At 66.9% G+C, this 55,146-nt stretch carries 55 protein-coding genes (1 of these 55 only partly in view); 36 read left to right on the top strand and 19 right to left on the bottom strand.

Annotated elements, in window-relative coordinates; all coding sequences use genetic code 11:
• Window positions 1-174 carry the 5' end (the start) of a tRNA (N6-threonylcarbamoyladenosine(37)-N6)-methyltransferase TrmO gene (gene tsaA / locus AC3WLC_RS14345; RefSeq protein WP_493684613.1) on the bottom strand. The gene continues 321 nt to the left of window position 1, outside the view, so the window shows 174 of its 495 coding nt (coding positions 1-174); the start codon lies at window positions 172-174; the stop codon falls past the left edge of the window.
• Between the two features lie 8 nt (window positions 175-182).
• Complete coding sequence (locus AC3WLC_RS14340; protein WP_493684612.1) at window positions 183-389, bottom strand: TOBE domain-containing protein; 207 nt, start codon at window positions 387-389, stop codon at window positions 183-185.
• Window positions 390-505: 116 nt separating this feature from the next.
• Between AC3WLC_RS14340 and modA the strand changes: the two genes are divergently transcribed.
• The 3 genes from modA to modC are packed head-to-tail and all read left to right on the top strand — an operon-like array spanning window position 506 to window position 3,095.
• Entirely contained in the window at window positions 506-1,312 is an 807-nt protein-coding gene (gene modA, locus AC3WLC_RS14335) for a molybdate ABC transporter substrate-binding protein (protein ID WP_493684611.1), read from the top strand.
• Window positions 1,309-2,007 (top strand): molybdate ABC transporter permease subunit, encoded by a 699-nt coding sequence (gene modB / locus AC3WLC_RS14330; RefSeq protein WP_493684610.1) that lies wholly within the window; start codon window positions 1,309-1,311, stop codon window positions 2,005-2,007. The genes modA and modB overlap by 4 nt, the downstream gene beginning before the upstream one ends.
• Entirely contained in the window at window positions 2,004-3,095 is a 1,092-nt protein-coding gene (gene modC, locus AC3WLC_RS14325; RefSeq protein WP_493684609.1) for a molybdenum ABC transporter ATP-binding protein, read from the top strand. The genes modB and modC overlap by 4 nt, the downstream gene beginning before the upstream one ends.
• A 4-nt stretch (window positions 3,096-3,099) precedes the next feature.
• On the opposite strand, the gene AC3WLC_RS14320 is transcribed toward modC, so the two are convergent.
• The 3 genes from AC3WLC_RS14320 to AC3WLC_RS14310 form a co-directional block, all read right to left on the bottom strand.
• Entirely contained in the window at window positions 3,100-3,498 is a 399-nt protein-coding gene (locus AC3WLC_RS14320; protein WP_493684608.1) for a winged helix-turn-helix domain-containing protein, read from the bottom strand.
• Window positions 3,499-3,524: 26 nt separating this feature from the next.
• Entirely contained in the window at window positions 3,525-4,160 is a 636-nt protein-coding gene (locus AC3WLC_RS14315) for a pyridoxamine 5'-phosphate oxidase family protein (RefSeq protein ID WP_493684607.1), read from the bottom strand.
• Between the two features lie 86 nt (window positions 4,161-4,246).
• Window positions 4,247-5,074, bottom strand: coding sequence for a phosphogluconate dehydrogenase C-terminal domain-containing protein (locus AC3WLC_RS14310; RefSeq protein ID WP_493684606.1), 828 nt, complete (start codon window positions 5,072-5,074; stop codon window positions 4,247-4,249).
• 220 nt (window positions 5,075-5,294) lie between these two features.
• Between AC3WLC_RS14310 and AC3WLC_RS14305 the strand changes: the two genes are divergently transcribed.
• From AC3WLC_RS14305 to AC3WLC_RS14295, 3 genes are read left to right on the top strand one after another with little or no spacing between them, the layout of a single operon-like run.
• Entirely contained in the window at window positions 5,295-6,488 is a 1,194-nt protein-coding gene (locus AC3WLC_RS14305; RefSeq protein WP_493684605.1) for a CaiB/BaiF CoA transferase family protein, read from the top strand.
• 10 nt (window positions 6,489-6,498) lie between these two features.
• Window positions 6,499-7,281, top strand: coding sequence for an enoyl-CoA hydratase/isomerase family protein (locus AC3WLC_RS14300; protein ID WP_493684604.1), 783 nt, complete (start codon window positions 6,499-6,501; stop codon window positions 7,279-7,281).
• The gene (locus AC3WLC_RS14295) at window positions 7,278-8,162 is read left to right on the top strand and encodes an NAD(P)-dependent oxidoreductase (protein ID WP_493684603.1); all 885 of its coding nucleotides are present in this window, start codon (window positions 7,278-7,280) and stop codon (window positions 8,160-8,162) included. Before AC3WLC_RS14300 ends, AC3WLC_RS14295 begins: the two co-directional genes overlap by 4 nt.
• Before the next feature lie 7 nt (window positions 8,163-8,169).
• Here the strand turns inward: AC3WLC_RS14295 and AC3WLC_RS14290 are convergent, their stop codons facing one another.
• The gene (locus AC3WLC_RS14290; protein ID WP_493684602.1) at window positions 8,170-8,904 is read right to left on the bottom strand and encodes a GntR family transcriptional regulator; all 735 of its coding nucleotides are present in this window, start codon (window positions 8,902-8,904) and stop codon (window positions 8,170-8,172) included.
• Window positions 8,905-9,023: 119 nt separating this feature from the next.
• On the opposite strand from AC3WLC_RS14290, the gene AC3WLC_RS14285 reads away from it, so the two are divergent.
• The 8 genes from AC3WLC_RS14285 (at window position 9,024) to AC3WLC_RS14250 (ending at window position 17,718) form a co-directional block, all read left to right on the top strand.
• Complete coding sequence (locus tag AC3WLC_RS14285) at window positions 9,024-9,695, top strand: cyclase family protein (RefSeq protein WP_493684601.1); 672 nt, start codon at window positions 9,024-9,026, stop codon at window positions 9,693-9,695.
• A 40-nt stretch (window positions 9,696-9,735) separates the two neighbouring features.
• On the top strand, window positions 9,736-11,133 hold the full coding sequence (locus AC3WLC_RS14280; protein ID WP_493684600.1) for a flagellar biosynthesis protein FlgA: 1,398 nt from the start codon (window positions 9,736-9,738) through the stop codon (window positions 11,131-11,133).
• Window positions 11,134-11,299: 166 nt separating this feature from the next.
• Window positions 11,300-12,265 (top strand): amidohydrolase family protein, encoded by a 966-nt coding sequence (locus AC3WLC_RS14275; RefSeq protein ID WP_493684599.1) that lies wholly within the window; start codon window positions 11,300-11,302, stop codon window positions 12,263-12,265.
• The gene (locus AC3WLC_RS14270) at window positions 12,265-12,810 is read left to right on the top strand and encodes a TRAP transporter small permease (RefSeq protein WP_493684598.1); all 546 of its coding nucleotides are present in this window, start codon (window positions 12,265-12,267) and stop codon (window positions 12,808-12,810) included. The genes AC3WLC_RS14275 and AC3WLC_RS14270 overlap by 1 nt, the downstream gene beginning before the upstream one ends.
• Window positions 12,807-14,090 (top strand): TRAP transporter large permease subunit, encoded by a 1,284-nt coding sequence (locus tag AC3WLC_RS14265; RefSeq protein WP_493684597.1) that lies wholly within the window; start codon window positions 12,807-12,809, stop codon window positions 14,088-14,090. The genes AC3WLC_RS14270 and AC3WLC_RS14265 overlap by 4 nt, the downstream gene beginning before the upstream one ends.
• A 48-nt stretch (window positions 14,091-14,138) precedes the next feature.
• Complete coding sequence (locus AC3WLC_RS14260; RefSeq protein WP_493684596.1) at window positions 14,139-15,134, top strand: TRAP transporter substrate-binding protein; 996 nt, start codon at window positions 14,139-14,141, stop codon at window positions 15,132-15,134.
• Window positions 15,135-15,420: 286 nt separating this feature from the next.
• Complete coding sequence (locus tag AC3WLC_RS14255) at window positions 15,421-16,746, top strand: LLM class flavin-dependent oxidoreductase (RefSeq protein WP_493684595.1); 1,326 nt, start codon at window positions 15,421-15,423, stop codon at window positions 16,744-16,746.
• A gap of 480 nt (window positions 16,747-17,226) precedes the next feature.
• The gene (locus AC3WLC_RS14250) at window positions 17,227-17,718 is read left to right on the top strand and encodes a GAF domain-containing protein (RefSeq protein ID WP_493684594.1); all 492 of its coding nucleotides are present in this window, start codon (window positions 17,227-17,229) and stop codon (window positions 17,716-17,718) included.
• Window positions 17,719-17,722: 4 nt separating this feature from the next.
• Here the strand turns inward: AC3WLC_RS14250 and AC3WLC_RS14245 are convergent, their stop codons facing one another.
• Entirely contained in the window at window positions 17,723-18,769 is a 1,047-nt protein-coding gene (locus AC3WLC_RS14245) for an aldo/keto reductase (RefSeq protein ID WP_493684593.1), read from the bottom strand.
• A gap of 140 nt (window positions 18,770-18,909) precedes the next feature.
• A complete protein-coding gene (locus AC3WLC_RS14240) occupies window positions 18,910-19,680 on the bottom strand; it encodes a DeoR/GlpR family DNA-binding transcription regulator (protein WP_485846616.1) in 771 nt (256 codons plus the stop codon).
• 276 nt (window positions 19,681-19,956) lie between these two features.
• On the opposite strand from AC3WLC_RS14240, the gene AC3WLC_RS14235 reads away from it, so the two are divergent.
• From AC3WLC_RS14235 to AC3WLC_RS14215, 5 genes are all read left to right on the top strand, one after another.
• Complete coding sequence (locus AC3WLC_RS14235; protein ID WP_493684592.1) at window positions 19,957-20,871, top strand: PfkB family carbohydrate kinase; 915 nt, start codon at window positions 19,957-19,959, stop codon at window positions 20,869-20,871.
• A 191-nt stretch (window positions 20,872-21,062) separates the two neighbouring features.
• Window positions 21,063-22,469 (top strand): hypothetical protein, encoded by a 1,407-nt coding sequence (locus AC3WLC_RS14230; RefSeq protein ID WP_493684591.1) that lies wholly within the window; start codon window positions 21,063-21,065, stop codon window positions 22,467-22,469.
• An 86-nt stretch (window positions 22,470-22,555) separates the two neighbouring features.
• Complete coding sequence (locus AC3WLC_RS14225) at window positions 22,556-23,836, top strand: ABC transporter substrate-binding protein (RefSeq protein WP_493684590.1); 1,281 nt, start codon at window positions 22,556-22,558, stop codon at window positions 23,834-23,836.
• Between the two features lie 187 nt (window positions 23,837-24,023).
• Window positions 24,024-24,917: a carbohydrate ABC transporter permease gene (locus AC3WLC_RS14220; RefSeq protein WP_493684589.1), complete on the top strand. Its 894-nt coding sequence runs from the start codon at window positions 24,024-24,026 to the stop codon at window positions 24,915-24,917.
• A complete protein-coding gene (locus tag AC3WLC_RS14215; protein ID WP_493684588.1) occupies window positions 24,914-25,807 on the top strand; it encodes a carbohydrate ABC transporter permease in 894 nt (297 codons plus the stop codon). Before AC3WLC_RS14220 ends, AC3WLC_RS14215 begins: the two co-directional genes overlap by 4 nt.
• 132 nt (window positions 25,808-25,939) lie before the next feature.
• On the opposite strand, the gene AC3WLC_RS14210 is transcribed toward AC3WLC_RS14215, so the two are convergent.
• The gene (locus AC3WLC_RS14210; protein WP_493684587.1) at window positions 25,940-26,419 is read right to left on the bottom strand and encodes an Lrp/AsnC family transcriptional regulator; all 480 of its coding nucleotides are present in this window, start codon (window positions 26,417-26,419) and stop codon (window positions 25,940-25,942) included.
• Between the two features lie 117 nt (window positions 26,420-26,536).
• On the opposite strand from AC3WLC_RS14210, the gene AC3WLC_RS14205 reads away from it, so the two are divergent.
• Complete coding sequence (locus tag AC3WLC_RS14205; protein WP_493684586.1) at window positions 26,537-27,733, top strand: diaminopropionate ammonia-lyase; 1,197 nt, start codon at window positions 26,537-26,539, stop codon at window positions 27,731-27,733.
• The gene (locus AC3WLC_RS14200; RefSeq protein WP_493684585.1) at window positions 27,733-28,362 is read left to right on the top strand and encodes a glutathione S-transferase family protein; all 630 of its coding nucleotides are present in this window, start codon (window positions 27,733-27,735) and stop codon (window positions 28,360-28,362) included. Before AC3WLC_RS14205 ends, AC3WLC_RS14200 begins: the two co-directional genes overlap by 1 nt.
• Before the next feature lie 3 nt (window positions 28,363-28,365).
• Here the strand turns inward: AC3WLC_RS14200 and AC3WLC_RS14195 are convergent, their stop codons facing one another.
• Window positions 28,366-28,995, bottom strand: coding sequence for an FMN-binding negative transcriptional regulator (locus AC3WLC_RS14195; protein ID WP_493684584.1), 630 nt, complete (start codon window positions 28,993-28,995; stop codon window positions 28,366-28,368).
• A 50-nt stretch (window positions 28,996-29,045) separates the two neighbouring features.
• On the opposite strand from AC3WLC_RS14195, the gene pdxR reads away from it, so the two are divergent.
• Window positions 29,046-30,512 (top strand): MocR-like pyridoxine biosynthesis transcription factor PdxR, encoded by a 1,467-nt coding sequence (pdxR, locus tag AC3WLC_RS14190; protein WP_493684583.1) that lies wholly within the window; start codon window positions 29,046-29,048, stop codon window positions 30,510-30,512.
• Window positions 30,513-30,515: 3 nt separating this feature from the next.
• On the opposite strand, the gene AC3WLC_RS14185 is transcribed toward pdxR, so the two are convergent.
• The 3 genes from AC3WLC_RS14185 to AC3WLC_RS14175 all read right to left on the bottom strand — a co-directional run bounded on the left by AC3WLC_RS14185 (window position 30,516) and on the right by AC3WLC_RS14175 (window position 33,541).
• On the bottom strand, window positions 30,516-31,316 hold the full coding sequence (locus AC3WLC_RS14185) for an aldolase (RefSeq protein WP_493684582.1): 801 nt from the start codon (window positions 31,314-31,316) through the stop codon (window positions 30,516-30,518).
• Window positions 31,317-31,385: 69 nt separating this feature from the next.
• Window positions 31,386-32,780, bottom strand: coding sequence for an ATP-binding protein (locus tag AC3WLC_RS14180; RefSeq protein ID WP_493684581.1), 1,395 nt, complete (start codon window positions 32,778-32,780; stop codon window positions 31,386-31,388).
• Window positions 32,777-33,541: a response regulator gene (locus tag AC3WLC_RS14175; RefSeq protein WP_493684580.1), complete on the bottom strand. Its 765-nt coding sequence runs from the start codon at window positions 33,539-33,541 to the stop codon at window positions 32,777-32,779. Before AC3WLC_RS14175 ends, AC3WLC_RS14180 begins: the two co-directional genes overlap by 4 nt.
• A gap of 179 nt (window positions 33,542-33,720) precedes the next feature.
• Here AC3WLC_RS14175 and AC3WLC_RS14170 point away from each other — a divergent pair, with 179 nt between their 5' ends.
• The 5 genes from AC3WLC_RS14170 to AC3WLC_RS14150 all read left to right on the top strand — a co-directional run bounded on the left by AC3WLC_RS14170 (window position 33,721) and on the right by AC3WLC_RS14150 (window position 37,812).
• Complete coding sequence (locus tag AC3WLC_RS14170; protein WP_493684579.1) at window positions 33,721-33,936, top strand: hypothetical protein; 216 nt, start codon at window positions 33,721-33,723, stop codon at window positions 33,934-33,936.
• 140 nt (window positions 33,937-34,076) lie between these two features.
• A complete protein-coding gene (locus AC3WLC_RS14165) occupies window positions 34,077-35,543 on the top strand; it encodes a TolC family protein (RefSeq protein WP_493684578.1) in 1,467 nt (488 codons plus the stop codon).
• Between the two features lie 21 nt (window positions 35,544-35,564).
• On the top strand, window positions 35,565-37,001 hold the full coding sequence (locus AC3WLC_RS14160) for a multicopper oxidase family protein (RefSeq protein ID WP_493684577.1): 1,437 nt from the start codon (window positions 35,565-35,567) through the stop codon (window positions 36,999-37,001).
• A 30-nt stretch (window positions 37,002-37,031) separates the two neighbouring features.
• Window positions 37,032-37,511, top strand: coding sequence for a cupredoxin domain-containing protein (locus tag AC3WLC_RS14155; RefSeq protein ID WP_493684576.1), 480 nt, complete (start codon window positions 37,032-37,034; stop codon window positions 37,509-37,511).
• Window positions 37,512-37,533: 22 nt separating this feature from the next.
• Window positions 37,534-37,812, top strand: coding sequence for a copper-binding protein (locus AC3WLC_RS14150; protein WP_493684575.1), 279 nt, complete (start codon window positions 37,534-37,536; stop codon window positions 37,810-37,812).
• Window positions 37,813-38,143: 331 nt separating this feature from the next.
• Here AC3WLC_RS14150 and AC3WLC_RS14145 read toward each other — a convergent pair whose 3' ends face one another.
• From AC3WLC_RS14145 to AC3WLC_RS14135, 3 genes are all read right to left on the bottom strand, one after another.
• Window positions 38,144-39,241, bottom strand: coding sequence for an ABC transporter ATP-binding protein (locus AC3WLC_RS14145; protein WP_493684574.1), 1,098 nt, complete (start codon window positions 39,239-39,241; stop codon window positions 38,144-38,146).
• 1 nt (window position 39,242) lies between these two features.
• Window positions 39,243-40,958, bottom strand: coding sequence for an ABC transporter permease (locus tag AC3WLC_RS14140; protein WP_493684573.1), 1,716 nt, complete (start codon window positions 40,956-40,958; stop codon window positions 39,243-39,245).
• A 135-nt stretch (window positions 40,959-41,093) separates the two neighbouring features.
• Window positions 41,094-42,422, bottom strand: coding sequence for an ABC transporter substrate-binding protein (locus AC3WLC_RS14135; RefSeq protein ID WP_493684572.1), 1,329 nt, complete (start codon window positions 42,420-42,422; stop codon window positions 41,094-41,096).
• A 164-nt stretch (window positions 42,423-42,586) separates the two neighbouring features.
• On the opposite strand from AC3WLC_RS14135, the gene AC3WLC_RS14130 reads away from it, so the two are divergent.
• A complete protein-coding gene (locus AC3WLC_RS14130) occupies window positions 42,587-43,231 on the top strand; it encodes a DUF47 domain-containing protein (RefSeq protein WP_493684571.1) in 645 nt (214 codons plus the stop codon).
• A gap of 15 nt (window positions 43,232-43,246) precedes the next feature.
• Entirely contained in the window at window positions 43,247-44,260 is a 1,014-nt protein-coding gene (locus AC3WLC_RS14125) for an inorganic phosphate transporter (protein ID WP_493684570.1), read from the top strand.
• A gap of 9 nt (window positions 44,261-44,269) precedes the next feature.
• Here AC3WLC_RS14125 and AC3WLC_RS14120 read toward each other — a convergent pair whose 3' ends face one another.
• A complete protein-coding gene (locus AC3WLC_RS14120; RefSeq protein WP_493684569.1) occupies window positions 44,270-45,100 on the bottom strand; it encodes a TIGR01459 family HAD-type hydrolase in 831 nt (276 codons plus the stop codon).
• Between the two features lie 197 nt (window positions 45,101-45,297).
• On the opposite strand from AC3WLC_RS14120, the gene phnD (AC3WLC_RS14115) reads away from it, so the two are divergent.
• Genes phnD (AC3WLC_RS14115) through phnE (AC3WLC_RS14105) form a run of 3 tightly spaced genes read left to right on the top strand, consistent with a single transcriptional unit; the run spans window position 45,298 to window position 48,790 of the window.
• Window positions 45,298-46,350, top strand: coding sequence for a phosphate/phosphite/phosphonate ABC transporter substrate-binding protein (phnD, locus tag AC3WLC_RS14115; RefSeq protein WP_493684568.1), 1,053 nt, complete (start codon window positions 45,298-45,300; stop codon window positions 46,348-46,350).
• A gap of 20 nt (window positions 46,351-46,370) precedes the next feature.
• Window positions 46,371-47,162 carry a phosphonate ABC transporter ATP-binding protein gene (phnC, locus tag AC3WLC_RS14110; RefSeq protein WP_493684567.1) on the top strand — a complete coding sequence of 264 codons (792 nt, stop codon included), beginning with the start codon at window positions 46,371-46,373 and terminating at the stop codon, window positions 47,160-47,162.
• On the top strand, window positions 47,159-48,790 hold the full coding sequence (gene phnE / locus AC3WLC_RS14105; protein ID WP_493684566.1) for a phosphonate ABC transporter, permease protein PhnE: 1,632 nt from the start codon (window positions 47,159-47,161) through the stop codon (window positions 48,788-48,790). Before phnC (AC3WLC_RS14110) ends, phnE (AC3WLC_RS14105) begins: the two co-directional genes overlap by 4 nt.
• Before the next feature lie 24 nt (window positions 48,791-48,814).
• On the opposite strand, the gene AC3WLC_RS14100 is transcribed toward phnE (AC3WLC_RS14105), so the two are convergent.
• Window positions 48,815-49,885 (bottom strand): LLM class flavin-dependent oxidoreductase, encoded by a 1,071-nt coding sequence (locus AC3WLC_RS14100; protein WP_493684565.1) that lies wholly within the window; start codon window positions 49,883-49,885, stop codon window positions 48,815-48,817.
• A 461-nt stretch (window positions 49,886-50,346) separates the two neighbouring features.
• Window positions 50,347-51,237 carry a LysR substrate-binding domain-containing protein gene (locus AC3WLC_RS14095; protein WP_493684564.1) on the bottom strand — a complete coding sequence of 297 codons (891 nt, stop codon included), beginning with the start codon at window positions 51,235-51,237 and terminating at the stop codon, window positions 50,347-50,349.
• A gap of 108 nt (window positions 51,238-51,345) precedes the next feature.
• Between AC3WLC_RS14095 and psrA the strand changes: the two genes are divergently transcribed.
• From psrA to phnE (AC3WLC_RS14075), 4 genes are all read left to right on the top strand, one after another.
• A complete protein-coding gene (gene psrA / locus AC3WLC_RS14090) occupies window positions 51,346-52,434 on the top strand; it encodes an iron-containing alcohol dehydrogenase PsrA (RefSeq protein ID WP_493684563.1) in 1,089 nt (362 codons plus the stop codon).
• Window positions 52,435-52,510: 76 nt separating this feature from the next.
• Window positions 52,511-53,386, top strand: coding sequence for a phosphonate ABC transporter substrate-binding protein (gene phnD / locus AC3WLC_RS14085; RefSeq protein ID WP_493684562.1), 876 nt, complete (start codon window positions 52,511-52,513; stop codon window positions 53,384-53,386).
• Between the two features lie 32 nt (window positions 53,387-53,418).
• A complete protein-coding gene (gene phnC / locus AC3WLC_RS14080) occupies window positions 53,419-54,228 on the top strand; it encodes a phosphonate ABC transporter ATP-binding protein (RefSeq protein ID WP_493684561.1) in 810 nt (269 codons plus the stop codon).
• Window positions 54,229-54,243: 15 nt separating this feature from the next.
• The gene (gene phnE, locus AC3WLC_RS14075) at window positions 54,244-55,047 is read left to right on the top strand and encodes a PhnE/PtxC family ABC transporter permease (protein WP_493684560.1); all 804 of its coding nucleotides are present in this window, start codon (window positions 54,244-54,246) and stop codon (window positions 55,045-55,047) included.
• The last annotated feature ends 99 nt before the right edge of the window (window positions 55,048-55,146 follow it).

The raw sequence follows: 55,146 nt of genomic DNA, 5'->3' as shown, positions 1-55,146 counted from the left end.
GGGCTCGAACAGCTCGATGGTGCAGATCGGCCCGTCCGCCCTGCCCTGGCGCGGGCAGGTCAGGCGCGAGGTCCAGGGCGTGCGGATGCGGCCGATGAAGACGAGGCCCGCATCGGTCGCCGCCGGCGGCTCGACCGCGACCTCCGCCCGGCGGATCTCGTTCTCACGAACCATGACGGCGCTCAGTCGATCGCGATCATCACGTCGGAGGCCTTCACCACGGCATAGGCCTTCTGGCCGACCGCGAGCTTGAGCTCGTCGACCGCGGCATTGGTGATCGCCGAGGTGACGATGGCGCCGCCGACATCGAGCTTCACATGGGCGGTGGTCGCGCCCTTGACGATCTCGGTGATGGTGCCCTTGAGCTGGTTACGGGCGGAAATCTTCATGCTGGTCTCCTCGATCTGACAAGCTTGCGAGCCCGCACCGAGCAGACTCGACCTTTGGTCGCTCGCCGTTATATTCGACCGCACATAGCGACAGCAACCGCAGCGAGGACCGCCTTATGCCATCCACCCGCCGAAACGTCCTGGGTTTCACCGCCGCGCTGCTGATCGGTGTCGCTTCCTTCACCGGCCCGGCGCTCGCCCAGAGCAAGGAGCTGGTGGTCTTCGCCGCCGCGAGCCTGAAGAATGCGCTCGACGAGGCCACGGCCAACTGGGTCAAGGAAAGCGGCAAGCCGGCGCCGAAAATCTCCTATGCGGCAAGCAACGCGCTGGCCAAGCAGCTCGAACAGGGCGCGCCGGCCGATCTCTTCCTCTCGGCCGATCTCGATTGGATGGACTACGCCCAGCAGAAGAACCTGATCGTCAAGGAGAGCCGCGTCAGCCTGCTCGCCAACCGGATCGCGCTGATCGCGCCGTCCGACGCCAAGACCACGGCGACCTTGGCGCCGGGCGTCGACCTCTCCGGCGCGCTCGGCCAGGGCCGGCTCGCCATGGGCAATGTCGATTCGGTGCCGGCCGGCAAATACGGCAAGGCGGCGCTGGAGAAGCTTGGCGGCTGGGACAAGGTCAAGGACAAGGTAGCGCAGGCCGACAATGTCCGCGCCGCGCTGCTGCTCGTCTCGCGCGGCGAAGCGCCGCTCGGCATCGTCTACACTACCGACGCTGCCGCCGATCCGAAGGTCAAGGTGATCGCGACCTTCCCGGAGGATACGCACCCACCGATCATCTATCCGGTCGCGATCACCAAGGATTCCGCCAATCCCGATGCGCAGGCCTTCCTGACCTATCTGCGCGGCAACGGCGCCAAGGCCAGCTTCGAGAAGCAAGGCTTCACGGTCCTGAACAAGCCCGCCTCCTCTTCGTGAGCGACTGGCTGACGCCGGAGGAATGGACGGCCGTCCGCCTCAGCCTGATCGTCGCCACCACAGCCATGCTGGCGAGCCTCCCTCTGGGGCTCGCCATCGCCTGGCTGCTGGCGCGTGGGCGCTTCTGGGGCAAGTCGCTGCTCGACGCGGTCATCCACCTGCCGCTGATCCTGCCACCGGTCGTCACCGGCTATCTCCTGCTGATCGGCTTCGGCCGGCGCGGGCCGATCGGCCAATTCCTCTATGACTGGTTCGGCATCGTCCTGTCCTTCCGCTGGACCGGGGCGGCGCTCGCCTGCGCCGTGATGGGCTTTCCGCTGATGGTCCGGGCGATCCGGCTCTCGATCGAGGCGATCGACCGCAAGCTGGAGGATGCCGCGGGAACGCTCGGCGCCGGCCCGTTCTGGGTGTTCCTGACGGTGACGCTGCCGCTCGCTCTGCCCGGCATCCTCGCCGGGATGATCCTGTGCTTCGCCAAGGCGATGGGCGAGTTCGGCGCGACCATCACCTTCGTCTCCAACATCCCCGGCGAGACGCAGACCCTGCCCTCGGCGATCTACACCTTCACCCAGGTGCCGAACGGCGATGCCGGCGCGATGCGGCTCACCCTGATCTCGATCGCGATCTCGGTCGCGGCGCTGTTCGCCTCGGAATTCCTGGCGCGGCTGGTCGGCCGGCGGATTGCCGTCGAATGAGCGCCGTCATCGAGGTTTCCGTGGCGCACCGGCTGAGCGCCTTCGCGCTCGATGCCGACTTCGCCTCGGATGGGCGGCTGACGGCACTGTTCGGCCGCTCGGGCTCGGGCAAGACATCGCTGGTCAACGTCATCTCCGGGCTGATCCGGCCGCAGACAGGCCGCGTCGTCATCGACGGGCGAGTGATGGTCGACAGTGCCGCCGGCGTCTTCGTGCCCAAGCACAAGCGCCGGATCGGCTATGTCTTCCAGGAAGCGCGGCTCTTCCCGCATCTCTCCGTCAGGCAGAACCTGCTCTATGGCCGCTGGTTCGCGCCGAAGGCCGAGGATGGCGGCAGCAAGCTCGACGACGTGCTCGACCTGCTCGGCATCGGCCATCTCCTGCAGCGGCAGCCGGGCGCGCTCTCCGGCGGCGAGAAGCAGCGCGTCGCGATCGGCCGTGCCTTGCTGGCCAAGCCACGCCTCCTCCTGATGGACGAGCCGCTCGCCTCGCTCGACGAAGAGCGCAAGGCCGAGATCCTTCCTTACATCGAGCGCCTGCGCGACGGCTTCGGCATTCCGATCGTCTATGTCTCGCATTCGATCGCCGAGGTGGCCCGGCTGGCGACGCACCTCGTCATCCTCGAGCAGGGCAAGGTCTCGATGAGCGGTCCGACCGCCGAATTGATGTCCCGCCCCGACGTGCCGATCCTCTCCGCCGCGCCGGAAGCCGGCGCGATCCTCGATGCGCGCGTCCTGCGCCACGAGCCGGAGCACGCGCTGACGATCCTGGAGACCGCGGCCGGCCCCTTGCAGATCGCCCGCCGCAACGTGCCGGAAGGCACGGCGCTGCGTGTGCGCATCCTCGCCAGCGACGTGATGCTGAGCCTGAAACCGCTCGATGGAATCAGCGCGCTCAACGTCCTCCCGGGCCAGGTCTCGGCGGTTGGTGCGCGGCATGGTGATGGCGGGGCGCTGGAAGTCAGGCTCGATTGCAATGGCGCCGGCCTGCTCGCCCGTCTCACCGTGAAGTCGGCGGAGCAATTGCAACTGAAGCCCGGCAGCGCAGTCTATGCGGTGATCAAGAGCGTCTCGATCGATACGCCGTGAGTGCTCAGGCTTTCTGGCCGGGCTCGCGCGCAGGTGCCGTCGGCGAGACGGCCGCTCGCAGGGCTGCGATCTCCTCCGTCGCCGCTTCCAGCGTCTTCGCCTCGATGGCGCGATAGCTGGCGACGATCTCGCGGCCGAGCGCCGTCAGATGGGCGCCCCCGCCCTTGGCGCCGCCGGGCTGCGCCTCGACCAGCGGCGCGCGGAAGATGCGGTTGAGATCGTCGACGAGTAGCCAGGCACGGCGATAGGACATCTTCATCGAGCGGCCGGCGGCGGAGATCGAACCGGTCTCGCCGATCGCCTCCAGCAACTGCACCTTGCCGGGGCCGAGGCGCCCGCCCGGCATGAAGTCGAGCCGGAAGCTGAAGCGCGTCGCCGGCAAGGACTGGTCAGCCTTCGACATGCCCAGCTCTCCGCGGCCGCGCGCGCTCAATAGAGCCGCGAGCGGTAGGCCTCTTCCAGATTGGCGTCCGCCTCGGCGGCATCGACCGCCTTGGTCTGCTCGGCGACGATGCGGCCGAGCGTCGGGAAGCTTGAGCGCTCGACCTGCGACTCCTGTGCCCAGAGCTTCGAGCGGAGCAGCGCCTTGCCGCAATGGAAATAGGCCTCGTCGACCTCGACGATCAGGCCGAGCTTTGGCGCCTTCTCCTGCATGGCCATGGGCTCCAGCAGGGCGGCGTCGGTGGTCATCCGGGCTCTGCCGTTGACGCGCAGGGTCTCGGTGATCCCCGGCACGAAGAAGACCAGGCCGACGCCCGGCGAACTCAGCACGTTGCGGAAGGAATCGATCCGGTTGTTGCCGCGCCGATCGGGGATCAACAGCGTCCGCTCATCGAGGACCTCGACGAAGCCCGGCCCGTCGCCGCGCGGGCTGGCATCCACTCCGCCCTCTCGATCCGCGCTGGCCAGCACGAGAAAGGGCGAGAGCGCGATGAAGTCGCGGCAGAACCTGTCGAGCCGGTCGAGCACCTTCTTCTGGACGACCAGGGATTCCTCGCCGACGATCGCGCGCAGCTGGGCTGCATCGTCGACCGTCGTGCCCGGCTTCTGGCTGATCGCGCTCATTTCGTCTCTCCAAAGGCATGCCGACGCAGCCGGCGACGCAGGCATAACATGGCTTCGAAACGGGTCGAAGCCTCGCCGCACAACCTTCAGGTGATGCGCCGGACACTGTCGGCGATCTCCTGCGGCTCGAACAGGCGCTTCCAGTCCGGCCGAAGGATCGTCTCCTTGCCGAAGACGATCGCCTTGTTGCAGGCGTCCGAGAACACGCCCTGGACTTCGCCGAAGGTCACCGCCGCCAGGATGTTCATGTGGCCGAGCAGGAAGTCGCGCGCCGCCTCACGCGGCACGCCGCGAGAGATCGCCTCCTCCATCGCCTCTCGCATCGCATCGAGCAGCGTGGCGCAGACGGTTTCCGAAAGGCCGGGCTCCAAGATCGCCATCTGCTCGACGGTGACGCGGTGCGAGCGCATCACCGGCGCCCAGATCGCCCGTGCCACCTCCTCGCCGAGAGCGTAATGCGCCTCCGGCCCCTGCATCAGCGCGTTGACGATGTGCTGCTTCGCGGCGATGCCGCCGAAATGGTCGGCGCGCGCAGCCTCCTCCGTCTCGTCGTTGAAGATCGGCGGGTGGCAGGGATGGGTGACGAAATAGGTGATGTCGGCACGCTCAGGCAGATGACCGGCATGGGGCGCCGCCGCATCGAGGATGACCACGATCGTCCCGGCCGCCAGCTTCGGCACGAGGCCAGCGGCCACAGCACCGACGGCAGTATCTGGCACCGCGAGGATCACGACCTCCGCCCCCTCGATCGCTGCATCCGGCGCGATGCAGGCGACGCCAAAAGCCTCACGAATGCGATCCTGTCCGGCCGGGCTGATCTCGACATGGCGCGTCTCGAAGCGCGAGCGGGCGAGATTGCGGCCGAGCCGCATGCCCATCTTGCCGCCGGCACCGAACAGTGCGACCACCGTCATCGTCTTCCTCCGGGCTCCCGCGTCCGTTGCCAACGCTGTCCGACAAGCTCGCAAGGCTTTCCGTCGGACGTCAACGCCCGTGTTCCGCGACTCGCCAGCTCCCGTTGTCCGGCTGGCGCATGGGTCGCCTGCCGATCTTGCATGCAAGATAGCGTCAAAGATTGACGCCCCGGGATGATGTCGGGATAGTCGACGCCCTCTGTCACGCATCCGGATCATCATGCCCCGCCCGACGCCGTCCACTGCACTCGAACGTTTGCGCGTGCTCGACCTGACGCGCGTGCGCGCCGGGCCGACCTGCGCCCGCATCTTCGCCGATTTCGGTGCCGACGTGATCAAGATCGAAAGCCCGCCGGGGCTCGATCCGAACGAGAACATGAGCGGGCCGCGGCACGGCTACGACATGCAGAACCTGCATCGGAACAAGCGCTCGCTGACGCTCAATCTGAAGACCGAGTCCGGCAAGGCGATCCTGCGCAAGCTGATTGTCGACGCGGATCTGCTGGTGGAGAACTTCCGGCCCGACGTGAAGGAGCGGCTCGGCCTCGATTTCGAGGCGCTCCATGCGCTCAACCCGCGCCTGATCCTGGTCTCGATCTCGGGCTTCGGCCAGAGCGGGCCCTATCGGCTGCGCGCCGGCTTCGACCAGATCGCCCAGGGCATGGGCGGGATGATGTCGGTGACCGGCCTGCCCGGCCAGGGGCCGGTGCGCGCCGGCATCGCCGTCGCCGATTCAGCCGCCGGCCTCTATGGCGCGATCGGCGCGCTGGTCGCGCTGCAGGAACGCGCCGTCTCGGGCAAGGGCCAGTGGGTGCAGACCTCGCTGCTCGAAGCCCAGATCGGCATGATGGACTTCCAGGTCGCGCGCTATCTGGTCGAGGGCAAGGTGCCGCCGCAGGCCGGCAACGACCACCCCTATGCGACGCCGATGGGCGTCTATGCGACCCGCGACGGCCACATCAATCTCGGCGTCGGTGCCGAGGGCCATTGGCGCTCCTTCTGCGGCGCGCTCGGCCGGCCGGAGCTCGCGACCGATCCGCGCTATGACAGCGTGGAGAAGCGCTTCGCGGCACGTCCGGAACTGCGCGTGCTGATCGAGGAGATCATGTCGACGCAGGACAGCGCCTACTGGCTCGACGCCTGCGAGAAGGCCTCGGTGCCGGCCGGGCCGATCTATTCGGTCGATGCCGTCTTCGATGATCCGCAGGTGCAGCACCTCGGCATCGCGCAGCCGATCAATCATCCCACGATCGGCGACATCCGCGTCGTCGGCCAGCCGGTCAGCCTGTCGCGCACGCCCTCCAGCATCGCGACGCCGACGCCCGACGCCGGCGACCACAACCTCGAAATCCTCACCGAACTCGGTTTCGACGAGGCGGCCATTGCCGGCCTCAAGGCCGAAGGCGCGATCTGAAAGGCATCCGATGAACGACGAGATTCTCTACGACGTCGCCGATGGGGTCGGCACGGTCACGCTCAACCGGCCGCAGGCGCGTAACGCGCTGACCTTCGCCATGTATGAGGGGCTGGCCGAGATCCTCGGCAATCCCGAAAAGCATGGCGCGCCAAAGGTATTCGTCGTCACCGGCGCTGGCGAAAAGGCCTTCGCCGCCGGTACCGACATCTCCCAGTTCCGTGAGTTCAAGACCGCGGAGGACGCCCTCGCCTATGAGAACCGGATCGAGCGGGTGATCACCACGATCGAGAGCTGCACGGTGCCGACCATCGCGGCGATTGCGGGGGCAGTCACCGGTGGCGGCGCGGCGATCGCCTGCGCCTGCGACCTCCGGATCGCGACGCAATCGGCCCGTTTCGGCTTCCCGGTGGCGCGCACGCTCGGCAACTGCCTGTCGATGGCGAACTATGCCCGCCTCGCCAGCCTGCTCGGTCCGGCCCGCGTCAAGGACATCATCTTCACCGCCAGGCTGGTCGAGGCCGAGGAAGGCCATCGCGTCGGCCTCTACAACGAACTCGTCGCCGACCATGCAGCGCTGACGGCGCGGGTGAAGGAGCTGGCCGAGACGATCCGCGGCCATGCGCCGTTGACGATGCGCGCCACCAAGGAGGCGCTGCGCCGCCTGACCCAGGCGGCGAGTGCCGACGTCGATGGCGATGACCTCGTCACCCTCTGCTACACCAGCGCCGATTTCCGCGAGGGCATGGAAGCCTTCCTCGGCAAGCGCACGCCGAACTGGCAGGGCAAATGAGCGAGACGATCGGCTTCATCGGCCTCGGGCTGATGGGCGCGGGCTTCTGCAAGCGCCTGATCGCGACCGGCCGCAAGGTGGTCGGCTACGATCTCGACCCGGCCCGGCGGGCGGAAGCCGAAGCGCTCGGCGTCGCCCTCGCGGCCTCGCCAGCCGAGGTTGCCGAGCGCGCCAATCCTATCTGCATCGCGGTGACCACCACCAAGGCGGTGCAGGCCGTGGTGAGCGGCGAAGGCGGCATCCTCTCTGCGAAGCCAAAGCAGGGCGCCATCGTCATCGATTTCTCGACCACCGAGATCGGCGTGACCAAGGCGCTCGGAACGGCGCTGGCGGAAGCCGGCATCGGCTTCATCGACGCGCCCGTCTCGGGCGGGCCGCCGGCGGCCGAAGCCGGCAAGCTCGCGATCATGGCCGGCGGCGTACCGGAGGCGATCGAACAGGTGCGGCCGCTGGCCGAGAGCCTTGGCCTCTTCACCCATATGGGCGCGGTCGGCGCCGGCCAGGCGACCAAGCTGGTCAACCAGGCGCTGTGCCTGACCAACTATGTCGTCGTGGCGGAATCACTGCGGCTGGCGGAGGCCTATGGCGTCGATGCCGACAAGATCCCAGCGGCGCTGGCGCCGGGCCTCGGCAATTCGGCGGTGCTGCAGGCAATGATGCCGCGCATGGTCGCGCGCGACTTCGCGCCGAAGGGCTATGCGCGGCAGGTACTGAAGGACCTGGAGATGCTGATGGAGGCTGGGCGCGAGCAGCACCTCGCCATGCCGATGGTGGCACAGGCGACCACGCTCTACCGGATGCTGGTCGCGCAGGGCCACAGCGAGCTCGACGCGATCGCGGTACTGAAGATGCTGCCCGAGGTCGAGCAGCCCTCGCATTGACCTGCGATCAGGCGCCTTCCGACTTGGCGGCCTTGTCCTTCAAGGCAGCGACGAGGCCGGATAGGCCGTTGCGGACGTGCTCGCGCAGGCGCTGACTCGCCAGCGCGGCGTCGCCGGCGGTGAGCGCCGCCAGGATCTGCTCGTGTTCCTGGATCGCCATCTTCCAGCGCTTCGGCCAGAGGTTCGAGGAATAGCGGGCGCGGTCGACCCGGAGCGCCAGCAACTCCCAGATCCAGAGCAGGACGGGATTGCCGGAGAGTTCGACGATGCGGCGATGGAAGGCCTTGTTGGCCTCGAAATAGCCCGGCAGCTCGTCGCGGGTGTGATGCAGCATCATCCGGTAGTGCAGCATGCCGATCTCGGCGACAGCCTCGTCGGTGGCGCGCGCCGCGGCGAGTTCGCCTGCCAAGCCCTCGATCGTCGAGACGACATCGATCAGCGCCTCGATCTCGCCGACATCGAGCTCGGCGACCACTGACGACTTGTTCGGCAGCGCGCGCAGCAGCCCGTCCTGGGTCAGCGTCTTGATCGCCTCGCGGACCGGCGTGCGCGAGACGCCGAGCTGCAGGCAGAGCTCGCGCTCGTTCAGCTTGGCGCCCGGCGCCAGCGCCCCGGTGACGATCAGATTGCGCAGTTTTGCGACCGTGCTGCCGTGCAATGCGCCCTTGCGCCGGCCCGGCTCGGGCTGCGGGACCTGCGCGAGAAGCGCTGCGAGCGGGGTCGTGTCGGCCGGACTGTCCATGATGCTCTGTATATCGCGCAGCCGCTTCGCTGTCGAAAAATTCTTGCATACAAGAATTCAGGCACCTAGAACGGAGCCGCCGGCTAGCCGGCATCCCTTTCTGCAATCCGGGCAGCGCCATGCACATCGTCGACCTTTCCATGCCGATCGCGCCGCATTTCCGCTGGCCGGTGGAGCTTTCGATCAAGGGCGACATCGCGGCGGGCGACCAATTCCGTGTCTCGAAGATCAACGGCCCCTGCCATGGCTTCTCGCATGTCGATGCGCCGGCCCATTTCGTCGCCGGCGCGCCGACGATCGAGGCGACGCCGCTCAGCCGGGTGGTCGGCCCCTGCCGGGTGCTTGATCTAAGCGAGCGCCCGGCCAATGAACCGATTGGTCCGGAGCACCTCGCCGCGGCCGATGCCGGCGGGGCCGATGGCGAGATACTGCTGTTGGCGACGCAGTGGAACGACCGGCGCGATTACAACGACAAGAGCTTCTGGACCGAAGCGCCCTGGCTGACGCTGGAAGCGGCGCAGTGGCTGGCGGAGCGCAAGCCGACAGCCGTCGCCTTCGACTTCCCGCAGGACTATCCGATCCGCCTCCTGCTCGAAGGCAAGGAAGTGCCCAAGCCCGAGCATGTCACCCACCATGTCCTGCTCAGCCATGGCGTCACGCTGATCGAATACGTCGTCAACACCAGCAAGCTGACGGCGCCGCGCAACCTGTTCTCGGCCGCGCCGCTGCTGATCCCGAATGCCGACGGCGCCCCCGCCCGCATCTACGCCATCGAGGGCCTGGCCGTCTGACGGCCGCCACCCTGCCCTGCCCGAACGAAAGCGATTTCCAGTGAACATCGAGAACCTGTTCGCGCTGAAGCCCAGCGCGCCCGATCGCGTGATCTCCGCCGCCCTCGTCGGCGCCGGCGAATTCGGCGCGAGCTTCATCGGCCAGGCCCGGCGCGCCCCGCATATCGAGCCGCGCGTCGTCTGCGATCTCGACATCGGCCGCGCCCGCAAGGCTGCGCTGGCCGGCGGCCTGAGCGAAGGCGAGATCATCGCCTGCCACAGCGCCTCCGAGGCCAGGGCCGCACTCGACCGCGGGCTTGTCGCGCTGATCGGCGATGCCGCCCATCTCGAAGGCCTCCCCGTCGACGTCGTCGTCGAGGCGACCGGCGATCCGGAAGGCGCGGCAATGACCGCACTCGCCGCGATCGAGGCCGGCCGCCATCTCGTCATGGTGACCAAGGAGGCCGAGTGCATCATTGGCCCGATCCTAGCCCATCGCGCCCGCCAGAAGGGCGTCGTGCATACCCCGGTCGACGGCGATCAGCCGAGCCTGCTGATCGGGCTGATCGGCTGGGCCCGCATGCTCGGCCTGCCGATCGTCGCGGCCGGCAAGTCGTCTGAATCCGATTTCGTCTGGGATCCGGAGGCCGGCACCGTCACCGCCTGGGAGAAGGCTGTGCCGGCCGCCGATTTCGCCGCGGCTTTCGGCAAGCTCGGCAGCGACCCGCTTGGCCTGCTCGAGGCCCGTGCAAAGCTGCCCTTCCCGTGCGCCACCGTGCCCGACCTTTGCGAAATGGGCATCGTCGCCAACCATACCGGGCTGATGCCGGACGTGGCCGCGATGCATGCACCGATCGCGCGGACCACCGAATTGCCGAGCCTGTTCCGGCCGGCGGTCGAAGGCGGCCTGCTCTCCGGCACCGGCCGCGTCGACATGTTCAACTGCCTGAGAAGGCCGGACGAGCTCTCCTTCGCCGGCGGCGTCTTCGTCATCGCCGAGACGCCGGACCTCGCAACTGGCAAGCTCTTTGCCGGCAAAGGCATCCCCTGCTCGCCGGATGGCCGCTATGTCCTACTGCACAACCCGGTGCACCTGCTCGGGGCGGAGGCACCAATGTCGGCACTGTCGGCTGCGCTGCTCGGCCAGTCGACTGGCGGCGCCGAAGTGCTGCCACGCGTCGACCTGACGGCGCGGGCGAGCCGCGACCTCGAACCCGGCGAGACGCTGACCATGGGCTATCGCCATGTCATCGAGGGGCTGGAGCCGCAACTGACCCCTGCCCGTCCGCTCGGACCGAGCGAGCCGGTCCCCTATTACCTCACCGCCGGCCGGCCGGTGGTGCGCAAGGTCGCCCGCGGCGCCGTCGTCACCTGCGCCGATATCGCCCTCGACGAGACCACCACCCTGGCTCGCCTGCGCCGCGAGCAGGACGCGCTGTTCAACCCCGGCGCGCTTTGACTTTGCGGCAACATTCTGTATGCAGCATACAACACTCAGATAAAACTAATCGAAAGCGGGCGACCGCTGAGGAAACGATCGGGAGGCAGGGATGACGGGCGCAAGCACCGGACCGGCCGGGCACAGCCCGAACCACACCTACCTTCCGCCGCAGCGGAGCTAGGCCATGGTGGCAAGCCCCGACCAGCGCGCCCGCTTCCTCGCCTCCGGCGCCGATGACGATCTGCCGATCATCGACGCCCACCACCATTTCTTCGATCTCGCGCGCAATTATCATCCCTGGCTGAGCGACCACCCGGTCGCCTTCCGCTATGGCGACTACAGCGCGATCAAACGCGACTTCATGCCGGCCGACTATCGCCGCGCCATCGACGGGCATCTCGTCGTCGGCAGCGTGCTGATGGAAGGCGAATGGGATCCGCGCGATCCGATCGGTGAGATGCGCTGGGCTTCCGACGTCGCGCGCGAGCATGGCCTGCCGAGCGCCGCGATCGGCCAGATCTGGCTCGACCGCGCCGATGTCGGCGAGGTCGTCGTGGCCTATCGCGAGATGCCCCTGGTCCGCAGCGTCCGGCACAAGCCAAGAGCCGTCGCCCGCGCGGATCACCGTTTGGATTTCGCTGCGCCCGGCTCGATGCGCGATGCCAAATGGCGCGATGGCTATGCTTTGCTCGCCGGCGCCGGACTCAGCTTCGATCTGCAAACGCCCTGGTGGCATCTGGACGAAGCCGCCGAGCTCGCCCGCGATTTCCCGGATACCACCATCATCCTGAACCATGCCGGACTGCCGGCCGACCGCAGTCCTGAGGGCCTTGCCGCCTGGCGCGCGGCGCTGGGCCGGCTGGCGCGCGAGCCGAACGTCGTCGCCAAGATTTCCGGCATCGGCGTGCCCGGACAGGCCTGGACGCTGGAGCTGCAGGCGCCGGTGATCGACGGTGTGATCTCGGCCTTCGGCACCAAGCGCTGCGCCTTCGCCAGCAACTTCCCGGTCGACGGCCTCTGCGCTCCGTTCGGGACGATCTTCGACGTGTTCAAGGCGGCGGTCCATGAGCGGCCGGTGACCGAACGCCTCGCTTTGTTCCACGACAACGCCGCGCGCTGGTACGGGCTCGCCGCCGAAGGAGCCGCCTGATGAAACTCCGCGCTGTGCTCCTGCGCCTGACCGAAGACGTGCTGATCGCCGGCTTCGTCGTGATGATCGCCATGGTCTTCGGCAATGTCGTGCTGCGCTACGCCTTCAGCTCCGGCATCATCTCCTCGGAGGAGTTGTCGCGGCTGATCTTCGTCTGGCTGACCTTCGGCGGCGCCTTCCTAGTGGCGAAGGACGGCCAGCATCTCGGCATGACCACCGTCGTCACCATGCTCGGCCGCAATGGCCGCTGGTGGTGCCGGCTCGCGGTCGAGGCGTTGTCGCTGCTCTGCATGGGCATGCTGGTCGTCGGCTGCTGGCAGCAGGGCGTGATCAATATCGAAAACCACCAGCCGGTCACCGGCGTGCCCGTCGCGGTGACCTATCTCGCCGGCCTCGTCGGCGGCATCGGCATCGGCGCGCTCAACCTGATCGCGCTGACGCGGCTGCTGACCGGCCGCATGCCGGACGACGAGCTCGTCGTCGGGGCGGAATCGGAAGAGCTCACCGCCTTCGAGAACCAGCAGGCGGCGGAGAAGCGCTCGTGACCGTCTTCATCTTCCTGGGCTCGCTGATCGGGGCGATGGCGCTCGGCATGCCGATCGCGATGGCGCTGCTGGTCTGCGGCGTGGCGCTGATGCTGCAGCTCGGCACCTTCGACTCGCAGATCCTGGCGCAGAATCTGATCGGCGGCGCCGATTCCTTCCCGCTGATGGCCGTGCCCTTCTTCATGCTCGCCGGCGAGTTGATGAATGCCGGCGGCCTTTCGCGCCGGATCATCGCGCTGGCGGTGACGCTGATCGGCCATGTCCGCGGCGGGCTCGGCTATGTCGCGGTGCTGGCGGCGCTGGTGATGGCGAGCATTTCCGGCTCGGCCGTCGCCGACACTGCGGCGCTCGCCGCGATCCTGCTGCCGATGATGCGCCAGGCCGGCTACAACCTGCCGCGCGCCGCCGGGCTGATCTCGGCCGGCGGCATCATCGCGCCGGTGATCCCGCCCTCGATCGGCTTCGTCGTCTTCGGCGTCGCCGCCGGCGTCTCGATCACGCGGCTCTTCATCGCCGGCATCGTGCCCGGCATCCTGATGGGCCTTGCGCTGATCATCACCTGGTACATCGTCGCCCGCGACGAGCCGACCGCCCGTGCAAAGCGCGCCAACCTGCGCGAGATAGGCCAGGCGGTCCTGGACGGGCTCTGGGCGCTCGGCCTGCCGTTCCTGATCATCGGCGGCATGAAGGCCGGCGCCTTCACGCCGACCGAGGCAGCGGTTGTCGCGGCGGTCTATGCCGCTTTCGTCGGCGGTTTCATCTATCGCGAGCTGAAGTTCGAGCATCTGCGCCCGGCCCTGCTCGCGGCGCTGAAGACCTCGGCGGCGGTAATGTTCCTGGTCGCGGCGGCGATGGTCTCGGCCTGGCTGATCACCATCGCCGACATCCCGGGCCAGGTCTCGGCCCTGCTCGGCCCGCTGATCGAATACAAGACGCTGCTGATGCTGGCGATGATGCTGCTCGTCGTCGTCGTCGGCACGGCGCTCGACTTCATCCCGACCGTGCTGATCCTGACGCCGGTGCTGATGCCGATCGTCAAGCAGGCCGGGATCGACCCGGTCTATTTCGGCGTGATGTTCATCATCAACAACGCCATCGGCCTTCTAACGCCGCCCGTCGGCACGGTGCTCAACGTCGTCTGCGCCGTCGGCCGCATCCCGATGGACCGCGTCATCAAGGGGGTGATGCCGTTCCTGCTGGCGCAACTCGCCATCCTGCTTCTGCTGATCTTCGTGCCCGAGATCGTCACGGTCCCGGCGCGCTGGCTCTACGGGCGATAGCGCCCCGCTCTGCCTGCCCAACCAACGACAAGACCGGAGGACGCCATCATGACCATCACCCGCAGAACCGCCCTCACCGGCGCTGGCGCCGGCATCGCCCTCTTCGCCATCGGCCGCCCGGCCCTGGCGCAGGCGGTGAAGCTGCGCTTCGCCCATCCGCATCCGGAGGCCGACAGCTGGCACAAGGCCGCCCTGCTCTTCGCCGAGCAGGTCAAGGCCAAGAGCCAGGGCCGCTATGAAATCCAGGTCTTCCCGAACGGTGCGCTCGGCTCGGATGCGCAGACGATCAGCGCGGTGCGCGGCGGCTCGCTCGACATCTGCCTGACCGGCAACCCGTTCTTCACCGGCCTGGCACCCAAGCTCAACGTGCTCGACTTGCCCTTCCTGATCCAGAGCCGCAAACACGCGGCGGCCGTGATGGACGGCCCGATCGGCGACGGCCTGCGCAAGGAGCTCGAAGGCTCCAACCTGAAGGCGCTCGCCACCTGGGAGATCGGCTGGCGCAACCTCACCAACAACCGTCGCCCGGTCGCGACCGCCGCCGACCTGAAGGGCCTGAAGATCCGCACCACGCCGAACCCGGCCCATATCAAGGCCTTCCAGCTGCTCGGCGCGATCCCGACCCCGATGGCCTTCACCGAGCTCTTCACCGCGCTGGAGACCGGCACGGTCGACGGCCAGGAGAACCCGGTGACGCTGATCCTCAACGCCAAGTTCAACGAGGTTCAGAAGCATCTCTCGCTGACGCGCCACGCCTTCACCACTGGCCCGCTGGTGATGAACAAGAGCAAGTTCGACGCGATGCCGACCGACGTCCAGCAGATGCTGGCCTCGATCGCGCTCGAATGCGCCGGTATCCAGCGCAAGATGAACGAGGATACCGAAGGCTCCAGCCTCGACGCGCTGAAGAAGGCCGGCATGCAGGCGGTCGAAAACCCCGACCGCGACTCCCTGGCCAAGGTCGTTACCGCCGAGGTCGAGAAGGAGTTCGTCGGCAAGTACGGCAGCGACGTGCTGGACGCGATCAAGAAGGCGGCTGTCTGAGGAAGCTGGCACCAACGCGTCATGCTCGCCCTTGTGGCGAGCATCAACGTCTTGAACACTGCGCTAGCCGAGTGAAGACGTGGATGGTCGGGACAAGCCCGACCATGACGAGAATGGCTCCGCCGAAGGGAGAGCAATTCTCCCTATCTCTCAGCCCAGGAAGACGATTTTGGCGTAGCTGCTGATCCAAAGAGACGATTCTTGGCTTTTTGTGCCGCGCCATGGCGTAGCGGCGGACGCAGGCATAGCTCAGCATGCTCTGAGCAACCGCCTGCCGAGGCCAGCCATGACGACCGCGCGCCAGCTTCACTTGGGGGCCTTCATGCGCCCCGTCAGCATCCATACCGGCGCCTGGCGCTATCCCGGCGCCTATCCCGATGCGAACTTCAATTTCGGGCACCTGAAGCGCTTCGCCAGGAAGCTTGAGGCCGGTAAGTTCGACGCCTTCTTCATGGCCGACCACCTCGCCGTGCTGAACATGCCGGTCGAGGCGCTGAAGCGCAGCCACACGGTGACCTCGTTCGAGCCGTTCACCCTGCTCTCGGCGCTCGCCGGCGCGACCGAGCGCATCGGCCTCGTCGCCACCGCCTCGACCACGTTCGACGCGCCCTATCACATCGCCCGGCGCTTCGCCTCGCTCGACCATATCAGCGGCGGCCGCGCCGGCTGGAACATCGTCACCACCTCGAACCCGGATGCGGCGCTGAATTTCGGCCTTGATGCCCAGGTCGACCATGGCGAGCGCTATGACCGGGCGCGCGAGTTCTACGATGTCGTCACCGGCCTATGGGATTCCTTCGCCGACGACGCCTTCATCCGCGACCGCGAGAGCGGGCTTTATTTCGACCCGGATAAAATGCGGCGCATCGATCACAAGGGCGAGCACCTCTCGGTGCGCGGGCCGCTCAACATCGCAAGGCCGCCGCAGGGCTGGCCGGTGATCGTCCAGGCCGGCGCCTCCGAGCCCGGCCGTCAGCTTGCGGCCGAGACGGCCGAGGTCGTGTTCGGCGCGCATGGCACGCTCGCCGCTGGGCAGGCCTTCTATGCCGATGTGAAAGGCCGAATGGAAAAGGCCGGCCGCAATCCCGACCATCTCAAGATCCTGCCGGGTGTGCTGACCGTGGTCGGCGACAGCGTCGAGGAAGCCCGTGAGAAGCGGGCGCTGCTCGATTCCTTCGTGCACTATGACAGCGCCATTGCCTCGCTCTCGATCGCGCTAGGCCATGACGCGACCGGTTTCGACCCGGATGCTCCCCTGCCCGACATACCCGAGACCAACCACAGCAAGAGCGGCCGCGAGCGGGCGATCGCGCTCGCCCGCCGCGAGAACCTGACCGTCCGCCAGCTCGCCCAGCGGCTCGGCGGCTATGGTGGGCTCGCCTTCGTCGGCACGCCGAAGACCATCGCCGACGAGATGGAGCAATGGCTCACCGAGCGCGGCAGCGACGGCTTCAACGTGATGTTCCCCTACCTGCCCGAGGGGCTCGACGACTTCGTCGACAAGGTCGTGCCGGAGCTGCAGCGGCGCGGGCTATTCCGCCGGGAGTACCAGGGGCCAACTCTGCGCGACCATCTCGGCCTGCCGCGGCCGGCCAACCGGCATTTCGCCTGAATATTCCCCGGCGGGCCACCGCCGGGGGCAATTCCGCCTGCTGTCATCAAATCTTTGAACAGCCGTTTCATTGACCCCAGAGCGGCGATTGCGAATGATCTGAATATCGGACCGCAGCGATGCGGGCCGGTCGCGGGATTTGCCGGAGCAGCTTGCACCGCGTCACCAAAGCTAAAAGCGCCACGAGACTGTCGTGGGCTCCCAATCTGGAGACGCATGATGGTCTACGTGCTCTATTTCGCCAGGCGGCAGTTGCGGCGGCTCTCCGCCTTCCTGCTCTGGACGCGCAGCTGCCCCCCGCCCTCCGGCCGGCAATAGAGCATTTCCGACGAACACAGGTTCGCCGAAAACGCTCTATCTCTTTGTTTCCACGCAATTCCGGACGCAAAACCGCTGCGCACTTTTGCTGGAATTGCTCTGACCCCTCGCAAAATCCGCTCAGGCGGCGCATATCCAGCCTCGACTTTATGGAGGCGAGCCATGTTCCAGGCGGCGACGGTCTCGGCCAGCGACAAGCCGGGCTTCTACAGGGAGCTCGTCCAGCAGCTCGAAGGCCTGCTGCATGGCGAGCGCGACGCGATCGCCAACGCCGCCAACCTGTCGGCGCTGCTCTATAACGCGATGCCGCGGCTGAACTGGGCCGGCTTCTATCTGATGCGCGGCGGCGAGCTGGTGCTCGGACCTTTCCAGGGCAAGCCGGCCTGCGTGCGCATCCCGGTCGGGCGCGGCGTCTGCGGTACGGCGGTCGCCCGGCGCGAAACGATGCTGGTCGAGGATGTGCACGCCTTCCCCGGTCATATCGCCTGCGACGCCGCCTCGCGCTCCGAGCTGGTCGTGCCGCTGATCCGCGACGGCGAGGTCATCGGCGTGATCGATCTCGACAGCCCTGAGCCCGGCCGTTTCGACACAGACGACCAGGCCGGCATCGAAGCGATCGCCAGCCTCTATCTCGAAGCCAGCGACCGCTTCTGACGGCTCAGCCCACGCGGCGTGGATCGGGCTTGGCCCGGTTGGCGCCCTGGCGTTCCAGCATCCAGCCTGGATATTCCTTCGGCAGGGCGCTGACCGCGTCGAGCTTCGCCAGCTCATCGGCAGTGAAGGTGATCTCGCTCGCAGCGATATTCTCCGCGAGCTGCTCGGGCCGCTTGGCGCCGACGATCACGCTGGTCACGGCCGGCTGGTGCAGCAGCCAGGCGAGCGCGACCTGCGCGACGCTGGCCTTGTGCGCCTCGGCGATCGGCCGCATCGCGTCGATGACATCATAGCCGCGCTCGCGATCGACCGGCGGGAAGTCGAAGCTGGCGCGACGGCCCTCGCCGCCCTGCTCGTTGCGGCGATCATATTTGCCCGAGAGCAGGCCGCCGGCGAGCGGGCTCCAGACCATCAGCCCGACCTTCTCGGAGAGCAGCATCGGCGCGATCTCGCGCTCGAGGTCGCGGCCGGCGATGGTGTAATAGGCCTGCAGCGAAGCGACGCGGGCAAGATGCCGCCGCTCGCTGATGCCGAGCGCCTTGGCGACCTGCCAGGCCGCCCAGTTCGAGACGCCGACATAGCGCACCAACCCCTGCCGGACGAGCGCATCAAGCGCTTCCAGGGTCTCCTCCATCGGCGTCACGCTGTCGAAGGCGTGGATCTGATAGAGGTCGATATGGTCGAGCTGGAGCCGCTTCAGGCTGGCCTTGGCCTGCTCAAGGATATGATAGCGGCTGACGCCCGAGCCGTTCGGCCCCTGCCCCATCCGGCCGAACACCTTGGTGGCGACCACGACCTCGTCGCGAGCGATGCCGAGATTGCGCAGCGCCTGGCCGGTGATCTGTTCGGAATTGCCCTCAGCATAGACATTGGCGGTGTCGATGAAGTTGATGCCGGCATCGAGCGCGGTCTTCACCAGCCCATCGGCTTCCTGCTGGTCGAGCCGGCCGATATTGCCCCAGATGCCGGTGTCACCGCCTCCGAAGGTCATGGTGCCCAGGCACAGTTCGGAGACGAGCAGGCCGGTCTGGCCAAGCGTTTGATAGCGCATGACGTGTCTCTTTCGACGATAGGATTTTTTCGACTGACGCGGCCGCGGCGGGATACGCCCATATGGCGCGGGGCGGCCTCCTGATAGGATAGGAGCCCGACCTGCCAGCGCGCAACGCGCCGGCGCTCACCGTTGCGTGATCAGCCGGCTACGATCAGCTCGCAGCGCGCGTCGCGGATCATCTGCGCAGTGGCGGCCGGCGGCTGGCGGTCAGTCACCAGCGTCGAGATCTCGCTGAGATGGGCGAGGCGCGCCATGGCGACGCGGCTGAACTTGGTGTGGTCGGCGAGCAGGACCGAACGGCGGGCATTGCGCAGCATGGTGCGCCCGACCACAGCCTCGTCGTCGCGGTATTCGAGCAGATTCCCGGCCGCATCGATGCCGCCGATGCTGGTCATGTGCAGGTCGCAGCGATAGTTCTCGATGAAGGCGGCGGCATGCATGCCGCCGCAGGCCCGGTTCGGCCCGAGCCAGTGGCCGCCGGTGATCAGGATCGAGATCTCCGGGCACTTGTCGAGGATTGCGGCAGCAGCCGTGCTGTTGGTGACGACGCGCAGGCCGCGCGGGCGGCGCTCGGCGATCGCCTTGGCGAGCGCGTCCATGGTCGTGCCCGGCGTCATGAACAGCGAGGTGCCCGGCGTCACCAATTCGGCGGCGGCCTGCGCCATCGCGGCCTTCTCGCCCGCCGTCTCGACGACACGCAAGCCGTAGTCGGTGTTCGCTGTCGAGAGATTGGCGCTCGCTCCGCCGTGATGGCGTCGCAGCAGGCCGCGGTCGGCGAGGTCCTGCAGATCACGCCGCACCGTCTGCGGCGTGACGTTGAAGGCCGAGACGATCTCCTCGATCGCGACATAGCCGCGCTTGCCGAGGATATCGAGAATGTCGGCGTGGCGTTTGCTCAGCGGTTCCATGGCAGGCCTGCTTCAGAGCCGAATCCGGGCCGGCTTCATAGCCCGATTGGTTGGAAGTCTCTACGACCGCAGCGTCTCTACACGCAATGCGCGTTTGCGAAAATGGTGTTGCGAAAGTGAAAGCGTCAGGCATCATCGCTTTCGCCGCGCAACCGGATCCTGCCGGCACGACAGAGAATGAGATCCGGCGGGACGAAACATGCTGACCACGCGGCCAGGACGCCGGCGGATACGCCTCATTGAATCGATCGTCTTTCCCGGCAACGGAGGACGGGCATGAGCGGCCGCCTGATCGTCTGTGTCGGCAATCTCGTCCAGGACGAGGTCTTCGAGGTCGAGGCCCTGCCCTCGGCCGGCATCAAGACCGGCGTGCTCGGCTACACCGAGCGCTTCGGCGGGCCGGCCGCGACGGCCGCGGTGGCGATCTGCAATCTCGGCGGGCAGGCCGCCTATTGGGGCCGGGTCGGCGCCGACGCCGCCGGCGAGACGGGCCTGCGGCTGCTGCGCGGCCACGGTGTCGACTGCGGCGGCGTCGCCATCCTGCCGGAGGGGCACACGCTGCGGGCGATCGTCCTGGTCGACCGGCGCGGCGAGCGTAGCATCGTCTCGAACCGGCGCAGCCTGTCGCAGGATGCGAGCGTGCTGCCGCAAGGCGGCCTCGATGGAGCGGGCGCGGTGCTGGCCGATACGCGCTGGCCGGGCGGCGCGGCGATCGTGCTCGATCGCGCCCATGCGGCCGGCATCCCCAGCGTGCTCGATGTCGATGGCGGCACCCCGGAGGATAATCGCCGCCTGATCGCCAAGGCCGATCACATCGTCTTCTCCGCCGAGGGCTTGCGCGACTATGCAGGCGACGGCCCGGCCGAGGATCTGCTGCGGCGCTGCGCTGATGGATCCGACAAGGTCTTCGCCGTGACGCGCGGCAGCGCCGGCAGCCTCTGGCTGATCGATGGCGAGCTCGTCAGCGTCCCCGCCTTCAAGGTCGCGGCGAAGGACACCACCGGCTGCGGCGACGTCTTCCACGGCGCCTATGCGCTGGGACTGTGCGAGGGGCAAAGCCCCGTCGAAGCCGCACACCTGGCGGCCGCGGTCGCGGCCCTCAAGGCCGAGCGCGCCAATGGCTGGGACGGCATGCCCGATCGCGCTGCCGTCCAGGCCCTGCTGGCGACCGGCGAAACGCATACGAACTGAGGTTCGACCCGATTGCGCATTGCAACATGGCTTATGCTGCAATGCGCGAAAACGATAATATCACTTGCGATAACGAAAACGCCATGCATTGATTGCGAACGTGACGGGGCAGGCCTCCGAGCCGCCTCGCCGGAAGCCCGGATACACCGCCGGCGCTGTCCGTTTCGAAGCCGTTTTCGAAGGTATGACCCATGGCATGCGCCTCGCTCGCTGAGCTGACCGACGACCTCAAGACGATCGGCGTCGATCTCGCCGGCTCCTCGCCCGACTTCAGCAAGAGCAAGCGCCCGCCGGATGCGATGCTCGACCGCTGGGCCGAGACTGCTGCCCTTGCAGAGCCCGAGGCGCGCGCGGTGGCGATCTGGGCGATCCGCGAGGCCGCCCACGCCGCCGGCATCGTGCCCGCCTCGATCCAGGAGCTCTACCTCGCCTGCGCCGCCGGCAAATGGTCGGGCAAGACCGTGCCGGCGATGAACCTGCGCGGCTGGAGCTATCACACCTGCCGCGCCGTCTTCCGTGCCGGCAAGGAGCTCGATTCCAAGCTCTTCATCTTCGAGCAGGCGGTGGGCGAAGCGCTCTACGCCCAGCAGCCGCCACTGGAATACGCCGCGGCGGTGCTCGCCGCGGCGCTGCGCGAGGGCCATGTCGGCCCGGTCTTCCTCCAGGCCGACCATGACCAGATCAACGCCAAGGCCTATCTCGCCGACCCGAAGGCCGAGGTCCGCAAGCTCGAAAACATCATGCGCGAGCAGGTCGCGGCGGGCATGTACAGCATCGACATCGACGCCTCGACGGTGGTCGACCTGTCGCTGGCGACGGTCGAGGACCAGCAGCGCGTCAATGCCGAGCTGACCGCGCATTTCACCGAGTTCGTGCGCGGCATCGAGCCCAAGGGCGTCTCGATCTCGCTCGGCGCCGAGATCGGCGAGGTCGGCCATGAGAACACCACGCCGGAAGAGCTGCGCGCCTTCATGAAGGTCTATCTCACCGAGATGGCCAAGCGCAGCGCCAAGCTGCCGATCGTCAGCAAGATCTCGATCAATTCCGGCACCTATCACGGCGGCAAGGTGCTCCCCGACGGCACGCTTGCGCAGGTCAATGTCGACTACGACCTGCTGAAGACGATCTCGACGATCTGCCGCAGCGAGTACAACATGGCCGGCGCGGTTCAGCATGGCGCCTCGACCCTGCCCGGCACGCAGCTCGCCAAGCTGCCGAAGGCTGAGGCGGTTGAGGTCCATCTTGCGCTCGGCTTCAACAACCTGATCTTCGACCACCCGGCCCTGCCGCAAGCCTTGAGGGACCAGATCCGCGAGTACACCTTCGCCAATCACCTTTCCGAGAAGGGGGCGGGCGAGACCGATGCGCAGTTCTTCTACAACACCCGCAAGAAGTCCTGGAAGGTGATGAAGAAGCCGTTCTGGGAGATGCCGAAGGAGGCCGAGACGGCGATCATGGCCTCGCTTCAGGAGATGTTCCGCAACATGTTCACCTGGATGAATGTGGGCGGGACGAGCAAGCTGGTCGACGACAACACCACGCTGGTCAAGGTCGCCCCTCCGGTGCCCGAGGCTCTGCGCAAGGCGCGTGCGGCCTGAAAGGCCATCTCGTGACTACGGCGCGCCCGCAACGACGGACGCGCTGCTCAAGCCCAAGAACGATAATCAACCGGGAGGAAACGCATATGGATCAGCATCGCAGGTCTTCCTTGCTGACGCTCGCGGCGATGGCGCTCGCCTCGGCGATCAGCCTGCCGACGCTCGCTGTCGCCCAGCAGAAGGAGGTCCGCTGGGGCCAGTGGAAGGGCACCGAGGTCGGCGAGAAGTTCATGGGCGAGCTCAAGGCCGCCTTCGAGAAGGACCATCCCGACATCAAGCTGACACCGGTCGACTCGCCCTTCACCGGCTTCCACGATCGCGCCATCGTGCTGCACCAGGCCAAGAAGCTGCCGGACGTACTGCTGGTCCAGGTCGATTGGGTCGCCGAATTCGCCGATCTCGGCATGATCGAGCCGCTCGACGAGCGCATCGCCAAGGAGCCGAAAGAGTTCTTCTCGAACATCCCGGAGACCTTCCACGCGAAGTGGAAGGGCAAGCAGTACTACCTGCCGATCGAGAGCGGCGCGGTGGCACTGTTCTGGAACACCGACCGGTTCAAGGAAGCCGGCCTTTCCGGGCCGCCGAAGACCTGGGACGAGTTCGCCGAGTACTCGCGCAAGCTGACCAATCCCGACAAGCGCCAGTTCGCAGTCACCGGCACGCTCCAGGCCGAGCCGCCGACCAACATGACCTATGACATCTACCCGCTGCTGCTGCAGAGCGGCGCGACGCTGATGGATCCGGCGACCAACAAGGCCGTGTTCAACAGCCCGGAGGGCGTCGCCGCGATCGAGTGGTACATCGACCGGGTGAACAAGGACAAAGTCTCGGTGCCGGGCGTGCTGAGCAATGGCGAAAAGGAAAAGCGCGCCAACTTCGCCTCGGGCAATGTCGCGATGATGTTCGAGGGGCCCTGGGGCGTCGCCATCCAGAAGCAGCTCAATCCGAACCTCAACTACGACATCGCCCCGCTGCCGAAGGGCAAGAGCACCGGCACCATGGTGCGCGGCTCGCTCAACACCATCAGCAGCCAGGCGCAGGACAAGGACGCGGCCTGGACCTTCATGAAGTGGCTCTCTGGCCCGAAGGGCATCGAGATGTGGGCGAAGGGTTCGGGCGGCTTCCCGGCCCGCACCGATGTCGCGAACCAGGACTGGTTCAAGGAGCGCAAGCTCTTCCAGGCCTTCGTCACCCAGATGGCGCAGCCGAACGCGCAGTCGCCCTTCCTGTCGATGCCCAACGCCGTGCAGATGAACAAGGTGATGAGCACCGAGATTCAGAACGCGGTGCAGGGCAAGAAGACCGCCAAGCAGGCGCTGGATGACGCCGCGGCCGAATGGAACAAGGTTCTCGCCGGCGCCAAGTGATCCTTCGGGATTCACTCTGTTAGTCGTCCCGGGCGACCGAAGGGAGACCCGGGACCCATGCCTGAGCCTTCATGATTGAAGCTCCGGCATGGATCCCGGATCGGCGCCGCTTCGCGGCTTGTCCGGGATGACTCGGATCATTCTGAGAGGTGGCGATGTGCCGCCGCCCCGCACCGATCGGCGAGTCATGCTGCTGACGATCAAACGCAAATACCGCGAGGAACTCCTGGCCGCGTCCTTCCTGTGGCCGTCGCTGCTGATCCTCGTCGCGCTCCTGATCTACCCGCTGATCGACGTGGTCCGCCTGAGCTTCCACGACAGCAACCTCCAGCGCGAGGTCTGGGTCGGCTTCGGCAACTACATCGCGCTCGCCAATGATCCGCTGTTCTGGCGCGCCTTCTGGCAGACGGTCGTCTTCACCTTCTTCAGCGTGCTACTGCACCTCGTGATCGGGCTGGGCCTGGCGCTGCTGCTCAACATGAATCTCGACCCGGCCCTCCGGACCATCGCGCGCGGCCTCCTGATCGTGCCCTGGCTGCTGGCGCCGACCGTCGCGGGCATGATCTGGGTGCTGATGCTGCAGCCCTTCGGCGTGCTCAACGGCCTGCTTGCCTCGCTCGGCTTCATCGACGCCAACTTCACCATCTCCTGGCTCGGCGATCCCTCGACGGCGCTGGGATCGGTGACGGCGATGAATGTCTGGCGCGCCTTCCCCTTCTTCATGGTGATGCTGCTCGCCGGCCTGCAGGCGATTCCGAAGCAGCTCTACGAGGCCGCCGAAATCGACGGCGCCTCGCTGTTCCGGCAGTTCTGGCACATCACCCTGCCACAGCTGCGCGGCGTCATCACCACGATCGTGCTGCTCGACTCGATCTGGACCTTCCGCGCCTTCGACCCGGTCTATGTCATGACCGGCGGCGGCCCGGCGCATAGTTCGGAAGTGCTGGCGACGGCAATCTATTTCGACGGCTTCCAGAAGCTACGGTTCGGCTACGCCTCGGCCGAGGCCGTGGTGATGTTCATCGTGCTCTTCATCGTCAGCGCCATCTATGTCCGTCGAACCATGAGCAATCAGCAATGACCGTCGCCCAGCCTGTCGCCGCGGCGCACACACGCCCCTATCTCGGCAAGATCGGCATTCGCGGGCGCGAGCGCCTGCTCAACATCGTCGCCTATGTCCTGCTGCTGGTCGCGATCGCGATCGTGTTCTTCCCGCTCGCCTGGATGCTGACCGTTTCGGTCAGGCCCAACATCGAGGTGATGCGGATGCCACCGGAATGGCTGCCGCAGGTGTTCACGCTGGAGGGTTACCGCAAGATCTTCGCGAGCCCGCGCTATCTCCTCGTCTTCGCCAACACGATGCTGATCTCCCTGCTGGTCACCGTGCTCTCGCTAATCCTCGGCGCGATGGCGGCCTATGCGCTGGCGCGCTTCAAGTTCGCCGGGCAGCGGGCGGTGCTGATGTTCTTGATCACCACGCAGATGTTCCCGCTGGTGCTGCTCTGCATCCCCTATTTCCGGATCTTCATCACGCTCGGGCTCTACGACACCCGCACCTCGCTGATCGTGGTCTACCTGACCTTCACTTTGCCCTTCTGCATCCTGATGCTGCGCAGCTACTTCATCAACATTCCCCGCGACATCGAGGAAGCGGCGATGGTCGACGGCTGCTCGCGCCTCGGTGCGATCTTCCGGACGCTGGTGCCGATGTCCTATCCCGCCTTCATCGGCGCCGGGCTCTACACCTTCCTGCTCGCCTGGAACGAGTTCCTGTTCGCGGTGGTGCTGATCGAATCCTGGGAAAACCGGGTGCTAACCATGGCGATCTACAGCCTGATGGCCGAGTTCGTCACCGACTGGAACACGATGATGGCCTTCTCGGTGCTGGCGAGCCTGCCCTTGGTGATGGCCTTCATCTTCCTGCAGAAGTTCATGGTCCAGGGCATGACCGCGGGCGCGCTGACGTCGTGAGGCGGGCTCGCCGCTATTCCATCTCGTCATGCTCGCCCTTGTGGCGAGCATCCATGTCTTGAACACCGCAGTGCTTGAGTGAAGTCGTGGATGGCCGGGACAAGCCCGACCATGACGGGAAGGAGCAGCGCTTCACCCCACCGGCACGCTGAGCCCCGCCTTGACGCGGTCCATCGCGACGAAGGTCCGGAACTTGCGGATATTGGCGTCGGCGAAGAAGAGCCGGCGCGTCAGCGCCTCATAGGCCGCCATGCTCGGCACCAGCACGACCAGCATGAAATCGACCTCGCCGGTGACGTAATAGCACTGCTGCACCTCCGGCGCGGCGAGGAAGGCGCGCTTGGCCGCGTCGATGTCTTTTGCCGTCTCGCTGACCAGCTCGATCTCGACGAAGATGGTGATCGGGTGACCGAGCGCCGCCGGCTCGACCACCGCGACATTGGCGGTGATGACGCCGTCCTTCTCCATCCGGCGGATGCGGCGCTGCACGGCCGGCGCCGACAGGTTGACCTTCTCGCCGATCACCCGCTGCGGCGTGGTGTTGTCCTGCTGCAGGATGGCGAGGATGGCCCGGTCGAAGGCATCGAGGGCGGAAGCGGACGTTTCACTCAAGCGCAGCTCCAGGGGCAATGATCGTGAAACAAACTTGCAAGGCCGGCGGCTGATTGCAGCGCCTTTTTCACGACGCTTGCAATATCTCTTCACCTGGACATCTCAAAGAGGCAAGCCGTGCTCCTGCTCAACCAGCTCCCGGACTTCCGCCAGCCACTCCATCCGGTCGATGCGCAGACGCTCGGCCCCGTCGGCGCCGACGCGATCGAGCGGCATCTCGCAGGCAGAGCCGAGCATGTACCGACGCCGCTAAGCGCCCTGCCCAATCTCGCCAAGGAGCTCGGCATCGGCGCACTGCATCTCAAGGACGAAGGCCAGCGGCTCGGCCTCGGCAGCTTCAAGGCTCTGGGCGGCGCCTATGCCGTGACGCGCCTGGTGCTGGAGGCGGCGAGCGAACGGCTCGGACGAACACTCGACGAAGCCGACCTGGCGTCGCCCGAGGTTCGCGCAATCGCGGCCGGGATGACCTTCGCCTGCGCCACTGACGGCAATCACGGTCGCTCGGTCGCGCAGGGAGCGCAGCTCGTCGGCGCGCGCTCGGTGATTTTCATGCATGGCGGCGTCAGCGAGCCCCGCGCCGCGGCGATTGCCCGCTTCGGTGCCGAGGTCGTTCGCGTCCCCGGCACCTATGACGATTCCATCGTCGAGGCCGCCCGCATCGCCAATGAGCAGGGCTGGACCACCGTCTCCGACACCTCCTGGGACGGCTATGAGCGCATCCCCGGCCTCGTCATGCAGGGCTATACCGCGATCATCCGCGAGGCCTTGCGGGATCTGCCGGAGCTGCCGACCCATGTCTTCGTCCAGGCCGGCGTCGGCGGCATCGCCGCGGCGATCGCGGCGCAGCTCTCGCTCGAGTTTGGCGACAAGCGACCGGTCTTCACCGTGGTCGATCCCGCCCGCGCCGCCTGCCTGTTCGAGAGCGCCCGCGCCGGGCAGCCGACCAAGATCGCCCATGGCGCGCCGACGGTGATGGCGATGCTCGAATGCTACGATCCCTCGCCGCTCGCCTGGCGCGTGCTGGCGCGCACGGCCGATGCCTTCATGACCGTCGAGGACGAGGTCGCGGTCGAGGCGATGAACCGGCTGGCGCGTCCGGCCGGCAGCGATCCGGCGATCGTCGCCGGCGAGAGCGGTGCGGCCGGTTTTGCCGGTTTGCTGGCGGCGCTGCGCGATCCGCAGGCGCGGGCCGCGCTGAAGCTCGACGCTTCCTCCCGCGTCTTCGCCGTCGTCACCGAGGGCGCGACCGATCCGGAGCGCTATGCCGAGCTGGTCGGGCTGACGCCGGCCGAAGTCGCCGGGCAGGCGGCGTGATGTCGGACAAGCTCACCCTGCTCTACCAGAGCCACTCGCCCTATGCCCGCAAGGTTCTGGTCTGCGCTCATGAGCTCGTGCTGGCCGACCGTCTCGACGTCGTCCATCACGAGACCAGCCCGACCAACCGCAACGACGCCGTCTTTGCCCGGAATCCGCTCGGCAAGGTGCCGGTACTGCTGACCCCCGATGCCGGGGCGCTCTTCGATTCCGTGGTGATCTGCGACTATCTCGACCGGCTCGCCGGCCAGGGTTCGCTGATCCCGCGCGAGGGGCCGGCGCGTTATGAAGCCCTGCGCTTGCAGGCGCTGGCACAGGGCCTGTGCGATGCCGGCATCGCCGTGCGCTGGGAGACCGAACGCCGGCCGGAAGCACTGCGCTATCCGCCGCTCGCCGAGGGGCAGACGACCAAGCTGCTCGAAGCCTATGACTATCTGGAGACACAGGCCGATCTCGACGGCCCGGTGACCGTCGGCCAGATCGGTTTGGCGACGGCGCTGGCCTGGCTCAGCTTCCGCCACCTGCCGGATTTCCGCGAGCGGGCGCCGCGACTCGCCCGCTGGTATGATCGCTTCAACCAGCGCCCGTCGATGCGCGCCACGCCCTATGAGGGCGAGACGCAGGACTGAGCCTCAGCCTTCGACCGGTACCATCGCGGCGACGGCGAGATCGCTGGGACGCTCGCTCGCGGCCAGCCCTTCGGCAACGCCGAGACGGTCGGCCAGCGGGCGGTTCTGGCTCATCTTGCGCTTGCCTTCGAGCCGGGTGATCGGAATGCGCAGGCCGATGATGCCGCGCAGCTGCGCCTGCACGAAAGCGGGCGGCGCGTCATCGACCGCCCAGGGCTGCGCCCGGGTGCCCTCATGCAGATTGGTCAGGCGCGTGACCGCGTCGAGCAGGCGCTCGGGATCGTCGAAGAACTCGGCCTGGCCATAGGCATGCACCGCCTGGTAGTTCCAGGTCGGGACGACCTTGCCGGTCTCGCGCTTGGTCTCGTACCAGGACGGCGTGACATAGGCATCGGGCCCGCTGAACAGCACCATGGCTTCGCCGATCGCCGCGGCCTTCCATTGCGGATTGGCGCGGGCGAGATGGCCGTGGAGCACGCCGAACTCGCCCTCCTCCGCCGCCAGGATCAGCGGCAGCGGCGTCGCGAGCAGACCCTCGGCCGTGGCGGTGACCAGGGTGGCGAGCCGGCAGGCGCGCATCATCGCGTGGATCTCGGCGCGATCGTCGACGCGGAAGGCCGGCGGCGTGTACATGAAACAGGTCTCCTTGCGGTCGCTGTCGTCATGCCGTTAATCTGGCCTGCGTGAAACGACCAGTTTCGAGCATTCCGACCGGGCCAGTCGAGCACGATGTCGGCGCCCAACGCCGTGTCGTCGCAGCGATCAAGCGCGAGATCGCGGCCGGTGTCCATGCACCCGGCTCGCGCTTGCCATCGACGCGGGCGCTCGCAGCCGAATGGGGCCTGTCGCGTACCACCGTCACGGCCGCCTTCGAGCAATTGGCCGCCGAAGGCTATCTCGAAACCCGGCCGGGTGCGCGGGCGCGGGTCGCGGCCGGATTGGTGCAACCGGGGTCGTTGCCGGGAAACGCGCCAGCATCGCGCGCGGTCGAACTTTCCGCCTATGGAAGGCGACTGGCGGCAGCCTCCCCCATTCCGTGGAACCCGCAGCCTTTCGCGCTCGATTTCCGCTATGGCGAGCTCGCCGGCAGCGACTTCCCGACGCTGGCCTGGCGGCGGGCACTGGCGAACGCGGTGACCAGACGGCCGAGCCGCCTGCGCTATGGCGATCCGCGTGGCCTGCCGGAATTGCGATCCGCCTTGCAAGGCTATCTCTGGCGCGGCCGCGGCCTGCGCTGCGAGGTCGACGATATCCTTGTCGTCAACGGCTCGCAGCAGGGTTTCGATCTCTGCACGCGGCTATTGCTCGATCCCGGCGACCGCGTCGTGATCGAGGACCCCGGCTACAATCTGGCCCGCCAAGCCTTCCTGACGGCAGGGGCCGAGCTTTCGCCGCAGCCAGTCGACCGTGAAGGCATGCAGACTGCGATGTTGCCGCCGGCGCGGCTCGCCTTCGTCACGCCCTCGCATCAATTGCCGCTCGGCAGCATCCTCTCGGCGCCGCGCCGGCAGGAACTGCTCGCCTGGGCGGCACGCCATGGCGCCTTCGTCATCGAGGACGATTACGACGCCGAGTATCGGCACGGTGTCGGCCCGGTGCCGCCTTTGCGCTCGCTCGACCAGGCCGGCAGCGTGATCTATCTCGGCACGGTCTCGAAAACGCTCTCGCCGACCTTGCGGCTCGGCTATCTCGTGCTGCCGTCGGCGCTGCGCGAGGTCTTCGCCCGAGCCAAGCGCATGGTCGACCGGCATACGCCCGAACTCGAACAAGCCGCCCTGGCCGAGCTGATCGAAAGCGGCGCCTATGAGCGGCATGTCCGCCGCATCCGGCGCCGCAATGGCGAGCGGCGAGCGGCCCTGCTGAAGGCCCTGCGCGAACGACTGGGCGATCGCGTCAGCATCGTCGGCACCGATGCCGGCCTGCACGTCCTCGCCTGGATCAATGGGCTGCCGCAAGCGCGCGAGGCTGAGCTGACGGAGTGGGCTGCGGCCGCCTCGCTCGGCCTTTATGGCGTGAGCGGACTCTATGACCGGCCGGACGATCCCGACCGCCGCGCCGGCCTCGTCATCGGCTATGCTGCGCTCGACGAGGCGCAGATCGTGGCCGGCATCGCGCGGCTGGATGGGTTGCTGCGGGAGCTGGGCGCCTAGGTCTCAATCCCGGTACACGGGCTCCTCGGTGTCGAGCTGGCGGCGGATCGAGGCCAGATGCAGGCGCGCCGATTCCGGATCGCCCTCGCGCATCTGCTGGTAGGCCGCCTCGGCGATCTCGGGCTTGACCGGCAGCACCTGGCGGCCGGTCGAAAGCGCCAGGGCCTGCACCTCGCAGGCGCGTTCGAGATAATAGAGATCGTCCCAGGCCTCGGCGATGTTGGGGCCGAGCACCATGACGCCATGATGCTTCATGAAGACGATGTCGGCATCGCCGACTGCGCCGGCGATGCGGTCGCCCTCGCGCTCGTCGAGGGCAAGGCCGTTATAGTCGCGGTCGAACGCAGTGCGGCCGTAGAACTTCAGCGCCGTCTGCCCGGCGAAGATCAGCGGATCGCCCTCGGTCATCGAGAGCGCCGTCGCATAGGGCATATGGGTGTGGAAGGCGACGCGGGCGCGCGGCAGGTTCTTGTGAACGCGGGCGTGGATATAGAAGGCGGTCGCCTCGGGCTGGCCCTCGCCGGCGACGACATTGCCGTGGAAGTCGCAGATCAGCAGCTTCGAGGCGGTGAGCTCGCGGAAGGCCCAGCCATAGGGATTGACGATGAAGAGGTCGTCATAGCCCGGCACCAGCGCCGAGAAATGGTTGCAGATGCCCTCCTCGAACCCGTAGCGCGCCGCCATGCGGAAGCAGGCGGCAAGATCGCGCCGAGCCTCCCAGACCGCGTCGGAGTCGAGGTTCGGCTGGTTCGGGCCGGCGGAGACGACTGCCGGCGTCGCACCGGGCTTCAGGGAATGTGCCATGGGGTCAGTCTAGGGCTGCTCCGAAGCGAGGCAAGCAAACCGCCCTGCGTCAGGCGAAGAGGCTGATGGTCATCCCCGCATATCGGGCGCGGGCTGGGTCGTCCGATCGAGCTTCGGCAGCAGCAGCGTCACAAGCAAGCCGCCCTCGGCGCGGTTCTCCAGCGTGATCGAGCCGTCATGCGAGCGGGCGATGGCGAGCGCGATCGTCAGGCCGAGGCCGGAGCCGCCGGTCTGGCGGCCGCGCGATTCCTCCAGGCGCACAAAGGGGTGGAACACCCGCTCGCGATCGGCCTCGGCGATGCCGGGCCCCTTGTCCTCGACCGTGACGGCGAAGCTGTCGCCGGCATCGGTGATGCTGACCCTGGCTTCCTCGCCATACTTCACGGCATTGCCGATGATGTTGGAGGCTGCGCGCTTCAGGGAGAGCAATCTGCCCTGGACCGGGGCGGAATTCAGCCCGACCAGCAGGACGAAATGGCCCTGGTCGACATGCTCGTCGACGATCGTCTCGATCACCGAGGCGAGATCGACCGGGCGCAGCGGCTCGCTGGAAGTCCCGCCCCGCAGATAGTCCAGGGTCGAGTCGATCATCGCCTCCATCTCGCCGAGATCGCTGTCGATCAAGCTGCGGGTCGCCTCGTCCTCCAGGAATTCGGAGCGGAGCCTGAGGCGCGTGATCGGCGTGCGCAGATCGTGCGAGACGGCGGCCATCGCCTGCATCCGCTCGCTGACGAGGCTGCGGATGCGATCCCGCATCGTGTTGAAGGCGCGCGCGGCGCGGCGCACCTCGACGGGCCCGGTTTCGGGAAGCGGTTGAGGGGTTTGATCGAGGCTGAAGCGCTCCGCTGCCAGCGCGAGATCGCGCAAGGGCCGCGTCGCCCAGCGCAGCAGCAGGAGCGCGACGACGACGATGGCGACGGCGAAACAGATCATGATCGCCGTCAGCCCCCAGTCGAGATGCTGCGAGGCCCCCAGTGCAGAAGAGGAGAAGTTGACCCAGGAGCCGTCGTCGAGCCGGACCGAGACCAGCATCATGTGCTTGTAGGCATTGGCCTCGCCGGCACCGAGCGCGCCGTCATCGGCGAAGCCGACGCGGAAGGATTCCGCCGCCAGCTCCGGCGCCAGCTCCTTGAGCCGCGCCTCCATGGCGCGGGTCCGCTCGGTCATCGGCGCGGTGCCGAGGACGAGGCTGACCTTGCTCCAGTGCACTTCCAGGCTGGCGCTCGACAGGTCATGCGCGACACGGTCGCGCTCCGGCGCCTGCGGCAGGCTGGCGATCGCCCGCTTGATCGAGACGATGCGCTCGGCAAGGCCGCGATCCTGGCCAGCGGTCGCGAGGTTCTCGACGCCGACGCGATAGGCCCAGTAGCCGAGCAGGTGGAAGGCTAGCAGGGCAGCGACCAGGATCAGGATGGCGCGGCTGGCGACCGTATCGGGCCAGAGCCGCTTGGCGAGGTTCGTCAAGCGGGCTGCCCCTGCTGGTGGTCGACCTGCGAGGCAAAGAGGTAGCCGGCGCCGCGAACCGTCTTGATCAGCTGGCCGCCCCTGGCATCGGCTTCGAGCTTGCGGCGCAGGCGGCTGATCTGGACGTCGATGGTGCGGTCGAACGGATCGTCGCTCATCCGCGCCTTGGCGAACTGCATCAGTGCCTCGCGCGACAGCACCCGGTTGGCATGCTCGACGAAGGCGACGAGCAGGTCGAACTCGCCGGTCGAGAGGTCGATCAGCGTCCCGGACGGCGATTGCAATTCGCGCCGCCGCAGATCCATGCGCCAGCCATCGAAGCTCACGACCGCGTTCGACTGCGCGGCGGCGGTGCCCTGTCCCGCTCTGACCCGGCGCAGCAGCGCCCGAACACGAGCGAGGAGCTCACGCGGACTGAACGGCTTGGTGACGTAGTCGTCCGCACCACCCTCCAGGCCAGTGATGCGGTCGCTCTCCTCGGTGCGGGCAGTCAGCATCACGATCGGCACCTGCGAGGTCGCGCGGACATCGCGGCAAAGCTCGACGCCGGAGCGGCCGGGCAACATCAGGTCGAGCACGATCAGGTCGATGGCGCTGTGGGTCAGCGCCTCCAGCATGGCTCGCCCGTCCGGTGCGCCGGTGACCTGATAGCCGTGCCGCTGCAGGAAGCGCGCGACGAGCAGCCTGATCTGCGGATCGTCGTCGACCACCAGGATATGGCCGTGATCGTCGACGGTCGTCGTGACGAGAGCCTGCTCCATTTCCGGCTGTGCTTCGGTTGGAATGTCCGTCTCCCCGCGAACGGGTCCCTGTCATCTCGTTGCCAGCACAATAGCGCGCCCGCAGGCCGGCTGCCCGCGCCGCTTTGAAACAATTTGTAACGGACGCCCGCGAAAGCCCGCTGCTACCCCTGCCGCATCGAAACAGGGGATGCCGAATCGTGACTTTGGTGAAGGTGCCGTTGCTGATGGCGGTCGCTCTGGCGCTCGGCGCCTGCTCCGCCACGATCCCAGACCATCTGGCGCGGCCGGCCGATCCGAACGCCCGTGTTCCTGCTGTCTCCTATCGCAGCGTGACGGCCGGTGCCGCCAGCTTCCGTCCGGCCGAGCCCAAGGATTGGCGCGAGCTCAACCGCCAGGTCGGGCCGAAATCATGACGCTGCCTGCCCGACCGACCGCATCGCTCGATTCCTCTGCGCAACGCCGATCGCCTTGGCTCCTCCGTTCCCCACAAGGGGGAGGGGCTCCCCGCCCCTTGTCCGGTTGCGCCGCGGAATCATCGAAGGAAAGGCCGACCGTGCTCGCTCCGACCAAGCCCAACGCCCGCCGCCTGCTGCGCTGGGGCCTGCTCGCCGGGACGGCGGCCGTGCTCGGCGGCTGCGCCGGCTTCTCGCCCGATGGCGGCATGGCGCCGATCCAGGGCGCGACTTACGCCGAGATCGGCAAGGATGTCGTCAAGATCGGCGACGACCAGATCGCACTGACCGCCAAGGCGCGGGTCGACCAGTTGCTGCGCAAGCCACTGACGGCGGACAGCGCAGTCCAGGTCGCGCTGCTCAGCAATCGCGGCCTGCAGGCTTCGTTCAACGAGCTCGGCATCGCCGAGGCGCAGATGGTCGCCGCCAGCCTGCCGCCCAATCCGCGCTTCGGCATTTCCAAGCTCTCCGGCCGCTTCGAGGTCGAGGTCGAGCGCCAGATCGTCGGCAGCCTGCTCGCGCTCATCACCTTGCCGGCCAGGGCCGAGATCGCCAGCGACCGCTTCAAGACCGCGCAGTTGCGGGCGGTCGAGGCGGTGCTGCGGCTCGCTGCCGATGCCCGCCGCCAATACTACCGCGCCGTTGCCGCCAACGCGCAGGTCGCGTTCTATCAGGAGGCCAAGGCCTCAGCCGATGCGGCGTCCGAGCTGTTCAAGCGGCTCGGCGAGTCCGGCGGCGTCAACAAGATCGACCAGGCCCGCGAATTCGCCTTTGAGGCCGAATTGACCGTGCAGCTCGCCCAGGCGCGCCAGCAGCAGAGCCAGGAGCGCGAGCGGCTCATTCGCCAGCTCGGGCTCTGGGGTAACGACCTGAAATTCCGGCTCGGCAGCTTGCCGCCCTTGCCCCGGCTACAATCGGTCAAGGCAATCGAAGCCGAGGCGCTGCGCAAGCGCATCGACATCCAGATCGCGCGCGCCGAGCTCGACACACTGGCGAAGTCGCTCGGCCTCGCCAATGCGACGCGCTTCGTCAACGACATCGACCTGCTTGGGCGGCGCACCTATGACCGCAGCCGCAGCATCAACGACCATGGCCATGTCGAGCGCGAATCCAGCCGCAGCAAGACGCTGGAGCTGGAGATCGACATTCCGATCTACGATTTCGGCCAGTCCAAGGTCGCGCTCGCCGAGCAGACCTACATGCAGGCGGCGAACAGGCTGGCGGAAAAGGCGATCAATGCCCGCTCGGAAGCGCGCGAGGCCTATACCGCCTACCGCGCCAATTACGACATCACGCGGCAATACCAGAACAACGTCCTGCCGCTGCGCAAGATCATCCAGGAGCAGTCGCTGCTGCAATACAGCGGCATGCTGAACGATGTCACCGATCTCATCACCGATGCGCGCAACCGCATCCTCTCCAATGTCGCGGCGATCAATGCCCGCCGCGATTTCTGGATCGCCCATACCGACTTCAAGCATGCGCTGATCGGCGGCGGCAGCGGAGGCGGCGGCTCAGCCACGGTCGCTGCGGCGGGCGGCGGCGATGCCGGCGGCGGCGGACACTGAGCGGGCGGAAGGAGCAGAACCATGACCACGCTATCGCGCAGAGGCTTCATCGGCACCTCCGGCCTCGTCATCGCCGCAGCCGGCGCCGTGTCTGGACGGACGGCCTTCGCCGCCGTGCCCGAGGCTCCGACCATGACGGAAGCAACCACGCAGGCGCCCTTGGTGCCGACGACCGGGCCGGACTACCAGCCGGTCGCCACGCTCAACGGCTGGACCTTGCCCTGGCGGATGAACGGCGACTGGAAGGAGTTCCATCTCGTCGCCGAGCCGGTGGTGCGCGAGTTCGCGCCCGGCATGAAGGGCTATCTCTGGGGCTATAACGGCCAGTCGCCCGGCCCGACCATCGAGGCGGTCGAGGGCGACAAGGTCCGCATCTACGTCACCAACAAGCTGCCGGAGAGCACGGCGGTGCACTGGCACGGCCAGCGCCTGCCCAACGGCATGGATGGCGTCGGCGGGCTGACGCAGCCGCATATCCCGCCGGGCAAGACCTTCGTCTACGAATTCCAGCTCCGGCGCTCGGGCACCTACATGTATCACCCGCATTCGGACGAGATGGTGCAGATGGCGATGGGCATGATGGGCTTCTTCGTCGTCCATCCCAAGGACCCGGCCTTCCGCCGCGTCGATCGCGACTTCGTCTTCCTGCTCAACGCCTTCGACATCGAGCCCGGCTCCTATGTGCCGCGCGTCGCCGAGATGACCGAGTTCAACATGTGGTGCTGGAACAGCCGCGTGTTCCCCGGCATCGACCCGTTGGTCGTGGGCAAGAACGACAAGGTCCGGATCCGCTTCGGCAACCTGACCATGACCAACCACCCGATCCACATGCACGGCTACGAGTTCAAGGTCTCGTGCACCGATGGCGGCTGGGTCGATCCAGCGGCGGCCTGGGACGAGGTCTCGATCGACTGCGCCGTCGGCCAGATGCGCGCCTTCGACTTCGTCGCCGACGAGCCCGGCGACTGGGCGATCCATTGCCACAAATCGCACCACACCATGAATGCGATGGGGCATTCAGTGAAGAACTATATCGGCGTGAGCAAGAAGGACCTGGCCAAGCGCATCGCCAAGATCGCGCCGGGCTACATGCCGATGGGCTCGAACGGCATGGGCGAGATGGGCTCGATGGAGATGCCCCTGCCCGACAACACCCTGCCGATGATGACAGGCTTCGCCCAGTTCGGCCCGGTCGAGATGGGCGGCATGTTCTCAGTCGTGAAAGTCCGCGAAGGCCTCGCCAAGAACGACTACAAGGACCCCGGCTGGTTCAAGCACCCGGAAGGCACCGTCGCCTTCGAATACAAGGGCCAGAAGCTCGCCGAGGCGGCGCGCGGCACCTCCCCCGACAGCGGCATCGAGCCGACCGAATGGCGGGTCAAGGACCCGCGCAAGCCGAGCCTCGGGCCGGACGGCAAGCCTCGGCCTGCGGCCAAGAACCCGCACTCCAACCACTGAAGACGTCGACCTTCCCAGCAGGAGAGCCTCATGACGACAGCATTCAAGCTCGCCGCGATCGCGGTTCTGTTCTCCGCCGGCACAGCCCTGGCAGGCCCCGGCGGCGCCGGGCATGGCCATGGCGACGAGACCGCCTATGGCAAGGCCGGCGATCCCAAGAAGCCAGCACGGATCATCGCGATCGCGATGGCCGAGCGCGACGGCAAGATGTCCTTCATCCCCGACCGGATCGAGGTGCGCCGCGGCGAGCAGATCCGCTTCCAGCTGCGCAACAATGGCGAGCTCGATCACGAGCTCGTCCTGGCGACGCTGGAGGAGAACCTCAAGCACGCCGTCGAGATGCAGAAGAACCCCGACATGGAGCATGACGATCCGAACGCCAAGCGTCTTCAGCCGAAGAAGACCGGCGAGATCGTCTGGGCCTTCACCAAGGCGGGCGAGTTCGACTTCTCCTGCCTGATCCCCGGTCACCGCGAAGCCGGCATGACCGGCAAGATCATCGTCAAGTAAGCCTGAACGAAAGGAGCATCCCATGCTCAGGACGACAGCCACCCTCGCCCTTCTTCTCCTTGCCCTCCCGGCGGCCGCGCAGTCGGTCAGCGGCACGGTCACCAAGGTCGACGAGCCCCAGGGCAAGCTCACCATCAATCACGGGCCGATCAAGAACCTCGACATGGACGCGATGACCATGGTGTTCCGCGCCGGCGATCCGGCCATGCTGAAAGGGTTGAAGGCCGGAACGAAGATCAAGTTCGACGCCGACCGGGTCAACGGCCAGATCACCGTCACCAAGCTCCAGAAGGCGAAGTGACGCTGCATCATCGGGGCGGGTCATGCCGATCCGCCCCTCTGCGCCGGGGCCGGTGTCCCGGCGCTGATTTTCCTGGGCGGACTGTCCGCCGCATTCGCCTCCGACAGCGATCTGCAGCGCGTCCTGCTCGAACACGGTTGCGTCAAGCCGCAGGTCGAGACCGTGCTGAGGCAAGGCTCGCTTATCGCCTACCGGGCCAATTGCCTGGGGACCTCGCACAAGGTGCTCGATGTCGTCTGTACCGACCATGGCTGCAGCGTAACCACTGCGCCCGGCTCGGCTCGCATCGAATAGCACGCGACGGCGGCGGCGCCCGGCCTCAAGGTCCCACTCAGGCGGAGAGCCAGTGAAGCGCCCCCGGGGCGAGCTTCAAGCTGGCCTCGCTCCCAACCTCGAACAGCTCACGCCCGGACTGGAACGGCATGTCGACCGCCACCTCGGCAGAGCCGATGCGAGCACCGTAGCGGACGCTCGCGCCGAGGAATTCGCGGTTGGCGATGACGCAGGGCAAGGACAGCGCGCCGTCCTGCGTGCCGGCCCGCTCGACGAGGCTGGCATGCTGCGGGCGGAAGACCAGCGCCGCGCCATCGGGGACGGCGGCCCCCTCGCCGATCGGGAATTTCGCGCCGCCGTCGACCTCGAAGCAGCGCTCCGCACCGCTGCCGACAACACGCCCCTTCAGGATATTGGCCGTGCCCAAAAAGCCGGCGACGAAGAGGTTGGCGGGGCGCTCGTAGAGCTCCATCGGCGTGCCGACCTGCTGGACGATGCCGTCATTCATCACGGCGATGCGGTCGCAGATCGAATTCGCCTCCTCCTGGTCATGGGTGACGAAGATCGTGGTCAGGCCGAGCCGCTGCTGCAGATCGCGCAATTCGCGCCGGACCTGCACCCGCATCTTGGCGTCGAGATTGGAGAGCGGCTCGTCGAGCAGCAGCACCTTGGGCTCGACCGCGACGGTGCGGGCCACCGCGACGCGCTGCTGCTGGCCGCCGGAGAGCTGCGAGGGCCGGCGCTCGGCGAGGTGGGCGAGCCCGACGAGGCCGAGCGCCGCCTCGACCCGCCGGTCGATCTCGGCGCGCTTCACGCCGCGTTCCTCCAGCCCGAAGGCGACGTTGCGGCGCACGCTCATATGCGGCCAGAGCGCATAGGACTGGAAGACCATGCCGACATCGCGCTTCCACGGCGGCAGGCCGGAAATGTCCTGCCCGCCGATCGCGACGCGGCCGGTATCGGCGTGGTTGAAGCCGGCGATCAGCCTAAGCAGCGTGGTCTTGCCGCAGCCGGACGGACCGAGGAAGGCAAAGAATTCGCCCGGCTCGATCGCGAGGCTGACGTCCTTCAGCACATGGTTGTCGCCATAGGACAGGTTGACGCCCTCGATCGCGACCGAGACGGCCGGCGTGGTCAGGGAGACGTTTGCGTTCATGTCAATGGCCCATTCCCTTGGCCTTCTGGCTACGTTCGACGATGAGGTGCGAGAGGAAGGTACAGGCGGCGACGAGCACGACCGCGACGACGCCGAGCGCCGCGCCCGGCCCGCGCCCGGCGGCCGACTGCATGAAGACATAGAGGCCATAGGCCAGCGGTGCGTCGGAATTGGACTGGACCAGCATCAAGGTCGCCGAGAGCTCGACCGCCGCCGTCGCGAAGGAGGTGACGAAGCCGGCGAGGATGCCGCCCGTCATCAAGGGCACGACGATGCGGCGCACCGTGCGGGCCTTGGTGGCGCCGAGATTCTCAGCCGCCTCCTCCAGCGAGACCGAGATCTGCTGGAGCGCGGCATGGCAGGCACGCAACGCATAGGGCAAACGGCGGATCGCCAGCGCCATCACGATGGTGATCCACAGCGCCGCGAGCGGCGTCCCGTCAGGCAGGGTGATGCCGTAGAAGGTCCTGAGATAGCCGATGCCGAGCACGACGCCGGGAATGGCGAGCGCCGAGGTCGCCATCCAGTCGAGCCATTCGCGGCCGACGAGCTTGGTGCGCAGCACGAGATAGGCGATGGCGACGCCGAGCACGATGTCGATACCGCCGGCGAGTGTGGCGTAGATCAGCGTGTTCTTGATGTAGAGCGAGCTCTCGCCGAAGACGCGCGCGTAATGGGCAACCGTGAAGCCGTCGGGCAGCGGCGAGAACGACCACACCGTAGCGAAAGAGAGCAGCAGCAGCGCCAGGTGCGGCGCCAGCACCAGCGCCAGGATCAGGATGACGACGCCGTAGCCGAGCACCGCCTCATGCGGGCGCATCACCCGCCGGGCGAGTCCGCCGCCGCCGCGCTGGGTCGTGGCGTAGTCGCGCCCCTTCAGCGCCAGCGCCGAGAGCCACATCGCCAGCACCGAGGCGACGATCAGCACGACCGAGATGACGTAGCCCATCGGGTCGGCGATGCCGATCGAGGTCACCCGCAGATAGGCCTGCGGCGCCAGCATGTCCTTGACGTTGAGCAGGAGCGGCGTCGCGAGATCGTCGAAGACCTTGACGAACACCAACGAGGCGCCGGCGAGATAGCCCGGCAGCGCCAGCGGGAAGACGATGCGGCGGAACAGGCGAAAGCCGGAAGAGCCGAGATTCTGCGCGGCTTCTTCCATGGCGCGATCGATATTGCGCAGCGCCGCCGAGAGGTTGATCAGGATGAACGGGAAATAGTGGACCGACTGGACGAAGATGACGCCGTTCAGCCCCTCCATGAAGTCGATCTTGAAGCCGAACCAGTCGTCGAGCAGCAGGTTGATCGAGCCGTTGCGGCCGAAGAAGAGCTGCATCGCCACGGCGCCGACGAAGGGCGGCATGATCAGCGGCAGGAAGCCGAGCGTCTGCACGATCGCGGCGCCGCGGAAGGCGAAACGCGTGGTGAGATAGGCGAGCGGCAGGGCGAGCACGGAGGCCCAGACCACCGACATCGCCGAGACATAGAACGAGTTCCACAAGGAGCGCATGAACAGCTCGGTGCGGACGAAGTCGTAGAAGTTGACCAGCGTGAAGGTCGAGGTGCCCTTCTCGGTGAAGGCGACATAGATCACCGTCGCCACCGGCAGCACCAGGAAGACGAGCAGGAAAGCCGCGATGGCGAGCGCCAGCGCGATCTGGCCGGGCGTGGCGGCGAGCGCGCGGGCGCGCGGTGGGGTGGCGGGGACGGCGGTCATGATGAGCCTTGCGAGAGGGCGTCATGCCCGGGCTTGACCCGGGCATCTCCGGATGATCGGCACAGCTTCAACCGAGCCATATCCGGCATGAGATTCCCGGGTCGGCGCATGCGCGCCGCCCGAGAATGACGCTCGTCACTTCGCCGCCTTAAGCGCCTCCTCGGCCTTGACCTTCGCTTTTGCATAGTTGTCGCGGGCGAAGCTTGCCCATTGCGCCTCGACCTCGGCCTGGCGCGCGCCCTTCTCCTTGCCGCCGGTGAAGGCGGCGCGCAGCTCGGGGCTCGCGGCTTGTGCCTCCGTCACAGGCAGCGCGGCGATCAGGTTGCGCGCCTCGTCGGCGAGCGCCTTGGCCTGGGCGTTCGGCTTCTTGGCCAGCGCCGCATCGACCTCGTGCAGCGTCTTGGTGACGCCCTTCAGCGCTTCGAGCTGGAAGGAGATCAGCTGGTCGAACAGCGTATCGACGACAGCGGTGCGCGCTTCCGACTTGTCGACGTCGAAGCCGATCATCTTCTGGAAGCGCGGATCGGTGAACGGGTTCGGATAATCGGCGCCGGCCTTGGCATAGACCGCAGGGTTGACCGGCAGGCGACGGATGCCCGGCTCGAGCAGCACCTCCTGCCCGGTCGGCGAGAGCAGGAACTCGATGAAGGCCTCGGCCGCCGCCTTGTTCGGCGGGTTGGCGATGATGCCGACATTGGCCGGCACGACCGTGGTGACCGTCGGGTAGACGAACTTGACCGGGAAGCCCGAGGCCTGCGCCGAGAAGGCGAAGAAGTCGATGACGATGCCGACGCCGACCTGGCCGGAATTGACCGCCTCCGGCACGCCGAAGGAGCGCTCGGTGATCGAGTGGAAATTACCGGACATCTCCTTGAGGGTGCGCCAGCCCTTCTCCCAGCCCTCGCCCTGCAGGATGGTCTCGACGGTCAGGTGCGTCGTGCCCGAGCGTGCGGGCGAAGCGATCGAGACATGGCCGTAGAAGGCCGGCTTGGCGAGGTCCTGCCAGTCCTTGGGCTCGGGCAGCTTGTTGGCCTTGGCATAGCGCTCGTTCCACATGATGCCGTAGCCCGAGGCGGCGAAACCGAAATAGAAGCCGGCGGGATCGTTGATCGGATAGGAGCCGATCTTCTCGGGGATGCCGGTCGCCTTCGGCTTGTAGGCTAAGAGCAGCTGCTTGCCCTTCAGCACCTCGAAGGCATCGGGCGCTGAGGCCCAGAACAGGTCGACCTGATTGTTGGCCTTGGTCTCCTCGACATATTTCACGCCGGCATTGGTGTTGCGGTTCTGGACCTCCAGCGTGACACCGGGCACCGCCTTCTCGAAGGCCTTCTTGATCGGGTCGGTGACGTCCTTCGAGAACGAGGTCACGACCGTGACCTTGCCCGACGGCGCTTGCGCATGAACAGCCGAGGCGGCCAGGGCCAGTCCGAGCGCCGAGACGAGCGCGATCCTGCGTGTAAACATCCAAATCCTCCCTTTCGTCTTCTGTGCCCGCCGACGTCGAGGCCGGCGGCTGGCAAAACCGGTGAATCCGGATTGCCGTTGTCGCAAAACTGTCACAAAAGGCGCAGGCGTGTCATCCCGCTCATTTGCCGCGGGGCGGACTAAGTTGGTGAGAGGCCGTTCCGATGCTGGGCTGGTTCCAGAAGCTGCTGCCGAAGGAGGACAAGTTCTTCGTGCTGTTCGAGCGTCATGCGCAGACGCTGCAGGCGGGCGCGGCGGCGCTCGACGGCCTGCTCAGCGGGGCGACGCCGATCGAGGCCAGCTGCGCCGAGATCTTCGCCGAGGAGAACCGGGCCGACGCAATCGCCGGCGAGGTCATGCTCGAGGTCGGCCGCACCTTCATCACGCCCTTCGACCGCGGCGACATCGAGGAACTGATCGGCTCGATGGACGATGCCATCGACCAGATGCAGAAGACCGCCAAGGCGATCCGCCTGTTCGAGGTCGAGAGCTTTACGCCCTGCATGCAGGAGCTCGGCAAGACGGTCGTCGCTGCCTCGCAGAAGGTTGGCGAGCTCCTGCCGATGCTGCGCGACATCAAGAAGCACGCGGTCGGCATCGGGGCGCTCGCCAAGGAGATCGGGGCGATCGAGGAGCACTCCGACCAGCTTTACGATCAGGGCCTGAAGGAGCTGTTCAAGGCCCATCGCGGTACCGACGCCATGGGCTTCATCGTCGGCGCGGAGATCTACGACCACTTGGAAAAGGTGGTCGACCGCTTCGAGGACGTCGCCAAGCGCGTCAGCCGCATCGTGCTCGAACACCTCTGAGCGGCGCGGCCTCCTGTGGACTTCGCCAGCTTCGCCCCCGCCCTCCTCTTCCTGATCGCCGTCGCGCTGCTGTTCGACTTCCTGAACGGCCTGCACGACGCCGCCAACTCGATCGCGACCATCGTCTCGACGCGAGTGCTGGCGCCGCAATGGGCGGTGTTCTGGGCCGCCTTCTTCAACTTCATCGCCTTCCTGTTCTTTGGCCTGCACGTCGCCCAGACGGTCGGCTCCGGCATCATCCAGGCGACGATCGTCGATGACCGGGTGATCTTCGGCGCGCTCACCGGCGCGATCGTCTGGAATGTCGTGACCTGGATCGCCGGCATCCCGTCGAGCTCCTCGCATGCGCTGATCGGCGGGCTGGTCGGCGCCGGCCTGTCGAAGGTCGGCTTCTCGGCGATCGTCTGGTGGGGCCTCGGCAAGACCTTCGTCGCGATCTTCATGTCGCCGGCGATCGGCTTCGCGCTGGCGCTGCTCTTGGTGCTGATCGTCTCCTGGACCTTCCTGAGGGTGGCGCCGATCAAGGTCGATTCGACCTTCCGCCTGCTGCAATTCGTCTCGGCCTCGCTCTATTCGCTCGGGCATGGCGCCAACGACGCGCAGAAGACGATGGGCATCATCGCAGTGCTGCTGTTCTCGCACGGCATGATGGGCGACACCTTCTCGGTGCCGTTCTGGGTGGTGATCTCCTGCCAGGCGGCGATGGCGCTCGGCACGCTCTGCGGCGGCTGGCGCATCGTCCACACCATGGGCTCGAAGATCACCCGGCTCTCGCCGCAGCAGGGCTTCTGCGCCGAGACCGGCGGCGCCATCACCCTGTTCATGGCGACTTATCTCGGCGTGCCCGTCTCGACCACGCACACCATCACCGGCGCGATCATCGGCGTCGGCGCGGCAAGGCGGGTCACGGCGGTGCGCTGGGGCGTCGCCCGTGGCATCGTCTTCGCCTGGATCGTCACCATGCCGGCCGCCGGCCTGATCTCGGCGCTGGCCTATTTCCTCTCCGGACTGTTCCTGACCGGCCGCTGAGCGAGGGCATCAGCCGAGCAGCGGCAGCGCATAGGTCGGGCTTTGCCCGGCGCGGGCGAAGAGCGCGAGGCAACTCGCTGCATCCATCGCCGCGCCATCCCAGCCGATCTCGCCGCGGTGGATGCCGCCACCGATGAAGACGCTGTCGATGCCGGCGCCCTGCGCACCGGCGATGTCGTGCTCGAGCGAATCGCCGATCGCGATCACCCGGCTGCGGTCGAGCCCGAGCTTCGCAAGGCAGGTGCGGTAGATCCGCGGCTGCGGCTTGCCGTGATAGCGCACGGCGCCGCCGAGTTGCTCATAGACGCGCGCGACGAGGCCGGGTGCCTCCTGCAGGCCGCCGTCAGCGCTGGCGCGGTGCAGGTCGGGATTGGCGCAGACCATCGGCAGCCGGCGGTCGCTGGCCGCTTCGAGCAAGCTCATCCAGCCGGCGACCGACTGCTTGGGTGGATCCATCGTCATCAGCAGGATGAAATCGGCCAAGGCGACATCCTCGACGAGGTCGAGACCCAGGCCTTCCGCCAGATGCGCTTCGCCCTCACGCGCCAGCAGCAGGCAGCGGCGGCCGAGCGCTTGGTGGAACGGCTCGTCGCGCGCCGCCAATGCGTCGCGGGCGTCGTCCCCGGCCGAAACGATCTCGTCATAGAGCTCCAGCGCGAAGCCGAATCTCATCAATTGCTTGGCGTTCTCGGCTCCGCTGCGCCCGGAATTCGAGAGGATGATCACGCGCTTACCGGCGCGTCGCAGCATCTGCAACGCGGCGACGGCGCCGGGATAGGGCCGGACGCCATCATGCAGAACGCCCCATTGGTCGAGCAGGAAGCCGTCATAGCGCGGCATCAACGCCGCCAGATTGTCCGGAAAGATTGTGGGAAGAGGATTTCGCATCGCCTGGGTTGGTGCGCGGGTCAATCGTCGCGGTGGACAAGGCCACTATAGTCGTAAGACGAGACGCCCCGCCCGGCTGGAATATGACAGTTTTGTGTCACATACTATAGCCAGCTCACAATCAAGATCGACCGGGAGAGACGCCGACTATGACTAAGACGCTGACTTGCCTGTCCGCCACAACCTCGCTGCTGCTGAGCCTCGGGCTCGCAGGCGCGGCACAGGCACAGGCACAGGACGCCTGCCCCAATCGCGGCCAGCTCGACACGATGTATTGCGACGCCAACAAGGACTTGGTCGCTGACGTGCCGACCGAGGCCTCGAAGCTGAAGGACCCGTCGGCGCTGGTCTGGGCCTATACGCCGGTCGAGGACCCGGCCGTCTACGCCAACATCTTCAAGCCGCTGACCGACCATCTCGCCGCCTGCACCGGCAAGCGCATCGTCTATTACCCCGTGCAGTCGAACTCGGCCGAGATCGAGGCGATGCGCTCGGGCCGCCTGCACTTTGCCGGCTTCTCGACCGGCCCGACGGGATTCGCCGTCAACCTTGCCGGCGCGATCCCCTTCGCCGCCAAGGGCTCGGCCGAGGGCGTGCGCGGCTACAACCTCGTCGCCGTGGTCAAGGCCTCCAGCCCCTATCAGAAGCTCGCCGACCTCAAGGGCAAGAAGGTCGCCCACACCTCGCCCTCGTCGAACTCAGGCAACCTCGCCCCGCGCGTGCTCTTCCCCGAGTTCGGGCTCGAAGCCGACAAGGACTACAAGCCGCTAATGTCGGGCGGGCATGACAAGTCGCTGCTCGGCGTCGTCTCCGGCGACTACGACATGGGCGCCGTCGCCGGCGACGTCTACGAGCGCATGATCGTGCGCGGCACGATCAAGAAGGAGGATACCCGAGAGATCTATCGCAGCGCGATCTTCCCGACCTCGTCCTTCGCCTATGCGCACGACCTCAAGCCCGAGCTCGCCAAGAAGCTGACCGACTGCTTCTTCTCCTTCCGCTTCACCCCGGAAATGACCAAGGAGTTCAACGGCGACGATCGCTTCCTGCCGATCACCTACCAGAAGGACTGGGCGATCGTGCGCGACGTCGCCGAGAAGTCGGGCACGCCCTACAACAAGTCGGCCTATGACACCGAGGCCAAGCGCGAGGCGGACGAACTCGCCAAGAAGAAGGCGCAGCCAGCGCCAGCCAAGCCCTGATCGAAGGCTCTTCCCAGCTCATGAGCGCCCTTCCCGTCGCAGAGGCGCCCGGCCATGGCCGGGCGCTCGTCATCCGCAATCTCGTCAAGGAGTATCGCAAGGGCCAGCCGGTCCTGCGCGACATCTCGCTCAGCGTCTCCGAGCCCGGCATCGTCGCGATCATCGGCCCCTCCGGCACCGGCAAGTCGACGCTGATCCGCTGCATCAACCGGCTGGTCGACCCGACCTCCGGCTCGATCATGCTCGGCGGGACCGATCTGGCGAAGCTGCAGGGCGAGCCGCTCAGATCAGTGCGCCGGCGGCTCGGCATGGTCTTCCAGGAATACAATCTGGTCGAGCGGCTGACGGTGATCGAGAACGTGCTCTGCGGCCGGCTCGGCTATGTCCCGGTCTGGCGCGCCTGGACACGGCGCTTCCCCGAGGAGGATATCGCCCGCGCCTTCGCCCTGCTGGAATCGGTCGGCCTCGGCGACTTCGCCACCCGCCGCGCCGACCAGCTCTCCGGCGGCCAGCGCCAGCGCGTCGGCATCGCCCGCGCGGTGATGCAGGAGCCAGACCTGATCCTCGCCGACGAACCGACCTCCTCGCTCGATCCCAAGACCTCGGTCGAGATCATGGAACTGCTCGCCAAGGTCGGGCGCGAGCGCAATATCCCGGTGCTGGTCAACATTCACAACGTCGCGCTCGCCCGACGCTATGCCCTGCGGATGATCGGCATGTCCAAGGGCCTCGTGATCTATGACGGCCCGCCGGCCGGGCTGCAGGACAGCCATCTCGCCGAGATCTATGGCGGCGAAGGCTGGATGGAATGAGCGCCCCTCCCCTCAGCGAAGGCCTCAGCCTGCGCGCCCGCGCCTTCCCGCCGAACTGGCCGCTGCGCCTCGGCGCGGTGCTGTTCGTCGCCTATGTGATCTATGCGGCGGGGATCGTCGATATCCGCTGGGAGCGCTTCGTCCAGGGCCTCGGCAATGGCGCGCGCTTCCTCGGCCGCATGTTCCCGCCGAACCTGGCGCACGACAAACTGCAGCTGCTCGCGCAGGGCATGCTGGAATCGCTGCAGATCGCCATCATCGCGACCGGCGCCGGCGTGCTGCTCGCTTTGCCTGTCGGCCTCTGCGCCGCTCGCAACCTGATGCCCCTGCCGGTGACGATCCTGGCGCGCGGGCTGATCGCGCTCTGCCGGACCTTCCACCCGGTCATCGTCGCCATCCTCTTCGTCAAGGCGGTCGGCTTCGGCGCGCTCGCCGGCATCCTGGCGCTGATCGTCGCAACCATCGGCTTCATCGCCAAGCTGATCGCCGAGGCTATCGAGGAAATGTCGATGAAGCCGATCGAGGCATTGCGCGCCGCCGGCTCGCCCTTCCTCTCGGTCGTGACCATGGGCGTGGTGCCGCAGGTGCTGCCGCGCTTCATCGGCTTTGCCGCCTATCAGCTCGATTCGAACCTGCGCAATTCCGCCCTGGTCGGCCTCGTCGGCGGCGGCGGCATCGGCGCGACGCTGTTCACCGCCTTCCAGCGCTTCGACTACGACTTCGTTCTGACCATCATCATCGCGATCATCCTGGCGGTTATGGCCGGCGAGATCCTCTCCGCCTTCATGCGCCGGGTCTATCAGGACGAGGCGCCGACCGGCGAGGTCAAGCAAGGAGCGTCCGGCCCGGTCTGGCATCGCTTCACCGCCGCCGAGCGTGGCATGCGCCTCGCGTTCTGGGCGGTGGCAGCGCTGGCGCTGGGCTGGTCGGTCCAGACCATCGAGGTGATCCCGGAATTCCTCTATGACGCGCCGGAGCAGACGGTCGACCTCTTCGCGCGGATGTGGCCGATCGACTGGGCCTATTTCCCCAAGACCGTGCAGCAGGCGCTGATCGAGACACTGCACACCGCAACGCTCGGCACGGTGCTGGCGATCCTCATGGCGACGCCGGTGGCGCTGATGTGCGCCCGCAACATCTCGTCCTCGGTCTGGGTCAACACGCTCGGCCGCTTCATCCTGGTCGCGACCCGCTCTGTGCACACGCTGGTCTGGGCGCTGCTCTTCGTCGCTGTGTTCGGGCCTGGCGCGCTCGCCGGCGTCATGGCGGTGGCGGTGCACTCGATCGGCTTCACCGGCAAGTTCCTGGCCGAGGCGATCGAGGAGGCCAAGCCCGGCCCGATCGAGGCGCTGCGCGCAGCCGGAGCGCCCTGGCGTTCCGTTTTGCTCAAGGGCTTCTGGCCGCAGGTGAAGCCGGCCTTCCTCGCCGTCAGTCTGTTCCGCTGGGACATCAATGTGCGCGAAAGCGCCGTGCTCGGCCTGGTCGGCGCCGGCGGCCTCGGCGTCGCCCTGCAGGCGGCGATGGACAATCTCTACTGGGACCAGGTCGGGCTCGTGCTCGTCGTGATCTTCGCGGTGGTGGTGGTCACCGAGATCGTCACTGCGACGCTGCGCGCCAAGGTGATCTGAGACGGGAGGCTGACGCCTCCCGCTTCAGTTCCGCAGCAGGGGCAGCAGCTGGTCGCCCTGTCGCCTGATCTCGGGCAAATAGGGCGTGTCCGACAGGACGAAATGGCTGATGCCGAGGTCGCGGTACTTGCGCAGCGAGCGCGCGACGTCCTCGGCCGAGCCGACCAGCCAGGTGGTGCCGGCCCCGCCGCCACCGAACTTGCCCGGTGTCGTATAGAGATTGTCGTCGAGCACCTCGCCGCGGCCCTGCAGGTCGAACAGGCGCTGCTGGCCGACAGCGACGCCGCGCCGATGGTCGTTCCAGCCGCCGCCCTTGCCCTGCGCCATTTCGGCGACCTTGGCCTCGGCCTCCGCCCAGGCCTGTTCCGTGGTGTCGCGGACGAAGGTGGTGACCCGCAGTCCGAATTCGAGTGGCGGCAGGTCGCGGTCGAGATCGCGGCTCAGCGCCTTCAGCCGCTCGATGCGCTGACCGACATCCGCCAGCGGCTCGCCCCAGAACAGCTGGACGTCGGCTTCCGTCGCAGCCACCCGCTCCGCCGCCTCGGAGGCACCGCCGAAGTAGAGCCTGGGATGGCGCCGCGCGCCGCGCTGTTTGATCCGCGGCACGACGGTCGATCCGTCGACACGGAAGTGCTCGCCGGCGAAGTCGACACTCTCTTCAGTCCACAGCCTGCGGACGAGGCGCATGAACTCCCTGGTGCGGCCATAGCGATGCGCCTGGTCGCCCTCGCTGTCGCCATAGGCGGCGAGATTATCCTTGCCGGAGACGATGTTGATGCGCACGCGCCCGCCGGTCAGGTGGTCAAGCGTCGCCACGGCGGAGGCGAAGTTCGCCGGCCGCCAATAGCCCGGCCGGATCGCGATCAGCGGCTCGAAGCTGGTGGTGCGGGCTGCAAGCGCGGCCGCCACCGTGAAGGTGTCCGGCCGACCCCAGCCGGTGCCGATCAGCGCGCCCTTCCAGCCATGCTCCTCCAGCGCCCTGGCGTGGCTGGTCAGCGTCTCCAGGCTGTTGTGGCCTTCGACCGCGGAATCGCCGCGATGACCGGGCTCGACGACGTTGGGGATGTACCAGAGATAGTCAGCTTCAAGGCTCATGTCTTGGCTTCGTGAACGGGCGGCATCTGCACTCGCCCCAGACTGCCTCGCTGCCCAGCAACGCGTCAATGAAACGTTCTTTCAAAAGAACGCTCCTGATGAGATGACAATCTCCGTCCTCTGCCGAGGAAGGAAATATCGTGCTCGCCCCTCAGCGCGCCGGCATATATCCGGAGATCACGCGCTTCTCAGCCCGATCAGGAAACACCCGCTTTCAAATGCCTTGAGGATCGTTCTTTTCTAAGAACAATATTCACAGCTCAAGGAAGCAGCAGAGATACTGGCGATCGATCGTTCCCATCTGATCCCGGCGCCGGAGCTTATCGAAGGCGCCAAGGGAGACAGGGCCGAGCCACTGGAAGCTGGAGCGGCGATTGGCCGCCCAGGCGACCTTTGGCAGCTCGGCCCCCATCGACGGCGGCATGAGCATGAGTCGACGTCCGCTTTCCGCGAGGCCGGGGTCATTCCCGAACATGTGCGTCGAAAGCACCACGCGTGCGGTGCACGACCTCGAGAAAGGCCTTGATGATTCGGCTGGTCTGCCGCTGTCTCAGCAAGACGACATGCGCATAGGTATAGACCTCCGCGCCCTCGATCGGGATAAGCCGCAGCGTCTCATCCGGAACGAACTCGGCCTCCGAGACATAGCTGATGCCGAGCCCGCGGATCACCGCTTCGCGGACGGCCTCGCGGCTGCCGATCTCCATGACGAGGCGGGGTTTCGTGCCCGTCTTGGCTAACGCACTCTCGAACGCGCGCCGCGTCGTCGACCCCTGCTCGCGCGCGATCATCGGCTCGCCTTCCAGCTCCGGCAGCCGGACACTGCGCCGGTCCGCCAGGCGATGATCGCGCCGCACGAAAACCGCGACAGGATGGCGGCGATAAGGGATGGTCAGGAGCCGATCATCCTCGTCGATATAGGCGAGGACCGCGACGTCGCATCTATAGCTTTCGAGATCGTCGAGCACCTCGGCGGAATTGCCGATCTTCACCGCCAGCTCGATGCCTGGATAGGCCTGGTTGAAGGCGGCGAGCATCTCCGTGACATGGAAGGGCCCGACCGCGCCGATCGAGAGCCGGCCCGTTCGCAGCTCCCGCGATTCCGTCAGGAAGGCGAGCGCCTCGGCCTCTTCGGCGAACAGACGGGTGGTGATCCCCAGCAATTGACGCCCGGTATCGCTCAGCTCGCGCCGGCGGCCGCGCTTGACGAAGAGCTCGACGCCGAATTCCTCCTCCAGCGCACCGACCTGCGCCGTCAGGGTCGGCTGGCTGATGTTGAACGCCTCGGCGGCGGCGTTGAAGCCGCCCGCATTCGCAACGTTGTGGAAGGATCTGAGCTGGGTATAACGCATAGATAATTGCTATCCATTTGGATCAAAAAATCAATTTGTTATACGTGCTGAGCTCTGTGAGCATCCTCTCAACGAAGCCGGCAAGGCGCATCGACGAGGATGGAACGCATGAACTGGGCGTACTGGAACCCCGTGAAGATCAGGTTCGGCAATGGTCTCCTCGACGAGGTCGCCGGGCTGATTGGCCAGCGCCGCTGGGCCCTCGTCACCTATGACCAACCGCTCTTCCGCGAGTTCTCCGCCAGGTTGACCGCGGTGGCCGGCGCGCCGGTCGTCTCGATCACCAATATCGAGACCAATCCGGATTGCGCCGATCTCATCGAGTCCTGCCGCCAGTTCGGCGCGGCCGAGCCGGCCGAGGTCATCGTCGCGCTCGGCGGCGGCTCGATGATCGACGCCGCCAAGGTGCTGGCCGCCAGCAACGGCGATTTCGAGACCGTGCGCCGCCACCTCGTCGAGAAGACGCCGCTCGACGAGGCCGCGATCATCCCGATCATCGCCGTGCCGACCACGGCCGGCACCGGCAGCGAAGTCACTTCCTGGGCGACGGTCTGGGACTCGGCCAATGGCAGCAAGTACTCGCTCGCCCATCCCCGGCTTTATCCGGAGACGGCGGTGCTCGACCCGACCTTGACGGCCGGTGCGCCACGCGGCCTCACCCTCGCAACAGGGCTCGACGCCCTCTCCCATGCGCTCGAAAGCATCTGGAACGTCAACGGCAATCCGGTTTCGGCCAACTACGCGGTCGAGGCGGCCAGGGAGATCATCGAGACGCTGCCGCGCCTGCTGGAGCGGCTGGATGATGTCGAGCTGAGGACCCGGCAGATGCGCGCCAGCCTGCTGGCGGGTCTCGCCTTCTCCAACACCAAGACGGCGCTCGCCCACAACATCTCCTACGACATCACATTGAAGAGCGGCACGATCCACGGCATCGCCTGCTCCTTCTCGCTGCCGATGGTGATGCGCTGGGCGATGGGCGCGCAGCCACAATGCGACGCGGCGCTGCGCCGGGTCTTCGGCCCCGATCTCGAAGCCGGCGCCGAGCGCCTCGGCGCCTTCCTCAGGGACCTCGGCGTCGCGACCGACCCCGCCGCCTATGGCGTCTCGGCCGGCGAATGGAATCACCTCGTCGGCAAGGCGCTCGAAGGCGAGCGCGGCCGCAACTTCATCGGCAGACAGGCGGCGATGGCCGCCTGAGAACGTACCGGGCAACGACGCCCATAACGGCTCACCGGCAGATCAAAAGATCGCCGGATCATCTTGGGAGGATGACATGACCACCACGCGTCGCACGATACTCAAAGGTTCGCTGGCCGCCGGAGCGCTGCTGGCGGCGCCGGCCCTGGTTCGGGCCCAGACCAAGCTGGTCCGCGTCGGGCTGATCCCGTCCGAGGATTCGCGGGCGATGCTGGAATCGAGCGCCCAGCTCCTCGCCGCGCTCCAGAAGAATCTCGGCATCACCGTCCAGGGCTTCGTCGCCTCGGATTATAACGGCGTGATCGAGGCGATGCGCTCGAACCATGTCGATGTCGCCTATCTCGGCCCGTTTTCCTATGTGCTCGGCACCACGGTCGCGGCCATCGAGGCCTTCGCCACCGCAGAGACCGCCAAGTCGAGCCGCAGCTTCTACCGCAGCCAGATCATCGCGCGGAAGGACAGCGGCATCGCCGACTGGAAGGACCTGAAGGGCCGTACTTTCGCCTTCGTCGATCCGTCCTCGACCTCGGGCCATCTCTTCCCGAAGGCCGGTTTGATGAAGCTCGGCTTCGATCCCGAGAAGGATTTCGGCCGCGTCCTCTTCACCGGCTCGCACGACGCCAATGCGCTCGCCGTCGCCAACAAGCGCGTCGACGCCGCGACGATCGCCGACCGTATCCTTGATGCGGCCGTGCAGAAGAAACTGGTCGATCGCGCCGATATTCACGTCGTCTGGGAGTCGGACCCGATCCCGGAATCGCCGACCTGCTGGCGCAAGAACCTGCCGGAGGATCTGAAGGCGAACATCAAGTCGGCCTTCCTGAACATCCGGGATATCACCTGGGCCGACCAGGGCAAGCTCAACCGCTTCGTCGAGACCAACGACCAAGCCTACGACATCATTCGCGAGACCGCGAAGGTGCTGAAGCTCGATCTCACCAAGATGAAGTAAGTCGCGCAAGCGCGACCGGCGGAGAAAGCGGCATGATCAAGATCGAAGGGCTGAAGAAGTCCTATGCGGGCCGCCCGGTCCTGCAGGGCATCGACCTCAGCGTAAAAGCCGGCGAGTTCCTCGTCGTGCTCGGCCCCAGCGGCGCCGGCAAGTCGACGCTGCTGCGCTGCATCAACGGGTTGGCCCAGCCCGATGCAGGGCGGACGGTCATCGACGGCAAAGTACTCGACCTCAGGCGCGGCTCTGCCGGCAAGCGACCGGTCGCGATGATCTTCCAGCATCATAATCTGGTGAAGCGCCTGTCGGTGCTGAAGAACGTGCTGGTCGGCCGCATGGCGGGCTTGTCGTCCTTCCTCTCGATGCTGCAGCTCTTCCCGAGAAAGGACGTCGGCATCGCGATGGACTGCCTGGCACGGGTCGAGCTCGCGCAGAAGGCGAATTCGCGCGGCGACCAGCTCTCAGGCGGCGAGCAGCAGCGAGTCGGCATCGCCAGAGCGCTGGCCCAGCAGCCGGCGGTGATCCTCTGCGACGAGCCGGTGGCGAGCCTCGATCCCAAGACCTCGCGCATCGTGCTCGGCTACCTCAAGGCGATCTGCAAGGAAGAAGGTATCGCGGTGATCTGCAACCTCCATCAGGTCGACTACGCCGTCGAGTTCGGCGAGCGCATCGTCGGGCTGAGCGGCGGTCGCGTCGTCTTCGACGACACGCCCGACCAGCTCACCTCCGAGATCGTCCACCAGATCTATCCCGGCCTCGAAGACCCCGGAATCAGCCGCGTCCTCAAGCCGCGTCCGGCGAGCCAGCCCGTGCTGGCGCCGATGATCGCCACCGCAACCGCCTGACGGGGAGCTGAGCCAATGTCGTTCGGAACGCTGCAACTCGTCATCCGCCCGCCGCAGGGCCGCTTCGGCTGGTGGGGCGTTGGCTTCGTCACCCTCGCCGCGCTGGTCTTCCTGTGGTGGGCCGCGCTCGGCTCCCAGATCAACGCCAATAATCTCTGGAACGGCATCCCCTATATGGTGGACTTCCTGGTGCGGATGATGCCGCCCAATCCAGAGTTCCTGGAGCGGCTGTGGCGGCCGGCGCTGGAGAGCCTGCAGGTCGCGGTCTGGGGCACGCTGCTCGGCGTCGTCATCGCTCTGCCGGTCTGCTTCTTCGCGGCGCGAAACCTGAGCCCGAGCCCGGTCGTCTTCCATGCGACGCGGCAATTGCTCAACTGTATGCGCGGCATCAACGAGATCATCCTGGCGTTGATCTTCGTCGCCGCCATCGGGCTCGGCCCCTTCGCCGGCGTGCTGGCGCTCGCCATCCATGGCGCCGGCATGCTCGGCAAGTTCTTCGCCGAGGCGATGGAGGATATCGACGAGGGGCCGTTGGAGGCCTTCCGCTCGGCCGGTGTCGGCCCGTTCAAGACCTTCTTCTTCGGCGTGCTGCCGCAGGTGCTGCCGGCCTGGCTCGGGACGATCTTCTATCGGCTGGAGACCAATGTCCGCCAGTCGACGGTGCTCGGCATGGTCGGCGCCGGCGGCATCGGCTTCGAGCTCGTCTCCTCGATGAAGCTCTTCAAATACCAGGACACCGCGACCTGCATCCTCGTGATCCTCGCCATGGTCCTGATCGCCGACCTGGTCTCGTCCCGCGTCCGCGCCCTGATCCGCTGATCGGCGCCGACCCAAGGAGTTCGTGATGAACATGCATTCTACGGTTGGGTCTGAGGTTGTGGTGAACGGTCGGGGGTATGCCCGTCCGGTTCGTCCGAC

Source organism: Allobosea sp. GW821-FHT03A12 (genome assembly GCF_058986765.1).
Note: the sequence above shows the minus strand (reverse complement) of the source record. Positions and strands in the feature narration are given on the sequence as shown.

Bases quoted from the DNA above. Each gene is read 5' to 3' on its own strand.
- AC3WLC_RS14095 (WP_493684564.1), bottom strand. From the start codon at position 51,237: ATGCGTTATACCCAGCTCAGATCCTTCCACAACGTTGCGAATGCGGGC.
- AC3WLC_RS14240 (WP_485846616.1), bottom strand. From the start codon at position 19,680: ATGGAACCGCTGAGCAAACGCCACGCCGACATTCTCGATATCCTCGGC.
- AC3WLC_RS14225 (WP_493684590.1), top strand. From the start codon at position 22,556: ATGGATCAGCATCGCAGGTCTTCCTTGCTGACGCTCGCGGCGATGGCG.
- AC3WLC_RS14175 (WP_493684580.1), bottom strand. From the start codon at position 33,541: ATGGAGCAGGCTCTCGTCACGACGACCGTCGACGATCACGGCCATATC.
- AC3WLC_RS14305 (WP_493684605.1), top strand. From the start codon at position 5,295: ATGCCCCGCCCGACGCCGTCCACTGCACTCGAACGTTTGCGCGTGCTC.
- AC3WLC_RS14130 (WP_493684571.1), top strand. From the start codon at position 42,587: ATGCTGGGCTGGTTCCAGAAGCTGCTGCCGAAGGAGGACAAGTTCTTC.
- AC3WLC_RS14300 (WP_493684604.1), top strand. From the start codon at position 6,499: ATGAACGACGAGATTCTCTACGACGTCGCCGATGGGGTCGGCACGGTC.
- phnD (WP_493684562.1), top strand. From the start codon at position 52,511: ATGACCACCACGCGTCGCACGATACTCAAAGGTTCGCTGGCCGCCGGA.
- AC3WLC_RS14220 (WP_493684589.1), top strand. From the start codon at position 24,024: ATGCTGCTGACGATCAAACGCAAATACCGCGAGGAACTCCTGGCCGCG.
- modC (WP_493684609.1), top strand. From the start codon at position 2,004: ATGAGCGCCGTCATCGAGGTTTCCGTGGCGCACCGGCTGAGCGCCTTC.
- AC3WLC_RS14285 (WP_493684601.1), top strand. From the start codon at position 9,024: ATGCACATCGTCGACCTTTCCATGCCGATCGCGCCGCATTTCCGCTGG.
- AC3WLC_RS14255 (WP_493684595.1), top strand. From the start codon at position 15,421: ATGACGACCGCGCGCCAGCTTCACTTGGGGGCCTTCATGCGCCCCGTC.
- AC3WLC_RS14310 (WP_493684606.1), bottom strand. From the start codon at position 5,074: ATGACGGTGGTCGCACTGTTCGGTGCCGGCGGCAAGATGGGCATGCGG.
- phnD (WP_493684568.1), top strand. From the start codon at position 45,298: ATGACTAAGACGCTGACTTGCCTGTCCGCCACAACCTCGCTGCTGCTG.
- AC3WLC_RS14235 (WP_493684592.1), top strand. From the start codon at position 19,957: ATGAGCGGCCGCCTGATCGTCTGTGTCGGCAATCTCGTCCAGGACGAG.
- AC3WLC_RS14200 (WP_493684585.1), top strand. From the start codon at position 27,733: ATGTCGGACAAGCTCACCCTGCTCTACCAGAGCCACTCGCCCTATGCC.
- AC3WLC_RS14140 (WP_493684573.1), bottom strand. From the start codon at position 40,958: ATGACCGCCGTCCCCGCCACCCCACCGCGCGCCCGCGCGCTCGCCGCC.
- phnC (WP_493684567.1), top strand. From the start codon at position 46,371: ATGAGCGCCCTTCCCGTCGCAGAGGCGCCCGGCCATGGCCGGGCGCTC.
- phnE (WP_493684560.1), top strand. From the start codon at position 54,244: ATGTCGTTCGGAACGCTGCAACTCGTCATCCGCCCGCCGCAGGGCCGC.
- AC3WLC_RS14250 (WP_493684594.1), top strand. From the start codon at position 17,227: ATGTTCCAGGCGGCGACGGTCTCGGCCAGCGACAAGCCGGGCTTCTAC.
- AC3WLC_RS14195 (WP_493684584.1), bottom strand. From the start codon at position 28,995: ATGTACACGCCGCCGGCCTTCCGCGTCGACGATCGCGCCGAGATCCAC.
- AC3WLC_RS14100 (WP_493684565.1), bottom strand. From the start codon at position 49,885: ATGAGCCTTGAAGCTGACTATCTCTGGTACATCCCCAACGTCGTCGAG.
- phnE (WP_493684566.1), top strand. From the start codon at position 47,159: ATGAGCGCCCCTCCCCTCAGCGAAGGCCTCAGCCTGCGCGCCCGCGCC.
- phnC (WP_493684561.1), top strand. From the start codon at position 53,419: ATGATCAAGATCGAAGGGCTGAAGAAGTCCTATGCGGGCCGCCCGGTC.
- AC3WLC_RS14145 (WP_493684574.1), bottom strand. From the start codon at position 39,241: ATGAACGCAAACGTCTCCCTGACCACGCCGGCCGTCTCGGTCGCGATC.
- AC3WLC_RS14295 (WP_493684603.1), top strand. From the start codon at position 7,278: ATGAGCGAGACGATCGGCTTCATCGGCCTCGGGCTGATGGGCGCGGGC.
- AC3WLC_RS14260 (WP_493684596.1), top strand. From the start codon at position 14,139: ATGACCATCACCCGCAGAACCGCCCTCACCGGCGCTGGCGCCGGCATC.
- AC3WLC_RS14270 (WP_493684598.1), top strand. From the start codon at position 12,265: ATGAAACTCCGCGCTGTGCTCCTGCGCCTGACCGAAGACGTGCTGATC.
- AC3WLC_RS14245 (WP_493684593.1), bottom strand. From the start codon at position 18,769: ATGCGCTATCAAACGCTTGGCCAGACCGGCCTGCTCGTCTCCGAACTG.
- AC3WLC_RS14275 (WP_493684599.1), top strand. From the start codon at position 11,300: ATGGTGGCAAGCCCCGACCAGCGCGCCCGCTTCCTCGCCTCCGGCGCC.
- AC3WLC_RS14120 (WP_493684569.1), bottom strand. From the start codon at position 45,100: ATGCCGCGCTATGACGGCTTCCTGCTCGACCAATGGGGCGTTCTGCAT.
- modA (WP_493684611.1), top strand. From the start codon at position 506: ATGCCATCCACCCGCCGAAACGTCCTGGGTTTCACCGCCGCGCTGCTG.
- AC3WLC_RS14230 (WP_493684591.1), top strand. From the start codon at position 21,063: ATGGCATGCGCCTCGCTCGCTGAGCTGACCGACGACCTCAAGACGATC.
- AC3WLC_RS14215 (WP_493684588.1), top strand. From the start codon at position 24,914: ATGACCGTCGCCCAGCCTGTCGCCGCGGCGCACACACGCCCCTATCTC.
- AC3WLC_RS14320 (WP_493684608.1), bottom strand. From the start codon at position 3,498: ATGTCGAAGGCTGACCAGTCCTTGCCGGCGACGCGCTTCAGCTTCCGG.
- AC3WLC_RS14155 (WP_493684576.1), top strand. From the start codon at position 37,032: ATGACGACAGCATTCAAGCTCGCCGCGATCGCGGTTCTGTTCTCCGCC.
- AC3WLC_RS14185 (WP_493684582.1), bottom strand. From the start codon at position 31,316: ATGGCACATTCCCTGAAGCCCGGTGCGACGCCGGCAGTCGTCTCCGCC.
- psrA (WP_493684563.1), top strand. From the start codon at position 51,346: ATGAACTGGGCGTACTGGAACCCCGTGAAGATCAGGTTCGGCAATGGT.
- AC3WLC_RS14340 (WP_493684612.1), bottom strand. From the start codon at position 389: ATGAAGATTTCCGCCCGTAACCAGCTCAAGGGCACCATCACCGAGATC.
- AC3WLC_RS14290 (WP_493684602.1), bottom strand. From the start codon at position 8,904: ATGGACAGTCCGGCCGACACGACCCCGCTCGCAGCGCTTCTCGCGCAG.
- AC3WLC_RS14135 (WP_493684572.1), bottom strand. From the start codon at position 42,422: ATGTTTACACGCAGGATCGCGCTCGTCTCGGCGCTCGGACTGGCCCTG.
- AC3WLC_RS14160 (WP_493684577.1), top strand. From the start codon at position 35,565: ATGACCACGCTATCGCGCAGAGGCTTCATCGGCACCTCCGGCCTCGTC.
- AC3WLC_RS14315 (WP_493684607.1), bottom strand. From the start codon at position 4,160: ATGAGCGCGATCAGCCAGAAGCCGGGCACGACGGTCGACGATGCAGCC.
- AC3WLC_RS14150 (WP_493684575.1), top strand. From the start codon at position 37,534: ATGCTCAGGACGACAGCCACCCTCGCCCTTCTTCTCCTTGCCCTCCCG.